Source organism: Pseudomonas sp. FR229a (assembly GCF_030209115.1).
In the GTDB taxonomy this organism is placed as follows: Bacteria; Pseudomonadota; Gammaproteobacteria; order Pseudomonadales; family Pseudomonadaceae; genus Aquipseudomonas; species Aquipseudomonas moraviensis_A.
The window spans coordinates 224,337-278,402 of sequence record NZ_JARVSP010000020.1 but is presented as its reverse complement, the minus strand read 5'-3'; the positions used below and the strand labels follow the sequence as shown (position 1 = coordinate 278,402).

Below are 54,066 nucleotides of genomic sequence, written 5' to 3'. Positions count from 1 at the left end.
ACCTCGCCAAGTCCATCACGCTGGATTACACGGTAACGCGCGGCACCCAGGATCCAAAAGAGTCGCGGATTCGTGCACTGGCGGTGTCGCCCATTGCGCAAAGCGATTTGCCCGGGCCGCTGATCGTGCAGGCCTCCGAACAAGGCGAAGGGCCGGAGTTGGACGTCAGTCAATTGACCACCCATGGCACCCTGCGCGCGAACAGTTATCCGCACATTGCGCTGAAACAATATGTCTGGCTGAAAGCGAAAGGGACATTAAAAGGCGGGGGCGACTACTCGAAAACCTTCTGGCAACCGCCGGGTTCGCAAACCAATGCGACGTGGATCGACCAGGGTTTTTACACCCACACATTTCCGCTGCCGGACTTGCAAAGCCTGGAAGATGGCAGTGACCTGGAACTGGAGTTCAAGGCAGGCTTTGGCGGCAGTCAAGTCGAGACAGAGGCCGTGACGTTTGCCCTACGGACTTACAGGATCAAGGCCTACGAAAACGTTGCGCCGACCTTGGATTCGGTAAAAGGCTCACCCAGCGGGGATGAAATCCCTCACGGCGGCCTTACGGTGGAAACTGCCGTGACCCTGAGCGGCGTCGCGGCCAAAGGACAGAAAGTCGATGTGCTGGACGGCACTACCTCCAAAGGCCAGCCCGATGCCGACGTTACAACCGGGAATTGGACACTTAGAATTTCCGAGTTAAGCGTCAAGACCTACAGCTTTAATGCCAAGCCGTTATACGGTGCTGGTCTACCTTCGTCACCCGAAAGAACCATGCAGGTGGTGGCAAAGTTGACTATTAATTCAAGGCAAATGGATCTAAACGGGTTCTCAGTAAAAATTCCCGAATGGCCAAAAACAGGTAGAGATTCTGTTGGCAACACTGGCTCTCGTCAGCCTCAGGGCGGTGTTTCACCTTATAACTATAGATCCAGTAACAGTGATATTGCTTCAGTAAATCAGCAAGGGAAAGTTACCGGCAACAGGATCGGCGAGGCAACGATTTTCGTCACAGACCAAATGCAGAATGAAGTTTCATACCCAGTTAGCGTGACCAATGTGTGGAGCCTAGTGGTAAATGAGGTAAAAATGGGCCCATTAGAATCAATAGACTGGATGAACTCGATTGGCGGCACTTCGTCAATGAAATTTAAGTTCAATGAGGATATAAGCCTTGTTTACACTGTACCTTTACCAAGGGTTGAACCTATTTGGCTTTGCGCAGAAACGTCTCAAGCCCCTGGAAAGTTTTGGTATTTAGTACGGGAGCGCAATGATAACGGCTACATTGCTGCCGGTCCGTTGTTTAAGTGGGGCGCTTGGTGCCTCAAACCATTACATTGATTAATATTGAAAACAAAACATAGGATCTCTCACATTAAGCAAGACGGTGCCCAATAAATTTTTGGCCGCGCTTTCATTAGCCGCGCGTTATCCGGGACAGACCATGTTTTACCCCTGATCTTCGCCCGACTTTTAGTAAAGGGGGCTAGAAAAGGACTAGAAAGTGGACAGATTCATTTAACCACTGGTTTAAACAGCGAGGCTTGCTCGAGATTTTTCTGCTGGCCGGGATGGCCTTTTCGCGAGCAAGCTCGCTCCCACAGTTTGACCGCATTCCAACTGTCGGAGCGAGCTTGCTCGCGAAGGGGCCATCGGGTTCGGCGCAGCTCTTCGATTTAAACGAAGGCGTTTAAAAGACACCTTCAGACACGTCTTCCAGGCTACAAATCCTTGCGCCATTGCCTACAGCTACGCCAGAATCCGCCGGCTTGTGCGCCTTGGGGTCGGGTTCTATTGTGGTGCGGTCGCTGCCGATCAGCGATCGGGTTTAGCGACCCGGATCTTAATTAGGTGCATCAGCGGTCCATGCTTCGTCGCAGGTTCAATTCTGCGACTGCGCTATGGTGGCTGTATGCGGGAGACCTTCGGGTCTGCCGGGTGCCTATAACCGGTTCGCTAACCTGCGTACAGCCGCCACCTACTGTTTAGCGACAGTGCCTGACGGCTCCACTTAATAGGAGCTTTACCATGATCAAACCAACACCCAACCCACCCGAAACCGACCCCACCTCCCCCTACGAATCCCTCGATTCAAAAAAACTCCACGAAGCCGCCGACCGCGCCCTCGATCACTACCTCTGCCCACCCGGCTCCACGCCACCGCCCTTCAGCCCCCGCGCCATGTACGCCGTCACCGCCGACACCAAAAACGAAGACCTGCTGGCCAACGCCTGCGAAACCCTCGCCTCCGCCAAAACCATCGCCCAGGAATTCGCCGGGCTGGTCAAACCATCGCAGCGGCGGACGCTGATGGGCATCGCGCAGTTGATCATGCTCGGAGAACTGGCGGTGAATCGGGTGCTGGATAATCTTGAGTTGCCGCAGTAGCGCTGCGTCACGATGATCGTTCCCACGCTCTGCGTGGGAATGCCTCAAGGGACGCTCCGCGTTCCAGCTCTGGAGGGGGACGCAGAGCGTCCCGGGCGGCATTCCTTTGCTGCGCGTGGGAGCGATCAATGACGCGCTGTCGCCGCCGACGCCTTCGCGGGCAGGCCCGCTCCCACAGGGGATTCGTGTCGCTCCCACGGCTGCGGTTACAGCGCCGAATTTGTGGGAGCGAGCCTGCTCGCGAAGGCGGTTTGTCAGTCACTGAAGTTTCGACTGGCAGATTGCATTCGCGAGCAGGCTCACTCCTACAGGGGATCGGGTCAAGGCTGGAACCATTCGTGGCGTTCGTTGAAGGTTTGCTGGATGAGGTCGGTGAGGACTTTGGTTTCAGGCACGTTTTGCGAGTCGGCGTTGACCGCGAGCCATGCGTGGAGCTGCATGGTCTCGGCGAATAATCCGGGCAGTGCGGTAAGGCCCCGGTCAAAGCGGCTCATATATGCCGGAAGCAAACCGATGCAGGCGCTGCAGCGGATCATCTCCAGCATCAACTCATAGGACTGCATCTGCACGACTCCGGCCAATCTCTGCTCCACCAGCTCGTTCCAGGGTCTGAAACTCTCCACCTGTCGATCATGCTGCCACTGCACCAGCATGAAATCCGCCAGATCTTCCGGCGTTTCGGGGCGCGCCGTCACCCGTGAATAGCGCTTGGCAATGTGCGGCAGATACTCGATCCGCGCCAGGTGTTGCGGTTCGCTGGTGGTGAACGTCGGGCCGGGTGTTGGGCTTTCCCCGCGCGCGAGCCAGAGGACAATGTCGGCGCTGACGGCACGTAACGCCAGCTCACTGTCGAGGGCGATGATTTCCAGGCGCAGGCTGGCGTTGCGCCGCAGCAGTGCGATGAGATCGCGGCCGAGGATGTCGTGGAGGATGGATTCGGCGATGGCGAGGCGGATCAGCGGTTGCTCGATGACCGGAAGTTTGCGTTCGTGGGCCAGGGTGATGAGTCGGGCCTGCAGTTGCTGGCCTTCGCGGGTGAGGCTGAGGTTGCTGCCCTGAAAACTGAACAGGCTGTGTTGCAGTTGCTGTTCGAGTTGGGCGAGTTGTTTGCGCAGCAGGGTCGAGCGCACGTTGAGGCTGCGCGCGGCCTGCATGAAGCAGCCGCAGCGGGCGCTGACCAGGAAGTATCGGGCGACTTCGCTGTCGATGGTGGCGGCCTGGTCGAGCCAGGATTCGGGTCTGGAGTGAGGCGAGTGGTAATCAGCGGCGCCCGGGCGTCCTGCGGGTTCGGTGAATGACATTGATGACTCCCTGTCGATCTTTGTAGTTGCCTTTACGCAACCCCTGTAGGAGTGAGCCTGCTCGCGATAGCGGTATGTCAGGTTAAGAAATGTCGGCTGACACACCGCTATCGCGAGCAGGCTCACTCCTACAGGGGGCTAGCGGTGGTCCTGCAGGATTTTGTTCAGTTCAGCGCCGTCGATGCTCAGGGTGGCGGTGTTGAGCATGCCGTCCAGGTAGGCTTGGGCGATCTGTTCCTGGCGTTGCGCACGCAGGGCCTGGGTCAGTTGATCGCGCAGTTCATCGAGGGTGGCGGTGCGGGCCGGTTGTTGTTCTGTAAGCTTGATCACGTGGAATCCGGCGGCGCTCTGCACGGGATCGGACACCGCGCCAACCTTGAGCCGCGCCACGGCGCCACGCACCTCAGGCACCAGTTGCTGCAACGGTTGCAGCCCGGTATCACCGCCCCGCTCGGCCGTGACGCGATCCTGCGAATATTGCGTGGCCAGCGCGGCAAAATCGCCCGGTGCAGACTGGGCTTTTTTGCTCAACTCGGCGGCTTGTTTGCGCACCGTTTCGACATTCGCCGCATCGCCGACACCCAGGAAAATCTGGCTGACCCGATACAGCGCCGGCGTCTGCCAATTGGCCTTGCCGGCGTCGTACGCCTGCTGCAACTCACCCGCACTTGGGTACTCCGCCGGCACTTGACTGACAGAGCGCAAATAATCACGAAAGACGATCTGTTCCGTCGCCGCCCGGGTCTGCCGCGCTACGTCGGGACGCTGTGCCCAACCCTGCGCATCGGCCTGCTCCAGCACGGCTTTCTCCGCCAGTCGCGAACGGATCCAGCGCTCCAGTGCCTCACGGTTGCCGCGCAGTTGTTCACGGGTTTGCGCCGGGACAGTCTCGAGCAGCGCCTGCAATTCCTCTGGCGAAACCTGTTGATTGCCCAATCGCGCCACGGCTGGCCCGGCTGCAACCGTCATTACCGGCGACGGCTGCTGAGCGGCAACCGGATCACTCCCCGGTCGCAGCACTAGCGCCACGGCCACCACCAACAACGCGACCGCACCGGCGCCGATCACCACGGCTGGCTTTTTCACAGCGCGACGTCCTCTGCTTCGTCGACGGCGACTTTGGCGGTTTGCGCACCCGCGCTCTGGCTGAAATCGCGCAGGTAAACGATGAACTCCTGCAACAGGCGATCCCACAATTCCAGGTTGCCACGCAGGTGCTCATTGCTCACGCCTGCGGCCACGACCACGTCCATTTCCATGACTAGAAACTCGCCCTGCAACGACAACCGCGCAAACCGCCGTGTCGCGTTCCACTGCTCCGCTACGCCCTGGGGCAAGTCACCCTGCACGCGCAGGGCGCAGCTGAAAGTGAAATCGACAAAGCTGCCCTGCTCCAGCGCCGGGTTGCCAAAACGCACGGCGTAGCCGATGCCCTGGCTGGCGCTGAGCAACTGGACGATGCCGTTCTGTTCGCTCGGGTTGACGCGATAACCGGCGGCTTGCAATACCTCGGTCAGCGATTGCGGGGAAACGTGGGTGATCAATTGAGTCATGACTTCTTCCTTGCTCGTAAGTCTTATAAATCAGTGCGCGATCGCGGCTTGCGGCGCGTCGAATTGGGTTTTGTAGAGCTCGTCGCCAAAGCCCTGGGCCAGTTCATCGAACTTGACCCGGGCACTGCCGGCGAAGGGCTGGCGGATCTTCATTACTTCGGCGACGTCGATGTTTTCGTAGGCCGTCAGGATCTGTTTGGCGACGCCGTACATTTGCTGATTCTTGACTGAACATTGCTGCACTTGTGTGTCACGTTCCGCCAGTTGCGCTTGCAGCTTCGACCGTTCGGCTTCTTTGCCGCGGGCAAGAACCAGCAATTCGTCATAGGCCTTCTTGAACTTACCGGTCTGCTCAGCGCTGGCCGCCACTTGCGCCTGGGCCTGGCTGTGCAGGCTTTGTTGCTGCCCGGCCAATTGCTCGGCGAGGCCTTTGGCCTTGGCCAGTTCGGCAGTCAATTGCTTGATCTGTGCCTGCGCAGCCTTGGCCTCATTCTGCGCCGCCAGTTGCGCGGCGCTGGCCTGGGCCTGCTGACTTTGCAGGGCCTGCAATTGCTGGGTGGTGCTGCGCAATTGCGTGCGCAAGCGTTCCTCCATGCCTTCGGCGCTCGCCCCGCTGGCAATCAACAAACCCAGGCCCAACGCCAGAAAACGCGTGTTCATAAAGCTCTCCCGGCGCCCTAGAAGCGCGTGTTGATCTCAAGCTGCAAGACGTCGATGTCGAACGGCGCGCCGTACACCGCTTCGGTGCTCATCCAGCGGCCCGTTGCGGAAACGTTCTTCGCCAAGCCGTAGTTGCCGCCCATGAAATAGCCCTTGGCGTTGGTGCCGCCGAGGTGGAACGACGAGTCGTTGAAGCCGTCCGGCAAAGCGTCAGGCTGGATGTACTTGTAGCCGGCGAACAGGTTCCAGTCGCCCTTGCGCTTGAGGTCCAGCGCGTTGCCGAGGGTGAACTGCACCATCCATGCGTTGGCGCCGCTTTCGAACTCTCCGTTGCTGTCGAGGTTGTTGACGATCTGCCCGGCGGAACGCTTGCGCATGTCGCCTTCGTCGTAGCTGAGGTTGTGGATGTAGTTTCCCTGGCTGCGCAGTTTGAAATCCTGCGGCAGGTCGGCGTCCCACACGACGTTGAGATCGAGCAGGTTGAACTCGGACGCGAGGCCGACGAATTGCGGCTGCGGCGTAGTGCTTGGGTTGAGTGGGTTTGGCGTGATGTCACGCAGCAGGAACACGCTGTTGCCCTTCTGCATGAACGCTGCGCGAGTGCCGTCGCTGTCGCAGCCCGGCGCGCCGGCCCACGGTTCGCAAGGGCTGGAGCGCTGACCCTGAATGTCGTCGAAACGGTAGTAGGCCAGCGCACCCTTCAGGCGGTTGTTGCTGTTGATCGCCCACTTCGCCCCGAGTTGCGCGCCGTACAGCCACTTGTTGTCGCTCTCTTCCTTGTCGAAACCGTTGCTGCTGGAGGTGTCGTTGGTGTAGTCCACCGGGAACGCGCCGACGGTGCCGAACACGCCCCAATCGCGGTTGAGCTTGTGGTCGAAGATCGCTGCCACACCGTCGAAATTCAGGTCGTTGGAATAGAGCATGTCGGTGGACATGAACGGGTTGGCGAAGCGCCCGCCGGTCAGGGTCAGTTCGTCCATTGGCTTCCAGCTCAGGTAACCCTGATCAAGCCAGATGTCCTTTTTGGCGAAGCCGCCGCCGAGGTTCTGCGTAGTCGAAACCGGGTTGTTGTCCGAACCGGTGCCGATGCGAATGCCGGCGGTCCATTCCTCCGAGATCACCGCTTTCATGCCCAGCCGTGCGCGCAGGCGAAAAAGGTTTTCGCGGTCCTCGCGGGTGTTGAGCAACGGCGGCAGGCTGGTGCTGCTGTTGGGGTTCACGTCGTACGGGCCGTTGTTGTTGAGCTTGGCGAAGTCGACGATTTCGTTGCTGTTGTTGCCCGAGTAGTAACGCGATTCGTCACGCAGGCGAATGTCGCCATCGAAACTGATGCGCGAGGCCCAGTCCGGGAAGGTGTTCGGTGCTGCCCAGTTTTCCTGTTTGGCGGTGGCCATCACCTCGGCTTTGACCTGATCGCGGATCTGGTCGCGCACCGCTGCCGGCACGTATTGCACGCGCACATCACCCGGCGCGGCGACCGGCCCGGCCACCACTGCCGTTGAAGCGGCGGCTTGTTTGGCCTGCGCGGCTTCGTTCTGCGCCTGGGCGATCAGCGCGTCGGCCTTGTCCTGTTTCAGAATGCCCTGCTCGACCAGCAAGCGGATCAGATTGATCGTGGCGTTCTCCGACGGCGCGGGCGCTGCCACGGCCTGACCGACCAGGGTCGCAATGACCATGCCGACCGCCAGGGACAATCGATTCACGTTGGAAATCATCTGCACACAACTCCTTTTGCCGAAGCTTGAAAATGGGTTAGCCCGGACGCCGCCCTTGCAGGGACAGGCGCACAGGTAAAGTGATGGAGGCCGGAGGCCGTTCGCTGAGCGCTGGCGCACCGCGTAAAGCGGCCAGCACCTGGGTATCGATTTGCGGGTTGCCGCTGGACTTGATCAGCTCGACACGGGTGATCTCGCCGACGCTGCTCAGCCAGACATCGGCCTGCAGCGAGAACGCGAGGTTGCGCAGATCAGGGTTCTCGCGCAGCAGACGCTGGAAGGTGAACGCCAGAAACTGGCTGTACGTGCCCGTGCCCAGCCGCCCGCCACCCGCGCCGGCCATGCCGCCGCCCTTGCCCGCGCCAATGTTGAAAGCATCGCTGCCGGCCTGAGCATCGCCGTCCATCTGCATCGGGTTGGCCAGATCGTCCGCCGGCGATGGCGGCGCCTCTTCCGCAGGCTTGACCTCTTCCGGCTCCGGCGTTGGCTCAGGCTCGACGACTTTTTCTTCCACCGGGGTTTCCGGCTCCGGTGGTTTCTCCGGGGGCGGAGGTGGCGGTGGCGGCAACGGAATGATCGTCGGCACCTTCGGCGCTTCACGGCGCACGCCGGCCATGTCGTTGGCCCACTGCCAGAGGAACCACGCGGCGAGCGCGCCGACCAGCAATCCGGCGCCCCACTTTACATAGCGCAACGGCGACTTTTTCACGGGCGGCGGCTCGATCGGGAGTTGTGCGGTCATGACTCACCCCTGACTCGGTTTGCCGGTGACGAGACCGACCTGGGACAGTTCTAGCCGACGCAGCAGATCGAGCACTTCGATGACTTTCTGGTACTGCACCGTCGCATCGCCGCGCACGATCACCGGGAAATCCGGGCTTTGCGCTTTCTCGATGCGCAGGCGCTCTTCCAGTTCGGCCAGCGTCACCGGATAGGCATCGAGGAACACCTGGCCGCCGTCGTTGACCGAGATCGCCTTGGTCTTGGCCTCCGACAGCGACACCGAAGCGCTGGCCTTGGGCAGGTTGATCTGGATCCCGGAGACCTGCGCGGTGGCGGTGAGGATGAACATCACCAGCACCACCATCAGCACATCGACCAGCGGGGTGATGTTGATGCTGTCCACCGCGGCATCTTCGTCATCGTCGTGGGAGGCATTTACGGACGCCATGGCAGTGCTCCTCAGGCCGGTACAGAGTGGTTGGCGTGATGGCCGCGCTGGTGCGACGACTCACTGAACTGGCTCTCGCCGTGCATCTCCGCCAGACGGGTGATGAACTCGTCGACGAACACGCGCATGTCGGCGCTGACTTCCTTGTTCCGGGTGATCAGGCGGTTGTAGCCAAACAGCGCCGGAATCGCGACGAACAGGCCCATAGCGGTCGCGAGCAACGCGGCCGCCATGCCCGGCGCAATGGCGTTGATGTTGACGTCGCCGGCCATCGCCGTGCCGAGGAACACCACCATGATCCCCAACACCGTGCCGAGCAGGCCGATGTACGGACCACCGGCGATGGCGTTGGACAGGGTCGAGAGTTTCGAACTCAACTGCTGGTTTTCGCGGGTGCGCACGCCATCCATCGAGCAGCGAATGGCTTCGATGGTCGCGGCGGAAACCGACGAGGTATCCGCGCCCTGCTCGCGGCGGGTGCGGATCTCTTTGACTGCTACCAGATACAAGCGCCACAGCGACGAGTGCTGCAGGCGCTGGGCCAGTTGCGCATCGTCGGCGAACATCTCCAGGCGCGTGCCGACCTTGGCGAACTGCACGCGGAAGTCTTCGTTGGCAGCGCTGACGCGGCTGAGGCTGCGGTTCTTGCGCAGCATGATGATCCACGACTGGAACATCATCAGCACGAGCACGGCGATGATCACCCAGGCGTCGATGGGCACTGCGTTGAGCAGAAAGCCAAGGCTGCCGAAGCCAAACCCGGACTGTTCTTCATCGACGCCGTAAGCCACCAGTTTCGACTCGGCGCCTTGCGAGGTCGCATCGGCCAGCAACAGCGCGGCCGGACGGGCGACTTTCGACAGGCGCAGTTCGTCGATAGCGCCAGCGAATGGCTGGAACGCACCTTCGTGCAGATCGGCGCCGATGGCCATGACCGAGTTGAACGCCGGCATCGCTTGAGCCAGCACCGCGCTCTCGCGACCGTTGATGTACAGGGTGACTTTCGAACCTTCGGCGGTGAGCGCAACGTGTTGCCATTGCGCCGGTGTCAGCGCCTGGGTGGCAGCGGCGCGCTGGCCGTCGATCTCCACGAACGGCAGGCCCTGGCTGACGCCGATCAGCAGACTTTGCGTGCCTTCGCGCCGAGCGAGAATCAGTTGCTCGCCACTGGCCTGATCCAGACGCAACCAGGCGCTGAAGGTGAATGCGCTGCCAGGATTGTGTTGCAGCGACGGACTGGCCGGCAGCAACAACGGCTGACCGCTGAACTGCAAGGCGCGCCCGACCACGCCATCAATCGCTGCGCCAGTTGCGCTCTGCGCGGTGTTGCCGTACGCCGTGGTGTCTTTCGCCGGCGTGCCGGTGGCGCCGTCGAAGTGATAGAGCGCGGTGTAACTCGGATCGAAGGTCAACTGGCCGTTGCCGGTGGCCGGGGCTTTCTGGTTGCCGTAATACATCCAGATGTCCTGACGCTGACCGCCCTCGACATTCGGCACATCGACCCAGATCAGCGCCATGCCCATTAGCGCATCGAAACTCTCGATCTGATGGTTGAGCACAGTCTTGTCATCGGCGGCGACGAAGCGCAGATCCGAGCCGTCCTCTTTCACGCCGTCGAAGGTGAAGTTGCCGGTGTGCAGGCGCACCAGCAACGCCGTGCGGCCGAGGGCCTGATTGATCGCCGCGCCTTGCGGGGTGGTGTCGACGGCAATCTGTTTGCGGTAATGCCAGTCGTCCTGCCACCAGGCCTGGGCCGTGGCCGGGAGCACGAAGCCCAGGCAGATCAACAACGAAAGGAGAAGGCGTTGCATGGACGTGCTCCGTTAGAAAGTGGCTTGAAGGTTGAAGTGCAGGCGCGATTCCTGTTTCGAGGTGTTCGGCCCTTCGAGTAGCGGGTAGCCCCAGTCGAGGCTGCCGGACAGCCATTTGCTCAGGCTGGCGCGGGTGCCGAGGCCGACGCTGGCCAGGGCGTAATTGGCGTCCTGGTCCGGCAGTTCGTCGCGCAGGTACAGCTGCGCACCTTCGGCGAAGGCGTAGAAGCGCCAGTCCTGCATCCACGTGCCAGCGAATTTCGCCAGCGACGGCGTGCGCAATTCCTGGCTGAGCAGGTAGCCGTCGTCTGCCGTGCGTTCGGCGGCCAGATAGCCGCGCACCGAGGTGGCGCCGCCGGCGGAGAATTGCTCGTTGGAAACCAGCGGCCCCGAGGCCAGTTGGAACGCCGCTTTGCTCGCGCTCTGCCAGTCGTTGTCGAAGGTCCAGGTGTAATTGGTGTCGCCCTTGAGCACGGCGAAACTCGGCTTGGCACGGTAGCGTTTGTAGTCGAAATCATCGTCGTCGCTGCCGTAGCCGAATACGCTGCGGGTAGCGGCAACCAGGCTCAGACCGAGGCCGAGCTGGCTCTTCTCGCTGTAGCGATAACCGTTGTAGGCGAAGGTGAACGGCGCGTATTTCAGCGGCACCTTGTCGCTTTCGCCGGACAGGCTCAGGCGCTCGTCAAAGGCCTTGAAGTCGATGCCGGCCGACAACGAGTTCGACCAGTTGCCGCTCGAGGGCAGCGTGTAAATCGCCGCGACACCGTAGGAATGCCCTTTGCCGAGGACGTTGCTGCCGCCGATGGTGGCGACGTTGCTGTCGGACTGGTAACCGGAGAATTGCACGCTCCAGCGTTCGCTCAGCGGCGCGGTGTAGGAACCGGACCAGACCTTGGCGTTGTCGGTTTCCTGGGGTGCGGTGAAGAACGTCAGGTTGACGCTGTGGCCGAGCTGCCAAAGGTTGTTGTAGCCGAGGCTGGTGACGCTGCGCAGCTTCTCGGTGTCGGCGCTGTAATCGTTATTGAGGCCGACGCTGGCCGTCCACGGATTCTGGTCTTCGACCTGCAGATCGACGTCCATGGTGCCGGGCCGCTGACCTTCGCGCACCAATGGCATGACCTGACGGCCCGGGGTCTTGTTGAGCTGCGCCAGTTCGCCCTGGACCTTGGCGAAGTCCGGCACCTCGCCTTCCTTCAGCGCCGGGACGTTGTCGCGAATGTCCAGCGGCGAATAGTGTTTGGCGCCGACCACACGCACCCGGCCGACCTTGGTTTCGCTGACTTGCAGATAGACGATGCCATCGGCCACGGCCTGCTCGGGCAGCTCGACGAACACCGATTGATAGCCGCGTTCCTGATAGGCCTTCTGCAACGCATCGCGGGCACCTTCGATGTCGCTCAAGGCTTTCTGCGGGCCGAGAAACGGGTACACCGCTTCTTCGATCGCCCGCGCATCGAGCACGGTGTTGCCGCGCACGAAGTATTCGTTGACGTCGACCAGACGCTGCGCGGCGGGCGCGTCTGTACCCTCCTCGGCCAGCGCCGGCTGCGCGCTCGCCGTCACCAGCAGCCAGCCCCACAGCGCCAGCCGTGACGTGAAAATCCGTTCCACACTACCCCCTGAAATTCGCGATGACCTGTGGGCGTTAGCCCCCGGTGTAATGCGTCAATTGCTGATCGTTGTGGCGCACGCGTGCTTGCCCAGCCAGGTGTGCAACAGCGCGAAGTTCAGCGAGAACTCGGGCATTTGCAGCAACGCGCCACAGAACACTTCGCCGATGATTTTCTGAATCAGCAGCACCGCGCGCGGCTCGTTGAGCAGCGTGGCGATGTCGCGACTGAGGGCAGTGAAACTCCAGACTTTCTGGTTCAGGCCGAGGCCGACGAACCAGCGGAACAGCAGGTTGTAGTTGAGCTGTTCATAGAGTTGCTGTTCGCTGGGCACCGAATACAGCAGTTGCAGGAGCAGGATGTGCATGACCGTTTGCGCGGGAATGAGCATGCCGGGCGCGGCGTTCAGGTCGCGCAGCAGATCCTGGTGAGCGTCGAGCAGATCGTCGATCTGCGGGCGCAACAACACCAGCGAATGGCCCGGCGGAATGTAGCTGGACACTTCTTTCAGAGCGCCCTGCCAGTCCTCCTGCGAGACGATCCAGACCCACGGCGCGCCGTAGCGATACACCGAAACCGGCTTCTTGCGCGCGGCTTCGACGATCTTCGACAGACGTTGATCGAGCTCCTGCATGCCCACTTTCGAATAGCGTTCCATAGTCCCCACTGCCTCACTCCCGGCGTCCCGCCTCGGCTTGCAAAGTGCGCCTCTAAAGGCCCCTCAAGCGCGTTACACAGGCATGACCGGACTGGCAAAGGGCTACCGAACTTTTGTCATAAAAGCTTCATTACCGCAGGCCATATCGGTTGCGCCGCCCCCCTGTAGGAGTGAGCCTGATCGCGATGGCGCCAGGTCAGCCAACTCTTCTGTGACTGACACACCGCAATCGCGAGCAGGCTCACTCCTACAGGGGATTTGTGGTTGTGCACATGAACCTGTGGGAGCACCGTTGCGTGACATTCGCGTGACATTCACGGGGTTAAATCAACGGGCATTCAGGCGTATAACCTGTAGAGACTTTTTGATCTGCATGCGGACATCAACACGGGGTAGCGACATGACCACAGCAAACATCCTTGGCAATCTGTTCCCTTCTGTCAGCGACATCCCGGAAAAATACCGCCTTGAGGCTCAGGTCGAGCAACGCGAATATCTGGTCGACGGCCAGTTGCGCCGCTGGGACGGCCCACTCGCGCAGGTGCGCAGCCCGGTCTACCTGAAAGGCGCAAACGGTGAAGAACAGGTCATTCTCGGCAGCACACCGCTGCTGGATGCCGACACCGCCCTCACCGCCCTCGATGCCGCCGTCCGCGCCTACGACCGCGGCCAGGGCCTGTGGCCAACCATGCGCGTGGCCGAGCGCATCCAGCATGTCGAAGCGTTCCTCGGCCGCATGCGTGAGCAGCGCGAAGCCGTGGTCAAGCTACTGATGTGGGAGATTGGCAAAAACCTCAAGGACTCGGAAAAAGAGTTCGATCGCACCTGCGATTACATCGTCGACACCATCAACGCCCTGAAAGAACTTGATCGCCGCTCCAGCCGCTTCGAGCTGGAGCAGGACACCCTCGGCCAGATCCGCCGCGTGCCACTCGGCGTCGCACTGTGCATGGGCCCTTACAACTATCCGCTGAACGAAACCTTCACCACGCTGATCCCGGCGCTGATCATGGGTAACACCGTGGTGTTCAAACCGGCCAAGCTCGGCGTGCTTTTGATTCGGCCATTGCTCGAAGCCTTCCGCGACAGCTTCCCGAGCGGTGTGATCAACGTGATCTACGGCAGCGGCCGCGAGACTGTCAGCGCACTGATGGCCAGCGGCAAGATCGACATTTTCGCTTTCATCGGCACCAATAAGGCCGCCAGCGACCTGAAGAAGCTGCACCCGAAACCACACCGTTTGCGCGCCGCTCTCGGTCTGGATGCGAAGAACCCTGGCATCGTCCTGCCCGAAGTCGATCTCGACAATGCCGTCAGCGAAGCAGTCACCGGCTCACTGTCGTTCAACGGCCAGCGCTGCACCGCGCTGAAAATCCTCTTTGTGCATGAAGACGTGGTCGACAGCTTCATCGAGAAATTCAACGCCAAACTGGCCACGCTGAAACCGGGCATGCCGTGGGACAGCGGTGTTTCGCTGACGCCGCTGCCGGAATCCGGCAAGGTGGATTATCTGCACGGTCTGGTGGCAGATGCGCAGAGCAAGGGTGCGCAAGTGGTCAACCCGAATGGCGGCGAATCCCGCGCGTCGTTCTTCTATCCGGCGGTGCTGTACCCGGTGAACCCGCAGATGCGCGTGTATCAGGAAGAGCAATTCGGCCCGGTCGTGCCGATTGTGCCGTACCGTCATCTCGATACCGTGATCGACTATGTGCTGGAGTCGGATTTCGGCCAGCAGTTAAGCATCTTCGGCACCAACCCGGTGGCGGTCGGCCGACTGGTCGATACCTTCGCCAATCAGGTCGGCCGAATCAACCTCAACGCCCAGTGCCAGCGCGGTCCGGACACTTACCCGTTCAACGGCCGCAAGAACTCCGCCGAAGGCACGCTCTCGGTTCACGATGCGTTGCGGGTGTTCTCGATCCGCACGCTGGTGGCGACCAAATTCCAGGAGAGCAACAAGGATTTGATCAGCGAGATCATTCGCGGGCGTGATTCGAGCTTCCTGACCACCGATTACATCTTCTGAGTCGGCTATCGGGCAGAGTCGGTTAATCCTGCTCGATAGCGGCCGCCTCCCGGCGTTTCAGTGTCTACACTGAGCCCAGCATTACTGGATGCCCGGGAGGCTGACCATGCTCGATTACTTCGCGTTGGGCCTGTTGGTGTTTGTCGGTCTCGTGCTGTTTTACGGGATCATCGTGCTGCATGACATCCCGTACGAGATCGCCGTCCACCGCAAGCACCCGCACCAGGATGCCATTCATGCCACTGGCTGGGTCAGCCTGTTCACCCTGCATGCGCTCTGGCCGTTTTTGTGGATTTGGGCGATGGCCTATCGGGAGGACCGCGGCTGGGGCTTCGGTGATGGCAAACCCGTGCAAAACCATGTCATCCGGCTGGAGCAGCAAGTGCTGGAGCTGCAGGACCGCATCGAGCGACTCGAAGCGCAGTCTCCTGCTGCCCCTGCTACCGATACGCGGGGGATCTGAGCATGGATCTGTTGCTCATCCTCACCTACGCCGCACTCTGTGTCGCCATCTTCAAGATCTTCCGCATTCCGCTGAACAAGTGGACGGTGCCCACGGCTGTTCTGGGTGGTGTGCTGATCATCGGCGCGCTGATTTTCACCATGAACTACAACCATCCCTATTCCGAGGTGGCGCGCTCCTACTTTGTCTCGGTGCCGGTGATTCCGATCGTCAGCGGCCAGGTCATCGACGTGCCGGTCAAGGGCAACGAGCCTCTGGAAAAAGGCGACGTGCTGTTTCGCATCGATCCCACGCCTTTTCACAACCGGCTCAAATCACTCAAGGCGCAGCTGGTAGCCGCCAAGGGCGATCGCTATCGCATCACCGAACTGATTCGCCGCAACTTCGGTACTCAACGCGAACTGGACGCGGCAATCGCCCGCACTGACGATCTGCAGGCGCAACTGGACAATGCTCAGTTCGAGCTGGACAACACCGTGGTGCGGGCGCCGAGCAAAGGCTTTGTGACCCATGTTTCGCTGCGACCGGGGATGATGGCGAGCAAGCTGCCGCTGCGCCCGTCGATGGTGTTTATTCCCCAGGAAGGTCAGTATTTTGCCGCGTGGATGCGTCAGAACAGCCTGCTCCGTCTGACCGTGGGCGATGAGGCCGAAGTGGCCTTCGATGGCATTCCCGGCAAGGTGTTTGCGGGACGGGTGAAAAGCGTCATTGGCGTGATCGCCGAGGGGCAGGTGCAGCCTTCCGGCACGCTGATCAGCTACACCGGCTCGCCACCGGCGGGACGGGTGCCGGTGATCATTGAAATCACTGACCCGGCTTTCGCCGAATACAGCGCGCTCATGCCTGGCGGCGCTTACGGACAAGCGGCGCTGTACAGCCAGCACTTCCATCACATCGGCGCGATGCGCAAAATCCTGCTGCGCATGTCGGCCTGGATGAATTACATTTTCCCCTTCCATTGATTTGACTGACTCACGAGGTTCGCACTGACTACTTACAGCTCCCACCGCCTGCCACCGCTGTTGCGCCGCATCCTGCGCCCGCTGCTGGACCCGTATCGGCGCTACCGCCACGCCCGACTGATCCATTCCGTTCGAGTCGCGCTGGGGTTGCTGGCGACGATTCTGTTGACCACCGGCATCAACCTTCCCCACGGCGAGTGGGCATCGGTGACGATGCTGGTGGTGATCGGTGGTTTGCAGCACCACGGCAATATCGGCAAGAAAGCCGCCGAGCGCGCCATCGGCACCTTGATCGGTGCAGGGGTGGGGTTGGCGCTGGTGGCGCAACATGCGTGGCTGGGCCTGCCGTGGCTGACCTATTTTTCCATGGCCGTGGTGTGTGGCTTTTTCTCGTATCACGCGATCGGCAAGGGTGGCTACACCGCCCTGCTCTCGGCCATCACCGTGTTCATCGTCGCCGGACATGGCGACAACCCGATCACCGATGGTCTGTGGCGCGGTGTCGACATCTTGATCGGCATCGCCCTCGCCCTGGCTTTTTCCTTCGCCCTCCCGCTGTACGCGGTCTACTCGTGGCGCTACAACCTCGCCGATGCCTTGCGCGATTGCGCCACGGTGTACGGGCGCATCATCAACGGTGAAGCGGTCAGCGCCGACGAACATGTGCGGCTGATGAGCAAAGTCGGCGCGGTGATGGTGCAATTACGCTCGCTGATGCCGTCGGTGTCCAAGGAAGTGAAAATCTCCATGACCGAGCTCGACGCCATTCAGCGCAACCTGCGCATGTGCATCAGCACCCTGGAAATCCTCGGCAATATCCGCCCCAACGCTAGCGACCCCGCGGCCACGGCGCATCTGCAAACGGCGTTGAAGGCTGAGCACCGGCAGATTCGCGTGCAACTGATCGGCATGGCCCGCGCGTTGAAAACCGGCGCGTCGCAGCGGCTGGAGCGTCCGATGGAACTGCCGGCAGCGGACCTGGATGCGCCGGTTGCCAATACGCTGGACGGCTATCGGATGCTGACGCGACAACTGGCAGCCAATATCAGCGAAATGCGCCAACGTCTGGCGGCCACCGCGCCGCGCTGGAACATCTGAACCTTACTGTGCCGCCAGCCGCCGGGTTTTCCAGCCCCAGCCTTGTTGCATGCCGGCGGCGCCCAGCAGAATCGCCGCCACTCCGATCCATCGCAGCAGTTCCAGGCGGTGGCCGAAGGCGAACCAGTCGACGAAAATCGCCGCAATCGGATAGATGAACGACAGCGCGCCGGTCAGCGCTGTCGGCAACTTTTGAATGGCACCGTAGAGCAACACATACATCAGACCGGTGTGAACGATGCCCAATGTCACCAGACTGGCCCAGGCGTCGGCACCTTGCGGCAGCGCACCGAAATGCGCGAACGGCGCGAGCAACAATACGCCAGTGCAGACTTGAATCAGCGCGATCAGATGTGGCGGCGTGCCGGTCAGGCGCTTGATGATCAGTGCGGCAATCGCATACAGAAACGCCGCACCCAAGGCGAGAGCAATCCCCAGCAAATAATCGTTACCGCTCTCCCCTTGAGTGCCATGGGCGCTGACGATTGCCAGCATGCCCATGAAGGAAACTGCCAGCCAGAAAAACTTCTGCAAGGTGATTTTTTCGCCAAGAAACAAGGCCGCCAGACCGACCAGCATGAACGGCTGCACGTTATACACCGCCGTGCCGATCGCAATCGAGGCGCGGGAATAGGACGCGAACAGCAACACCCAATTACCGACAATGGCCATTCCGCTGAGCACCGCCAGCAGAAAGGTCGTGCGGGTGAGGATCCCCGGACGAAGAAAGCCGAACGCGGCGCAGATCAACAGCAAAGTGCCGGCGCCAAACACGCAGCGCCAGAACACCACGTCCAGCACCGGTTGCCCGGAAACCAGCACGAACCAGCCGATCGTCCCGGATATCAGCATGGCGGCGGTCATTTCCAGCGAGCCGCGGCGGATTGCGTTGTCCATCATTGTTCTCCTGAGGCTAGGGTGAAGCATGGCGAAAGTATGCCAAGCGAGCGCCAGGCTGCTCCAGCGCATAAAGCAGGCTAAACTCCCTTTTGGCCTTTTTTATCGCGGGTGTTTTGCACCTTTTGCCTAATACGGGATTTCGCACATGACTGACGATATCGACCAGGTTCTCATCGGTGCCTTGATGGAAGATTCCCGGCGTTCACTTAAAGCGCTGGCGCAGATCAGCGGCCTGTCGTCGCCGAGCGTGGCCGAGCGACTGCGGCGCCTGGAAGAGCGCGGCGAGCTCAAGGGCTATACGGTGGAGGTAGACCCGAAATGTTTTGGCTATCAGCTACAGGCGATCGTCCGAGTACGACCTCTGCCCGGGCAATTGCAGGAGGTGGAGCGGCAGATCATGTCGATCCCGGAGTTCACCGAGTGCGACAAGGTCACCGGTGAGGACTGCTTTATCGCCCGCCTGCATGTGCGCTCGATGGAACAGCTCGACACCCTGCTCGACCGCCTCAATACATTGGCGGAAACCAATACGGCGATCGTCAAGAAGACCCCGGTCAAGCGGCGACTGCCACCGATGGCCTAGGTGCCTTTTGCATCTGATCGGCGTAAATTGTGATTTTTCGCAGCTAAGGAATGGCGGTATGAAAACTCAGGCAATGCTGCTGGCGGCCCTGCTGCTCGGCGGTTGCGGCACGATTCAAACGGTGGCGCGCCACGATCAGGCTGCCGTTGACGGACTCAAGGAGCAGAAAAGTTATTGCGGCGCGGTACCGAGAATCTACAGCGGCCTCGCCTATGATTTCTGCACGCTGAACGCACCGCTGGCCTCAGGCATCGATCCCGATGATCACCGCAACGCGGCAATTCCCGTGGTGCTGGTGGACGCCGTGGTGTCCGGCGCACTCGACACCCTGCTGCTGCCCTACACGATCTACCGTCAGCAAATGGATGGCAGCATCGTCATAAACTGAGCAGACATTTTTCTCCAGACAATAAAAAACCCGCCGAAGCGGGTTTTTTATTGCAGCCTTGAGGATCAGTCGTCGCGGCTCATGATGCCGAACAGTTGCAGCAGGCTGACGAACAGGTTGTAGATCGATACATACAGGCTGATGGTCGCCATGATGTAGTTGCGCTCGCCGCCGTGGATGATCGCGCTGGTCTGGAACAGAATGCAGACCGACGAGAACAGCACGAAACCGGCGCTGATCGCCAGTTGCAGGCCGCTGATCTGGAAGAAGAAGCTGGCGACCACCGCGCCCAGCAGCACGAAGAAACCGGCGGTGATGAAACCGCTCAGGAAGCTCATGTCCTTGCGCGAGATCAGCACGTAGGCCGACAGACCACCGAACACCAGCGCGGTCATGGCGAATGCCGAGCTGACCACTTCAGCGCCGCCCTGCATGCCCAGGTAACGGTTGAGGATCGGGCCGAGCAGGAAACCCATGAAACCGGTCAACGCAAAGGCAGATACCAGGCCCCACGCGGAATCACGGAGTTTGTTGGTGAGGAAGAACAGCCCGTAGAAGCCGATCAGCACCACGAAAATGTTCGGGTAGCCAACACGCATCTGCTGGGCTACGAAGGCCATCACACCGCTGAATGCGAGGGTCAGAGCCAAGAGACCATAAGTGTTGCGCAGGACGCGGCTAACCTCTAGCTGCTCAGCCTGCACGCTGTTATTAACTGCGTAATCCTGTTCGCGCATGGCGACACTCCTGTTGGTTTGAAACGTTCAGTCGCAAAGATCATAACAGACGCTCTGTAACAAGCCATGCAGAGAGTTTGACAGTGTGTTTCATTCAGGTATTATGGCGCCCGCAACGCAAACGGAGGTGTGGCCGAGTGGTTTAAGGCAACGGTCTTGAAAACCGTCGACTGTAACAGGTCCATGAGTTCGAATCCCATCGCCTCCGCCATATTTGATACGACAAAGCCCTGATTATTCAGGGCTTTGTCGTTTCTGGCATTCAGGAAATTGGCTCCTCTGTCTACGGATCGTTTCCGCATCTTTTCGGGCATTTCCGCAACCCTACCCTTCTGACACCGTTAAGTGCTCAACAAAACTAAGCACAGCGCGACGGCAGCATTGAATGCTCAGTAGACCGCTTTCGGCCAAAAGCGGACGTTCGACTGATTAGAATGAAGTGATTAAAGCTGCACGACTAAGTTGGTCAGGGGAAATGGTAAAGGCTTAATACTCGCCCGAACGACTGACGCCACCCTATCTAACCCGAACATCCTGGCCGGTTGCTCGGGTCGAGTCCGCTTGTGCACTTGACTCCTTGGTTCGCCTCCAGCCATTTCGTATGATGAGCAACCTTAGTTTGGGATGCTTGGCGTGAAACCAACATCAAAAAAAGCTTCAATCAATCCGCCCGTACCAATCGGCGTCACCCAGAATTTAAGCGATGCTGTAAGTCAGCTTTCTTGGGACGACTTGCGAATCATCAAAACGCTAAGCGAATGCGGTAATAGAGCAACGACTGCAAAGAGGTTGGGGATTAATGTATCCACCGTATCGCGTCGTGTGGCTCAAGTGGAAAAGACACTTGGGGTCGCTTTATTTGACCACCGCCGCTCTGGGTACATGCTGACGCCCGAAGGTATTGAATTAAGAGCGCTCGCCGAACGCGTCGAGCTTGATATCGTCAGCGTTACACGTCGGGTTTCTCGGGCAGGTCAAGGGCTGCTTGGAAAGCTTAGGATCACTACCAGCGACTCGCTGCTGCTGTATTTTCTCACGCCGATCATCGCCGACTTCAAGGCACTTAATGAAGGAATTGCCATCGAGGTTCTGGTTGGCAACGAGACGTTAAGTCTGGCTCGCGATGAATCTGACGTAGCGGTAAGAGCGACCAAAAAACCTGCCGAAAGTCTAGTCGGGCGCAAGCTCGCTTCGATCGCATGGGCGCCTTATGGCAGCATAAAACAAGCGACTAGTGCCCCGTTCGCAGAAGGCCAACCGTGGGTGTCCTATTCCGCAGGATTATGTGGACTGAAGGCCAAAAGCTACGTCGAAGACAGAGTCAGCGCCGACTGTATTTCTTATCGTACGGACTCAGTCGCGGCCGCGAGCGTCGCCATTGCGGCAGGACTTGGTTATGGGTTTCTTCCGTGCATGCTGGGTGACATTACGCCTGGGTTAACACGCGTAGGGCCAGTTGTGCGCGAGCTACAGGACGAGCTCTGGCTGCTTACGCATCAGGACATTCGAAAGTCATGGAGAGTCAAAGCATTCATGACTTTTTGTGCAGCAGCCGTAGCGCATCAAAAGCCTTTGATCGAAGGGCAGCTGAATCTCCCGGTTGCGCAGGGCGAAACCGGGAGCGTCTCTTAGTCGGCGCTAGATCCGATGACAGCCTTGCAGACAATTTCAATCAGCTGTGAACGTTGAGCCAACCTGGATACACCGATGATATTGCTCGCGCACTGGGGCCGCTCAGTGCGATATGCGGCTTTGCGCACATCACCTACCACGGCGAATGCCGCGTCCATATCCAAGACGTAGAGCGTTTCTTCGACGACATCATTAAGGGTTGCTCCATAGAGCGCGAGCAACTTGGCGATGTTGTCGTAGGAGACGCGCATCTGCTCTCCTATCGATGAGAAATCGCTCGGTTTGCCCTCGCTATTCAGGGGCGCGGGAGCAACGAGATTACCCGCCTCATCGTGGTTGAACTGACCCGAGATATAGATCTCGTTTCCAACTTTTCTGGCCTGGGGGTAGCCGTAGCCCTCCTCCCATGAGACTCCCCAGTAAGCGGTGTTTTTGCCGTGCGGTTGTGAAGCAGCCATTGCTTTCTCCTTGCAGATGACGGATCGAATGACGTCGATTCGAGTTGTCGGGAAGCAGAGGCTAGCACTGGAAACACTATTGAAAATGCGCAATTTTGCGCCTCCAGCAGCGCAAAAATGCGCCCCCATCTCGACGCGACTTCCGTTAAATTTTTCCCAATCGACTGACCGCTGGATTGAGCTAATCAACCGGCTACTGGGAAAAAGGAATCAGGATGAAAAAGGAAACATGCGCGTCCTCACTTAAGGATTTGACTAAACAAACCGGACATTTGAAACCTTGGCAGATCCAGCGCGCCAAGCAGGTGATGCTCGATAACTTGGACGCAGGTATCTCCGTGGCAGCTATCTCACAAGCGTGTGCGCTATCGCGCAGCCATTTCACCCGTCAGTTTAAAAGAAGCACTCTCGTCTCACCCAAAGAATGGATGCGAGAGCAGCGGATTTTGAGGGGCAAGCAGCTACTTCAGACGTCGAGATTGCTAATTGCGGACATTGCACTGGAGTGTGGCTTCTCTGACCAGTCACACTTCTGTCGAACATTCGTGCGAACCGAAGGTGTAACTCCGCGGGCTTGGAAACAGAACAATCAATCGCCTGCGCTGTGACTTGATGAGCTGGATAGCGGAGCTAAGTCGTACCTGGAGGCTTAACCCTAGGAGGCGACGCATGGGAACGGCGCCTCGGTCGCATTACGGTAAACACACAATCATCGCCCGCTAGTGGCCGTTAACGGTCGAGTGCGAGCGTCTGCTTTTGGCCGAAAGCGGTCATTCATAAGCGTCTGCTTCCGGCCAAAAGCGGACATAAATGAGGCATGCATATAGCAAAGGTGGTCACCGCTGCGGGCTTGCCCATGTGGGTCTTTCGTTCAAGGCGTGCTGGGCGTGTCGGCACCGGCCAGCTGAGGATTCATAGATACAAGGTGGGCAACCATGGGGGGAATGTACGTAATCAAGGGCCCGAGTTGATCGCGTCAATCGAGGTAAAGTTAGCGCAAGAAAAAATAAGAGGCCGAGCGCACGATCCGCACCGAATACATGTCTACACGACCTCTTCGCGTTTCTATGCCCTACCGCAAGGTATACCCACCATCTACCACAATATCTTGGCCGTAAATGCCACGTGCTCGCTCTGATAGAAGGAACAGAATCACATCTGCCACCGCTTCCGGCTCAAGGAACTTACCCTCTAGTAAGCGCTGATTGACCGTTTCCGCGACTGAGGACAACGTCGCATTATCCAACCCTAGTGATCGCCAGATCGGCGTAGCTGTTGGCCCTGGCGATACGACGTTCACTCTAATTCCGGCCTCAGCCTGTTCGACGGCTAAGGTTCGAGCATGCGCTGTCAGTGCTGTTTTCGACGCAATGTAGCCAGCCAAGCCTGGGAAGGCCAAAGCGGAAAGAAAAGTCCCCACAAATACTACCGAAGCGGGTCTCGCCAATTGGGCTCGCAAAGCTGAAAGCGTGTTAAGCGCACCTGCTCCGTTGATGGCCCAATTTCGCTCGAATCCCTTACTCGCCAAGCTGTCTTCAAGTACAGCGACTCCTGCATTCGGTACTAGAAAATCTACAGGCCCGATTCTGGAGACGCAGTGTGCAAGCTTCTCAAGATCCGAACTTACCGTAACATCGCCACTGACAATATGGAGGCGATCACCATGAACGTCTTTGAGTGCAGCCAGGCCGCCCCGGCCACGGGACATCGCCACTACCGTCGCTTCATAGCTTAGTAATCGTTGAACGACTGCCAGTCCGATGCCTGAACTTGCTCCGGTTACCACAGCGACACGATTCTCGAACTCACTTTTCATGTTTCAGCTCCTTGGGTATTAAACCATTTACCCATCACTGACACATTTCATGCCAACCTAAAACGTCATAAAAATCAGGGTGCAGAAGCTATGCCGAGTCAATTTGACCATTATTCGTTTTAGTCGAAATGACGACAAATAGGTTTTTTTGACACGCACCAATGGCTGTGTTCTCAAGTGCGTTATAGGACTGAAAATCCGGTCGCATCGAATTTCTTTGAGAGGAAAATACCACTCCACTCTTCGTAAACACGCCCGAGTTGCTCCGCGAACTGCGGTTTGACCGCCCACCGCCCCACTCTCTTGCGATCTGTTTCGGCTTTGTCGACCGGCGAGAGGAATCAGTCTTCACAAAGGCGCTGCACCTGTTATCCACCCCAGAACTATCGCGCATCGCAACTCAGTTGCCGCTTACTGTGCCAGTTTATACACCGGCTTTGGGTCGCCTTCCGCCGGGTTCACGGACAACCGGCTTGGCAACATCGGCGAACGGCAAATCGCGAATCAGAACAGCATGGCTTAGTTGAAAGGTCTTTTCTTGGCCCTGTCTGACTAGACCACGCGTGGCTACAGTGGGCTCCAACAACCCTAAACCCGCTGCGAGTGACCGCCATGAACAACCGTATTGATTACTTCAAACAGTCGCCTCAGGCTTCCAATAAGCTGGTGGAGCTGACGATGCAACTGAGTAAGAAGCCGCTACTGGCTGACCTGGCCCACCTCATAATGCTGCGGGCGTCTCAATTGAATGGCTGCGCGTTCTGCGTGGATATGCACGTGAAGGAAGCCAAGATCCATGGCGAGCGCGAATTGCGCCTCCATCACATTGCGGTCTGGCGTGAATCGCAACTGTTCTCGCCAATAGAGCGCGCGGCGCTCGCCTGGACAGAAGCCCTGACCCAACTGCCATCCCATGGTGTACCTGAAAGCCTCTACGCGGATGTGCGTGAGCAGTTTTCCGAACAGGATCTGTCGGATTTGTCGTTCCTGATTGTCGCCATCAACGGTTGGAATCGCCTCAATGTGGCCTTTCAGGCAGTCCCTGGTTCGTCGGATGAGGTGTTCGGCCTGACCAAAGCCAACCTCAACTGAGCGCACGGTTTATCAACGCGCCAAGCTGCTCGCCCTGAGCAGCGCAGGCGCAGTTGGTGAAGCTCAGCAGCAGCCCAGATTGACGCCGCGACGAAACACTCCATCGCGACAAGGGTTGCACGGCGATGCCTTTGGCCAGCAGTTGCTCAGTCAGGGCAGTGTCGACTACTCCCTCCGGCAAACGGAGTACCAAGTGCATCCCCCCTGGCGAGCGCTCCACCAGCAGTCCATTGGGTAAACTCCGCTCCAACGCTTCAATAGTCAAAGCGCGTCGTTCGCTGTAGAGCCTTCGCATGCGCTGAATGTGCCGAGTGAAATGCCCCTCGACAATGAACTCTGCGACCAGCGCTTGAGTAATCGCTGGCGAGCCTGCGGAGAATAACGCCCGACTTACACGCTCAAACGCTGCCACTTGCCCCTGAGGCACCACTAGGTAGGCAAGGCGGATACCGGGGAAAAGCACCTTGCTGAAAGTCCCGGCGTACAGCACGCGCCCGTTGCGATCCAGGCTCGCCAACGCCGGGAAGGGGCGACTGACATAGCGATACTCGCCGTCGTAATCATCCTCGACAACCCAGGCATCGCTCCGGGCCACCCAATCGAGTAACAACTGTCTCCGAGGCAAAGACAGCGCCATACACAGTGGGCTTTGATGCCCCGGCGTCACCATGACGACCTGTGCAGCCTGATGCCTGGCAATGGCCTGCTCCACATCCATACCTTCGGCATCAACTGGCACTGCCTCAAGCTCAATACCGAATTGACGAAGCACTTGGCGCGTGGTTGGGTAGCCAGGATCTTCGACCCAGGCTCGCTCCCCTGCGCGCAGCAAAGTATGTGCGATCAGCGACAGGCTACTGCGCCAGCCGCTGGTGATAAACACCTGATGGGCGCCGCAATCGATACCTCGAGACACCTGCAGATATGAGGCGATGGCGCTGCGTAAGGCAGGCAGGCCGTGCGGCGGCGGATAGTCCAGATCGCCTGAACGCATGCCTCGCAGATAACGGGCACCCAAGCGCGCCCAGATCTTGCGTGGGAACTCATCCATTGCAGGCACTCCCATCTGAAACGGCAAAAGTTGCGGTGGACGCCATAGTGCGTCTGGGGAGTTTTCAATCACCTCGCTGCTGACGGATAAAGCGGGGGCAGACAGTAGCGGCTTCTGCAATTCGGGATTGACCACGGTGCCCTTCTGCCCCAGGGCCAAGAGGTAGCCCTCGCTCGTGAGCAGCGAATAGGCCAGTTCGATGGTGCCACGAGCAACGCCGAGATCCTTGGCGAGAGCTCGCACCGAAGGCAATCGGTCACCAGGGGAAAGCGTGCCAGCGGCGATGGCGGCGAGTACTCGGTCATATAACTGACGGTACAGAGGCGAACCGGGTTGCCCATCCAAGGAGGCGAAAGGGTGCGAACAGGAAGTCATCATGGCCTAGTTCATATCTCACTTCTTGGTTCAATAAATTGAGGCAATGTTAGTTCAAGATTTGACCATCACAACCCACTAAGGCCTCTCCCATGACGTTCAATCTTCAAGACTACGTGCCCAGCGTGCTCGACTTGGCCGACACTGCCCTGCGTCCTCTAGACAGCCGCCATGACTTGAAAATCGCTTTCCCGGTAATGCAGCAATTGCGCCCCCACCTAACAAGCGAGGCCGATTTTATGAGTCGTATCGAACGAATGCGAGCCGGCGGCTATCGCCTGGTTGGAGCCTTCGAGTCATCGGCTCTCGTGGCGCTTGCAGGTTACCGCCTTCAGGAGAATCTGATTTATGGCCCATTCTTGTATGTCGATGACCTCATCACCGATGAAGCCCAGCGCGGCGGCCAGTGGGGCTCCCGGTTATTGCGAGCTCTGGAACGACTGGCTCGTGCCAGCGGTTGTGCTCGCCTTGTGCTTGACACGGGTTTGGCCAACGCGCGCGCCCAACGCTTCTACTTCCGCGAAGGCCTTTATACCGGCGCGCTGCGTTTTCAAAAACAGTTCGATACCCCATGACCGCATCACCCGTACAGGAGGCAATATCATGAACCCGTCTCAGAAGCCCCTCGCTCCTTTGCGAATCCTTCGCCTGATTGCCAGTCCCAACGGTAATGCATCTGAAAGCTTGAAACTGTCTGAGCGGATTCTGCACGCTCTGACAGTACGCGCTGGCATACGCGGGATTGAACTGACGGATATAGACCTGAACACGTTATCGCCAGTCGATGCGACTTATGCCCATGCCTTGGCCCATCCGAGCGAAATAGCTACCGAGGATCAGAAAGGTACATTGAGTCGCTCCGACCAAATGATCATCCTGTTGAATGCCTGCGATGTGCTGCTTATCGCTACTCCCATGCACAACTACAGCGTGCCCTCGCCGCTCAAGGCCTGGATTGACCACGTCGTACGCGTCGGAAAAACTTTCCTCAGCACATCAAAAGGTAAGGTTGGAACGTTATTGGATCGCCCCGTCTACGTTGCCGTAGCCACCGGCGGCTACATTAGCGGTGAGAGGGCACGGCAACCCGACTTTCTTCGTCCCTACCTATCCGCAGTGCTGAAAACCATCGGTCTCAATCAGGTGCATTACTTCACCGTTGAAGGCACAGCAAAAGGGACGGACGCGCTAAAAACGGCGCAGAAAATAGGGTACGACGATGTGCATACGTTCTTTCATGAGGAAATCGAAACTAGGACTCATGAAACAGTTGCCTGAAGCCGGTGCCCCAGACGGCCGAAGTACAAAGGTCGGCAGCGATGCCTGAAGCTGAGCCTAGCTTTTTGATTTTCGGGAGAGCTGTTCGCCCGGGTCGGCAGCCATGGGCCGCATGTCCCCCTCTTAATACCGCCTACAGAGAGGAATTGATCATGAGTCGCCTCAGTTGGTTTCAAACTTCACATGGTGCAGCCAAGTCGCTTGAAATTAATGACCCCGCCATGATCTACATACGGGAGATGCTGGAGCATGCCGACCGCCCCTACGACTTGCTTCCACCTCACCTCAAAACACCAGCGTTCTTCTACAGCTACAGGTAACAACCAAGTCTACTTTGGGGGCTATAGCATTTGAGACTGGCGGGATACTGATTGATCGGGGCCTGGCGGGATGGAGCGAGGGACGGGCGTAAGGGCAGCTGCTGGTGGCAGATGACGAAGCAGGTGGATGCTTTTCCATCAACGGCGGCGGCTTGGGTGATGATGTGGGAGCGGTGTACTACTAGGCGCCCGATATTCTGCAGTGGGAGCCATTGGGCATCGATTATACCGCCTTCTTGGAATGAGCTGTGAGCAATCGTACGGCGGCCTACTAAGAGGGTCTACGTTGGTAATCCTGGCGCAACGACATTCAGTGAGTGGGCGGAGATCAATGCGTGTCTTTCTACCCATTCCTATGGACACGAGGGGCTGAGTGGCAATAAGCGCGCAGGTTGTCAGCATGGCTGAATAGTATGATTTGAATTGCACATTAGCCGGCCAGTTGTACGCCCCGCCATCACTCCTAATTAAATTAAGCAGGCCGGCAGCGAGTCAAAGTGCGCTGGTTACGCACAGACATTTCAAAGTTGAAGCATTCACTGGACTCTTACTGAGACACTGACCACCTGCTTACGTCAGACTGACACTCCGGATAGTACGTTTGAACAATACAACACCGAGCCTTCGTTCGAGGTTTCTCTCTACCTAGCTTACAGCAGGGGGAGCCCCCCCCAATGGTGGGATGCCCAAGTGCAGCTGCGCTGCTTTGCTACCTCTAAGAATTTAACCAAGACCATCAAGCTGATCTTGGCGCATAAGTCCTCCGACCTTTTGTAATTTTGTTGGCAGCAATTGTTACGAAATTGCTCTACCTGCCTAGGAACACCGCAACGCAGATCATGGGTTGATTAGTACAAAGATCCACTCGGGAGAGAAGGCGGACAAGCGAGGAAAAGGACCACTGGATTTCGTTTTTATCAATAAAGTCGCGAGCACTGGTCTAACACAGACTGCCCCTCGGATTTTGCTGCAAAATTGAAACAAAAAATTTTGGTTCGCGGGCACGGGAATCGCACTTAGCTCGTTTTGCTGATGACTTCAGCCTGTCATTAGATGCGAAGGTTAAAGAGCGACAAGAAGTGGCGTGCCGCTTTGCACATCGGACATAGCTTGGAGGGGAGAGCTCTCTGAGTCCTAATGCTTCGCTAAGGGAAATACGTGACGTACTCCCCACGCCAATTTGAGCTACACGCACCCGATCCATTTCCGGTCAAATGTAAAGAGATTGAATAAGGCGTATTCAAAGTCTAGTTGCAGCAGAAACACGGTGTTCTGCCGCGTAGCTGCTTTACTTGAAAATTATGCTGCCTGCGAGGGCCTAGGAATGAATCGAAACGACTTGCGTCGCGTGGACATGAATCTTCTGGTTATTTTCGAAACCTTAATGTTCGAAAGGAACTTGACTCGGGCTGGGGAGAAACTGTTCTTAGGCCAACCCGCCGTCAGTGCCGCTTTAGCGCGGTTGCGCGACTTGTTCGACGATCCCTTGCTAGTACGCAACGGTCGTACCTTAGAGCCGACCCAGCGAGCGCTGGCAATTCTTAAAGAGTTGCAACCAGCCATGGACACCATCTCCGGAGCTGTCAGCCGAGCTAAGGATTTTGACCCATCCACCAGCCGGGACGTATTCCGAATCGGCCTTTCCGACGATGCCGAATTCGGCCTATTTCCACCATTGATCAATCAACTTCGCGAAGAGGCGCAAAAGGTTATCGTAGTGGTACGGCGGGTTAACTTTCTGCTGATGTCGACCATGCTTGCCTCCGGAGAGATTTCCGTCGGAGTCAGTTACACCACCGAGTTGCCGGCCAACGCCAAGCGCAAGAAGCTGCGGGATCTGCGCGTCAAGATACTGCGCGGCGATAATCGTCCTGGCCCCCTGACCTTGGATGAGTATTGCGAACGACCTCACGCCCTGGTGTCGTTTTCCGGGGATTTGACCGGTGCCATCGATACCGACCTGGCACGCATCGGCCGCTCGCGGCGAGTGATGCTGGCGGTACCCCAGTTCTCAGGACTGCGTGCCTTATTAGCGGGCACGGAAATGCTAGCCGCAGTGCCGGACTACGCGGCGTGCGCGCTGATCGATGGCAGCAGCCAGTTGCGTGCTGATGACCCGCCCTTTGACATCGTGCCGTCGGAGTTGTCGATGGTCTGGAGCGGGGTCAACGATAACGATCCGGCAGAGCGTTGGTTGCGCTCATTAATTGCCCAACACATGGCGACCCCTCTGCCGGTGTATTGAGCGAATTGAAATTTGGATCGGTCTCGCGCAGGAATATCGGCATGTCTGTCATTGGCGGAATGGCCGGAATGTCGAAATACATCTGGATAACCCACCCACGGTGATAGCTGGCGTGGTTGACCACATGCATCAGCATTGCTCCGGCACTCATGGTGCCGCGTTCCCCAGACACAAACGTGAACTCGACGAGTCTATCCAGCGATGCCTCGCTCTGCCGGGCGCTCCAGTCGCTGTACCAGTGATCGATCTCCTTTTGTGCCAAGCGCAAATCAGCGAGTTCGGGATGCAGCAGATCATGTGAAGTTTCGAAGCCGTGCCCCCGGCCTTCGAGGTGAGCCTGCCAAATGCAGTCCACGACGTAAATGTGATTCAAAGTGCCGATTACGTTTTTGAACACCGACACTCGCTCTTTGCTGACTTCGCCAGGAGGCAGTGCGGCCAGGCTGTCAAAGAGGCGCTGATCGGCCCAGCATTTGTAATCGGCAAGCATGCGGGCTGTGCGTACGTTGATCATGAGATTTCCCCAATTTAAATGGGCGTAATGCCAAGCATAGCCCTCACAACGAGCGGCATCGAAGACGCTGATTATCGGTCGGCAAGCGCCAGGGAGCCAATTGGGCTAGGAGACTCGAAGCCGGAAAGCGTAAAGGCGCTGCCTGCCCCCCTCAGTCTTTGCTGATCAGGGAGCCTACCAGAGTTATACGACGAAGCTGGATCAGTTGTGGAGGGTGAGCGCCAGGTAGCGGCGACGGGATGGGCCTCTGCCGCCTGAAAAACGAGCCGTCTTGAACGGCTGCTTATGGCCGAAAGCAGCCGTTCACGAACGACTACCTTCGGCCAAAAGTAGCCCTGATGGAGGGCTATAACTCTCTGATGCTCAGAATAAACGGGGGATGACAGCGGGGTAGAAAAATAGGCTGTAAGTCGACGCTGCCTCATAACACCACCCACGATAGAGAAGCCATCGGGCTTTCTATTTTAGGCGAACGAAAGACCATTCAACGCTACAGGTGAGAATTGGCGGTATGTGCTTCTCCCTTAATAATACTGGCCTACGGCGAGCAAGCTCTCGAGACACGTCTAATCATAACCCCTATCCTCCGAGCTTGACCGGTTGAGGAAGGAGCTCTCGGCTGAAGAGGGATTGCGACGGCGAAAAGTCCGTATTCCAGGCGAACGCAGTGGCGCTCGAACAATCTCGGTCGGTACCCAGGTGACGGTTAGCGGCGAGAGAGCCACTGCAATGGCGAACGCATTCAGTCCCCCTGTGCCGATAACATCAGAGCAGATAGCTCTTTTTTCGCCATTGAAGGTACATGCGGCAAGATTATCAAAGAGCATCCGAGTGCGAGCTTTATCCGACTGTTGTAAAGGTGGCCTGGACTGAGCCTGCAAGAGAGATTGGAAATCTGCTCCATCACTCGTTGCCCGCATCCTGGGTTCTGATGTCGGCAAGACGGATGGTGCTGGCGGTACTGCAGAAATACCGGTCATCGGCATGCCTCATATCACGCTTGGTGTCATGAATCTCGCCAGTGTTCCTGGCGTGACAGTTCCGTTCTTTGCTTCATCAGATCCCGCTGAACCAGTTGTAGCCCTGGTCTTCCCAATACCCGCCCGGGTTGTCGTTGCTGACGAAAATCTCGACAACATGCTTGGGGTTTTTGAAGCCCAGTTTGGTGGGGACCCGAACCCTCAGCGGATAGCCGTACTCGGGCGGCAGCGCCACGTCAGCGTAATCCAGTGCCAACAGCGTCTGCGGGTGCAAGGCAGTCGGCATGTCCAGACTGGAGTAGTAACGATCGGCACATTTGAAACCGACAAATTTCGCTGTGGTGTCGGCGCCGATGTGTTCCAGGAAGGTTTTCAGCGGTACACCTCCCCATTGACCGATCGCGCTCCAGCCCTCAACACAGATCAGCCGAGTGATATCGCTGCGTTGCGGCAGCTTGCGCAAGCTTTCGAGTGTCCACGGCGCCTTGTCCCTGATCCGGCCGGAGACGGCGAGCGAGTAACTGGTCAGGTCTACTTCAGGGATATCGTCCTGACCATAGAAAGCGTTGAACGGAAACGGCTTGGTGATCTGCGCGCGGGCGAAGGTCGGCGCCAGTTTCCGTCCACTGAACAGCCACGCCTGGACCCGGTCGTTCCAACGCGACATGGCCCAAAGCACTTTGTCGACCTGATCGCCGTCCTGCAGGTTGCAACCGGTCAGCATCGACATCGCGCCAACCGTCAGGCCGGCCCGAAGAAAATGCCGGCGCTGAATGTTTTCCAGTTCAAGCTGTTGCGCAGGTTCAATCCTGACGCGCTGACGCGTTGTTATTTTAAATTCAGTCATGACCCATTTTTCTCGTTATTAGGCGTCCGCACTCCACCCGTGATCATTGGCACCAGGGTTTTTGGTACCAGAATCACCAAGACCAGGTGAATCACTACAAACGCTGCAATCATCGCCATGGCCGCAAAATGTACGTAACGAGCAACGTCATAGCCGCCCAGTAACGCGACCAGCTCTTGAAGTTGAACCGGTTTCCAGATCGCTACACCCGAGATCACGATCAGTACACCTGCCGCCAGCACGATCCAGTACATCAGGCGCTGTACTGCGTTATAGACACCCTTTTCATGCACCAGCCGAAAGCGCAAGGCATCGGTCAGATCATGCTTCAATGCGGCAATGCCGATGGGCAGCAGCTCACGTTTGAAATGGCGACTGACGAACCCGTACAGCACATAGATCGCACCGTTGATCAGCAGCAGCCACATGAACGCAAAATGCCAGGCAAGTGCCCCGCCCAGCCAACCGCCCACGGTCAATGACACCGGAAACCTGAAACTGAACAGTGGCGAGGCGTTGTAGATAGCCCAACCGCTCATGAACATGCAGACCATGCAGGCCGCATTGAGCCAATGGGTGAGGCGAACCGGCCAGGGATGCAGTTTCTTCTGTCTCACGTGGTTCCCCTTGCAAGCCTTCCGTGTAGCGGAGCGTTGCCAGACGGCAACGCTCAAGCTTTCTCAGATGATTACATCGGTGGCTGGAAGCCATCCTTGCCGACTGCAATGCCGCGTGCGGTGCCATCTGCAGCGGGGAACACGACGATTTTCGTTCCTTTGACCAGCTCATCGGCTTTGCCTGGCTCGACGTAGGCGATAGGCACGTCATCCGGCACGACGATTTGTTTCTCGCCGCCCTGGTAGTTGACGGTCAACGTGCGGCCGTCGGTTTTGGACAGTTTGCCAACGGTGCCGTTGGTCATGGTGCCAGTGCTGCCGTCTGCGTTCTGCCAACCGTAATGACCTTCGCCGCTGCCCTTGAGCCTGGCGTCGAATACCGTGACCTCAAGCGCCTTCAAGGTTCCGTTGGCCTGCGGGATGGCCGCCGAGCCGATGAAGCTGTCGGATTTGATCGAGTCGATATTGGCCTTCGATACCCGGCTGATACCGGTCTTGTCAGTCAGTCCGATCGTCTGCTGGGCGCCAGAGCGGACAGTGAAGGTCAGCGTGTTGTTGCTGACGCTTTCCACCGTACCGCGCAGTGGTTTGATGACCGGCATGTCGGCGGCGGTGGCAATGACGGCAGCGCTGAGCATCACCAAACCGAACGTAGTAGACAGGGCGTTTTTGAGTTGCATGGTGACGATTCCTCATGGGTTGATGTGTCGCCATCCTCGACCGCAGACCGGGACGTCACGATGACCGCCGAATGACATTTTTGTCATTCGCCAACCCTGACCATGTATGACAGAAATGTAACCGACTGCGCCCGCTCATCCCGTTACACTGCACAGCCGAGATACCGATGTCGCGGACTTAACCCCGTCATGAAGAAACCCGAGCGCGCCTGACGATGCATATCCTGCTGATCGAAGATGACACCAAAACAGGTGAGTACCTGAAAAAGGGGCTCGGTGAGTCCGGTTACAACGTCGACTGGACCCAGCATGGCGCTGACGGCCTGCACATGGCCTTGCATACGACCTATGACCTGATCGTGCTGGACGTGATGTTGCCCGGGATTGACGGGTTTCAGATCATCGAGCTGTTGCGCGCCAGACAAGACGTACCCGTGCTGTTCCTTACCGCGCGCGACCAGTTGCAAGACCGCATTCGCGGTCTGGAACTGGGCGCCGATGATTACCTGATCAAACCTTTTTCGTTTACCGAACTGCTGTTGCGCATCCGCACTATTCTGCGCCGCGGTGTCGTGCGCGAAGCCGACCATTTCCACCTTGCCGATCTCGAACTGGATCTGGTCCGGCGCCGCGTGACCCGCCAACAACAGGTGATCGTGCTGACCAACAAGGAGTTCGCCCTGCTCCATCTGTTTCTCCGTCGAGCCGGCGATGTGTTGTCCAGGACACAAATCGCTTCGGAAGTCTGGGACATGAATTTCGACAGCGATACCAACGTGGTGGACGTCGCTGTCAAGCGCCTGCGCAACAAGGTCGACCAGCCCTACCCGATCAAGCTGATCCATACCATTCGCGGTATCGGCTATGTCTGCGAGGTGAGGCCATGCGGTCCCGACGCCAACCCTCGCTGACGCTGCGATCGACCGTGGCGTTTGCCATGGTCGCGATGCTGGCCGTGGCCGGCGCGGGCTTCTATCTGTATCAGACGATGAAGGCCTCGGTATTGGTCTACAGCGATCACGCGGTGATGGGCCGTCTGGAGCATTTTCGCAAGCTCCTGCATTACGAACTCGCCATCGAAAAGCTGCGCGACAGCCCGCAGATTTTCAAGAACATGCTCGACAGCGAAGACGACATCTTCATCATTGAAGAGCCGGGGCAGCCACCGGTCATCCAGGTCAATCCACTCAACGTCACGTTGCCTGAACTGCCGGTGATCGGCCAGGACACAAAGCTGAGCGTCAGTGATCTGCGCAGCGGCGTGACCGACTCGGGAACAAGGCTGCGCGCCGCCTCCGTAGTCACGACGTCGGGTGGCCGTGTAGTCCGATTGACGGCCGCCCACCTTATGGGCAAGGAAATGGCGATGCTTGCAGCGTATCGCGAGCGCATCTACCTGGCCGTGGCCCTTGCCTTTCTGGCAACCGCGTTGCTGGGTTATCTGTTATTGCGTCGCGGGCTGCGTCCGCTGCGCAAAATGGCCGCCCATGCCGCAGCCATAACGCCTGAGCGTCTGCACAGCCGTATGGACAGCGCCGATACGCCGGTTGAATTGCAACAGCTGAGTGACGCCTATAACGCGATGCTTGATCGTCTTGCTCAGGGTTATCAGCGACTGACGCAATTTTCCGCCGACCTTGCCCATGAAATCCGCACGCCGGTCGGGTCGTTGATGGGACATTGTCAGGTTGCCCTTCGCCAACGCCGTAGCGAGGACGAATATCAGGCGCTGATCGCTTCGAACCTTGAAGAACTCGAACGGATCTCGCGCATCGTCGAAAGCATTCTGTTTCTGGCGCGCGCCGATGAAGCGCAAGCCGTAGTGGAGCGCCAGCAACTGTCGCTGCATGACGAATCACAGCGCATCGCTGAGTATTTTGAGGGCTTGGCTGAAGAGCGGCGAATGAGCTTCCAAATAACGGGCGATGGTATCGTGCTCGCTGACCCCTTGCTGCTGCGCAGAGCGTTGAGCAACCTGGTGGCGAACGCTGTTCGCTACGCTTACGAGGGCACCGAGATTCTGATACGGGTATTGGAAACCCACGGAGGTACCCGGATTGAAGTGGAGAACCAAGGGCCGGTGCTGGGCGACGAAACCCTGGGCAAACTCTTCGACCGCTTTTACCGTGGCGATGCGTCTCGGCACCAGAATTCCGACTCCTACGGGCTTGGCCTCGCCATTGTCGTGGCCATCATGCAACTGCATGGCGGCCACGTGGGTGTCGAACAGCCAAGGGCCGGGACTATTCGTTTTTCGCTGTCGTTCCCTTGAGCTGCTCGACCGCTGCAAACTGTTCTTCGCCCGCTGCGGGTACCCAATCTTTTAACGGCGTCAGGAAGTGCAGTTCAAAACGACGTGACAGGAACGCCCACTTTCCGTACCGACGTTCAAACCTGTCGTGGTAAAGACCGCTGACTTGCACCGGGCCTTTTTCAATGTCATGAAACAGGCAATCCGCAGCTACCGTGCCCACTGCGCTGTCACCCTCGATTTCAATCAGCGGGTTGGCCATCCAGTGGTGCATATGGGGCATCTGGCGCCAGCTGTTTTGCGCCATCGCCAGGATTTCGTCACGGTTTCCAGCCTGGCCAAAACCCGGTAGATCCAGTGTCGACTCTTCGTGCCAGATTGAGCTAAGAAGCGAGGCGTCGATGCGGTCGAAAGCATTGGCGTAGGCGCTGATCAGCGACTCGATGGCGGCGCGACTTTCCAGGGCGTCCAGTCGGGCTGTCAGTTGTTCATTGTTCATGATGAGGTTTCCTGCAGGGGCTGCGCATAAGCGAGGAAGGCAGCCCTGCGCGAGGGCTGCGCTACGGTTGAGCACGTGGTCAGATCTGCGACAGGCCGCCGTCGACCATCAACTCCACACCGTTGACATATTTCGCATCGGCAGACGCAAGAAACAGCGCCGACGAGGCGATTTCCTCAGGCTCGGCCATGTACCCCAATGGCGTGATCTGCTCGACGTGCTGACGCAGCGCGGCGACGTCGCTTTCGCTCATCTTCAAGCCGTTATCCATCAGCGGTGTGCGGGTGAAGCCAGGGCTCAGGACATTCGCTCTGATCTTGCGACCTTTGAGTTCGTTGGCCCACGTCCTGGCAAAGGAACGTACCGCGGCTTTGGACGCGTTGTAGAGGCTCAGTCCTTCCATGCCATTGCTGGAACAGATAGAGGCCGTCAGTACGATCGAAGCGCCATTTTTCAACAATGGCATCAACGTCTGTACAGTAAAAAAGACTCCCTTTACGTTGATGTCGAACATGTTGAAATAGGCGGCCTCGGTGGTCTCGCCCAGCGGGTTCTTTTCACAAATACCCGCATTGGCAAACACTGAGTCCAGTTGATCGTCGTGCGCCTCAATCGTCGCCTTGAGCTCGTCCAGATCAACCTGGCGCGCGACATCGGAAATGACCGCGACCGCCCTGTCGCCAAGCTTGGCCACCGCCGCCTCCAGCGTGGCTGCAGAACGCCCGGTGATGTAAACGCGCCTGGCGCCCTCGGCAATCAAACCCTGTGCAATCGCAAATCCGATCCCGGTGGACGCGCCGGTGACGACTGCGACCTGATCAGCGAATTTACCCGACATAACTGACTCCTCGATTTCGGTTGTGTGGCTCGACTGGAACCACAGTGCGGCCATTGTGCGAGGAGGCAGGGGCGTAGCGGCACTGCCATAAATGAACATTGGCCGTTCATTTATGTGAGGCGTCAGCCAGGGTTTGATCGTTTAGATTGAAGTCAGCTGATTCAAAGCATGACCCGCAATCGAAAATATTCTGGAGCCGAAGGGTTTCAGAAAGGAGACCTTATGCCTGAGAAAATAGTAGCCCTTCCGGAACAGCGGCGCTGGCTGATGTTCGCCATCCTGTTGGTCGGTGCATTCTTGCCGCCGCTGGATTTCTTCATCGTGAACGTAGCGCTGCCTTCGATTCAGCAATCGCTAGGCACGGCCTCCTCTGCCGAACAGTTGATCATCTCTTCTTACGCGGCGCTGTATGCCGTGACACTGATCACCGGCGGACGGCTTGGTGACATCTTTGGCCGCATGAGAATGTTCTTCGTTGGCCTGATTGGCTTTGCCGTCGCCTCACTGATCTGCGGTGTCGCCGAGTCACCCTGGGTGTTGATCGCCGGACGCTCGCTGCAAGGCGTGACGGCCGCTGTAATGGCGCCGCAGGCACTCGCTTCAGTGCAGGCGATATTCCCTGAGTCGGAAAAACCCTTGGCGTTGAGCCTGTACGGTGCGGTGTTTGGTTTGGCGTCGGTAGTCGGCCAGGCACTTGGCGGGATTCTGATCTCGCTCAACCTGATGAACCTGGGCTGGCGGACGATATTTCTGGTGAATTTACCGATTGCGTTGCTGGTCATTCTGATCGCCATCCCCGTGGTCAAGGAAACCCGCGCACCCCAGACCAGCAAGCTGGATCTGGGTGGAACGCTGTTGTCGATGGTGACGCTTGCGGCGCTGATCGTTCCGCTGATCGAGGGACGTGAAGCGGGCTGGCCGTTGTGGGCCTGGCTGTCGCTGGCGGCGGCACCACTGCTTGCCTGGCTGTTCTGGCGCTACGAAGCCCGCTTGTATCAAGCGCAAGGCGCGCCGTTGCTGAACCCTGCTGCACTACGTGCGCCCGGGCTGGGCCGGGCATTGCTGGTGGCGCTGACTTTTTACGCAATCGGTGTGTTCTTCCTGCTGCTTTCCATCTATTTACAGGGCGCGCTGCATACGAGCCCGCTCAGTGCAGGTCTGGTCTTTCTGCCATTCGGCGCTGGTTTCTTGCTGGGGCCGCTCGCCACCCATCTGTTCCGGCGTTTGCTGGGGTCTTATGTGAATCCCTTCGGAATGGCACTCGAAGTGCTGGGGTTCGTACTGTTGGCCTGGCTCGTGGCGCACACACCGACGGCCGTCACGCCCTCTGCGCTGTCCCTTGCCGTGATTCTCTTTCTGATCGGCTTCGGACAAGGACTGGCCCTTCCGACATTGATGCGCATGATCACTGGACGCGTGGCACCGGCGTATTCCGGCATGATTGCGGGCATCACTAGTTCCACCCTGCAAATCAGCACAGCACTGAGCGTGGCGATCATCGGTGGCATTTTTTACACGCTTCTGGGCAAGGACACGGACGCGGCGGCCATCACCCACGCCTTCACCGTCGCCATACTGTGCATCGCTGCCTGTCTGGCCGTAGGCGCAGGACTGAGCCTGAGCCTGGCGCGCCAACCTGCTGCAGAGCTGCAAACGGCGGCCATGCAGCCGGCAGAGTGAATCAACCGCCTGCCTGAGTGCCAATCATGACGGAGGCCAGGTCGGCAAGCGCGCGCAGGCTGTCCATCTGGCGCATGTCCTGGTGGTAGCCCATCCAAATGTCGCGGCCTGGTGGCGGTTCATCTGAATCGATCAGACGCAGCGCCGTCAACTGGTCGCCCAAAGCGCGGGGCAATACCGCGACGCCCTGCCCCTGCGCACACATTTGCGCCTGGACTGTGCGACTGCTACTGGTAAACACGGTACGCGCCAGAGGGTAACGCTGCTGCAGCCACTGCACATCGGGATAATGGGACTGGGCAACACTCATGGTGATCAGACCCAGCCCGGCGCCCTGTGGCTCAGGGTCAGCAGATCCAACGGCTGCGTATAACCCGTAACTCAAGGAGATCAGCTTGCGGTGCACGATATCGGGTTCGGTGAACGGAACGATGCGAAACGCGATGTCGGCGTCGCGGCGAGCCAGATCAAACAATCGATGCCCGGCAATGACCTCGGGCACGATCAATGGATAACGCCGGCCCAGTTCACTCAGCACCGGGGCCAGGACATAACAGGCGAACCAGTCAGCGCAGGAAATGCGCAGCACACCTTCGGGCTGTGCGCTGTCCCCCGCGAGGCGCCTTTCGATGGCCAACGCACTTTGCTCCATTTCCTGCGCGAGGCTGAGGAGCTTCTCGCCGCTGTCGGTCAACACGAGACCTTGGTTGGTACGCAGGAAAACGGGTTGGCCACTGAACTGTTCCAGCACCTGCAAGCGCCGCCCCACGGTCGGATGGCTGACCCCCAACAGCTTGGCGGCAGCCCCTAATGACCCGCTGCGGGCAATCGCGAGAAAGACCCGCACATCACTCCAGTCCATGCTCCGCCCCCGTACAAAAATGAACAGTGAGAGTGCAGCAATGGCAGTGCCGTAGCAATCCCGTGCCCGACATACTTGTCTGCATTCACCGTCGTCGAATACCAACCGGAGACTGCAAATGAAGATTGGTTTTATCGGAGTGGGAAGCATGGGCAGAGCCATCATTCCACTGCTCGTCCGCGCTGGCCATCACGTCTCGGCATGGAACCGCAATCACGCGGCGATCAAGGATCTCGAAGGCATCAGCGTTATCGAATCGCCGGCCTCGGCGTTCCAGCAAGAGGTGGTCATCACTCTTCTGGCCGATGATGCCGCTGTCAGGCAAGTGCTGCTCGCCAGCGCTGTTCTGGAAACTGCAGACAAAGCTTGCGTGCATGTCGTGATGTCGACCTTGTCGCCTTCGCTGATGTTGGAGTTGCAGCGCGAACATGAAGCCGTCGGCATGCCATTGATCGCGGCGCCGGTTTTCGGCGTGCCCGCCGTGGCGGCCAAGGGCGAGTTGAATATCCTGGCGGCCGGATCGCAGGCCGCTGTCTCGACCGTCCAACCGCTGCTCGACCTGCTCGGGAAAAAAACCTGGTATCTGGGCGATCAACCTGAACAGGCCTGTATCGCGAAAATCGCCGGCAACATGATGATCACCCAAGCCATCCAGTCTCTGGGCGAAGCCAGCGGACTCGTTCAACGCCACGGACTGAGCCCTTCGATTTTCATCAAGCTCATGACCCAGACCCTGTTCGCCTGCCCCAGTTATCAACGTTATGGGCAGAACATCGTCAGCAGCAATTTTGAACCGGGATTCAAACTGTCGCTTGGCCTCAAGGATATGAATCTGGCGATCGATGCGGGTCGTCTCAAAGGGCTGGAGTTGCCAGCGGCGGATGCCGTTCGATTGAAAATGAAGTCGGCGGTAGCCAGGGGGGATGGCGACAAGGACTGGTCGGTTTTCGTTCAGCAGACGAATCATTGAGAAGCTCTTTCGAACACCTGTCACGAGGTCATTCATGGAAAACTCCGACATCGCGCGTCAACTCTCAACATTCAGGAAAACCATCGACAATATCGACGCCGCGCTCATCCATCTGCTCGCGGAACGGTTTCGCTGTACCGATGAGGTCGGATTGCTCAAAGCCCGATATCAGTTGCCTGCGGTAGACGAGGCCAGAGAGCAGCAGCAATACCAGCGTCTGGCAGCACTTGCTCAGGAGGCTGAGCTGGATACGGCCATCGTGCAGAGGCTGATGCAGTTGGTCATTGGCGAAGTGGTCGAGCGCCACAGGCAGATCGCCGCCAGGCATGCCCCGACACCCCCAATAACCCCACCCCTCGGGGCTGACCCCGGCGCCACTTATCGAAGCAATCAGACAAACGAGCAGAACCGCATGAAATGGCCAACGATCGAGCAAATTCGCAGCTTCACCGATTTACCCTATGGCTACAGTTGGGATTACCTGAAACGTGAGGAGATCAATGTCGCGACAGATTTTTTCCGGACATGGTTTCCCTCCATTTCGGTGGGGTTGGCAAGCCCGTTTCTGGACCAGCAGTTCTACGCAGACAACGTGGTGCTCGAAGAAGATCCGGATCGAGGCATATTTGCTACCGTCGTCCGCCAGAACGATGAGATTGTCGCTATCGCCACGTGGGAAAAAATTGACGGTGCTGACGTTATTTTCGGGCGGGTCGGCGCGGTAGCCAAACCGCACAGACAAGCCAGACTGGCCGTTGCGGCCCAGGACCTGGGAGAAAAAATCGGCACGTTCATCGGCGCGGGGCTGATCTATGGCATGGCAACAACCCGCACGCCGTATATGCAACAAGCACTGGAGCAAGCCGGTTACAAAGCGGTAGGGATAATGCCTGGCCTGGACCGGGAAGAAACAGCACCTGGAATCGTGCGCAGGGTTTACGAAGTCATCTACGTAAAACGGCTCGCACCACACGCCGACTTTCTCATTCCTACCGGTCATAACCTTACCCCTACAGTCGCGCGACTTTACGCAGATATATTTCAAGGTGATGACGACACGAACTGACGAGCCAGCCTAGTAGCGAACCAACCATCGAAATGCTTCTGATCAGTAACGCTCCCGGCTCGCGCCTTTTGCATCGATCGAGGTAGCCACATTAGGTAATGAGTTCAAAAAGACTCAGCAGCGGCTAAAAGCACCTGTGGGGTTGATTAATAGATGAGAAGTGAACTGAGTGGACGCGGCTCTGGCCCCTGAGTTAGCTTTCGTAACCGTTCTAACTTTGGGGCTCCGCAATCATGACTGATCGTCAGATCATTGTTCCAGATGGCATGAGATTGATCTGCGAGCGTGCTGGTTATGCACCAGCAGTAAAGGTAGGAAAAACTCTCTACTGCGCGGGTCAGGTAGGCAGGACGCCGGAATTATTCGTTATCGAAGACCCTGAGCAGCAGTTCTTGGCTGCATGGGACAATCTCCGGGTCGTCTTGGAGGCAGGTGGCTGTAAATTTGAAGATGTCGTAGAAATGACAACTTATCACGTCGATATGCACCGTCACATGCCAACTTTCAGACGCGTGAAGGATAAAGTCTTTCCGAGAAGCACTTGCACGTGGACCTGCATTGGTGTCAGTGAGTTGGCTCGACCTGGCCTTCTCGTGGAGATCAAATGCGTCGCCGTAGAGCGATAAAAAGCGCTGCTGTCCAGATAGCCAACGCGTACTCGCTCAGCCAAGCGGCTCAAAGAACGTCTCCGCCCGTTTTGGCACCGGCTTTTTATGTCTGAACATCTGCTGCCAAGCGAGCTGCGCCTGGACCTTGGCCACCGAATCCAGCACTTTCTGCGCCCAGCGATCATCCTCGGGATGCACCACGACCACCCGGAAGCCATGATCCTTGCCTTCAAGCTGCACGCCCTCCGAATCATCGACATGCAAGTCAATATCGAACGCTGGTGGATATTTTGAAGGCGCATTCGACATCCCGTGCGCCGTCAGGGCACGGTTGTGCAGCACGCTGTTGACCACGCCGTCGACGCGGATGCCGTACAGCGCCAACCAGCGCCTGATATAGGACGGCGTGCGCCCGGATGAGGTGTAGACCCAGATGCTGCAGTCCTGGCGGCGCAGCTCGCGGATCAGCGATCGCGTGCCCATGCGCAACGGCTCACCCAGCCAACGATGAATACAGGCGGGAAGTCGGCTTTTCTCGACTGCGCAGTGGTGGAGCTGGCAAGCGAGCGTGTCATCGATATCGAACGAAATTCGTATGCGCTGACGCCTGAACAGCTGCGGCAGAGCGCAGCGGATGGCCTGCCCTGCCCGGCTGGCGAAGGTTCTGCATTTGGCCGATGCTGGAGCCCCGCTCATCAATGGCCACCGTGGGAGACAGGCAGGGGCTTGTCTTTGAGAAAGAACTTCATTGGTTCGGGCGCCTGTTCTTCTAAAAATGCTGCGTATTTTTTCTTGATCTTGGGCAATTCGTACAACGCCTTGACGCCATGCTTGGCGGAGTTGCGGATGACCGAGGACGGGTTGAAATAGCCCTCGGCGTTTTCAAGCGTCAGCACGAACGGAGGCAGCCCCGCCCGCATGAGCAGGTAGCTGACAATCAGCGAGCCACTGCGGTTATTGCCTTCGATAAACAGCTGCGGCTTGCTCAGAATGCGCACATAGACCCCCGCTGCACGCTTCCAGACCGATTCACTGCGATACGCGCAATACCAGTTGTACAAGTCCTTGATGCCTCCCTCAACATTGTTGAAGAAGTGCGCTTCGGTGGCTGCCAGATGCTGGGCGTATTCGAGCCGGCGTGCCGGATCCCGGCCACACAGCACCGTGGCATTGATCTCCAGCATCAGGTTCAGTTGCTGCAGATCGAACAGGTCGACGCCGCGGGCAACATATTCGTCAACCAACGCATAACCTTCAAGCACATTGTTCAGGACTTCGTCAGTGAACGGGTCTCGGGGCTCGGTGAAGTGCCGGCTGAGCTCGGCGAAACGGCTCTGCACGTTACGCAGTGCGCGTTCAATCGCAGGCAAATCAAGACGGTGCTTGGCAGGCATTGGAGCTCCTTGGAAACGCTTGGTGAATGTCCGCCGGTGCCCGCCAAATCCATTTGGCTTGTGCAGGTAGGCGGCCGTGACCGGTGCTGTGACTTAGCTGAACTTGCCGCTGATGTAATCGCCGGTCATCTGTTCCCGCGGATTGTCGAAGATCTGCGCCGTCGGGCCCATCTCGACCAGATAGCCCGTGCGCGTGCCCTGGGAAATATCCACCGAGAAAAACGCCGTGGTGTCAGCGACACGGATGGCTTGCTGCATGTTGTGAGTGACCAGTGCGATGGTGTAGTCCTTCTTCAACTCGACCATCAATTCTTCGACGCGTCGGGTGGCGATCGGGTCGAGTGCCGAACAAGGCTCATCCAGCAGCAGGACTTCCGGCTCAGTGGCGATGGCGCGAGCGATACACAGGCGTTGCTGCTGGCCACCGGAGAGCGACAGGCCGCTGACCTTGAGCTTGTCCTTGACTTCATCCCACAGCGCGGCGCCTTGCAGCGCATGCTTGACGCGATCGCCAATATCGCCCTTGTAGCGATTGAGGCGCAGACCAAACGCAACGTTGTCGAAGATGCTCATCGAAAACGGGTTTGGCTGTTGAAACACCATGCCGATGTAGCGGCGCACGACCACCGGGTCGACACCCTTGCCGTAGACGTCCTGCCCGAGGAAATGCACATGGCCCTCGAAACGAAACCCCTTCACCAAGTCGTTCATCCGGTTGAGGCTACGCAGCACGGTGCTCTTGCCGCAGCCTGAGGGCCCGATGAATCCAGTGATCTTGTTTTTCTCGATCGGCACGTGACTGTCACGTACCGCCATGAAGTTCCCGTAGAAAATCTTGTCCAGTTTGCAGTCCATGACTACAGGCGCCTGGGTGACAAACGGAGCGGCTATTTGCGCAGTGGATACGTTCAAAATCAGTTGCTCCCGTTCTTAATACTTGGGCTTGCCGAAAATACGGCTGATGATGTTCACGAACAGCACGATCATCACCAGCACCAACGAGGCCGCCCATGCGAGCTCGAGCTGGTTATCGAAAGGCATGCCGGAGAAGTTGTAGATCAGCACCGCCAGCGAGGCAGTCGGGTTCATGACATCGAGATTGCCCTGGTGGTAGATCCAGTAGTTGCTGAACAGCGCGGTAAACAACAGCGGTGCCGTTTCGCCTGCGGCACGCGCCACGGCGAGCATCACGCCAGTCAGGATCGCCGGCATGCCGGTCGGCAAGATGATTTTCCAGATCACCTGCGAGCGAGTGCAGCCCATGCCATAAGCGGCATCTTTCATGATCTTGGGCACCATCCGCATCGATTCTTCCGCGGTCAGCACGACGATCGGCAGCATCAGGACCGCCAGTGCCACGCCACCCGCCGGTGCCGAATACGTGCCGGTCGTCATCACCACCAGGGCATAGGCAAATACCCCCGCCAGGATCGACGGCAGGCCCGTGAGCATTTTGGCGGCGAAACGCGCGGCGTTGCCCAGTTTGCTGTCCGGCCCCAGCTCAGCCAGGAAGATCGCCGCCATGATCCCGACCGGCACCGCGATCGCTGCCGCGATACCGACCATCACAAAGGTACCTGCCATCGCGTTACCGAAACCGCCGCCCATCTCGAAGCCGGTCGGTGGCAGTTCGGTGAAGACTTCCAGGTTCAGGCGCGCGCCACCACGGGTGATCAGCATGTAGAGCACGGAAATCAGCGGCACGCTGGCCAGCAGAGCACCTGCCCAGACCAGGGTGGTCAGGATCAGGCTGCGCAGCGCGCGCCCTTCGAACTTGCGTTGCAAGCTGGGCATCGCGCCTGTCGGCGCAGTCAGGTCGGTTGCTGCGGTCAGGTCAGTCATCACTTGTTACCCCGTTGGGCGTACATCATGATCATCGAACCGAAGATGTTCACGATCAGCGTAATCAGCATCAGCACCAGCGCGGCGTACATCAACACCTCGATCTCGTTCGGCCCGGCTTCAGGGAAGTTCAGCGCCAGCAAAGCGGCAAGCGTGTTGGCGGGGGCAAACAGCGAGAGGGAAATGTTGTTGGCGTTGCCGACGAGCATGGCCAGCGCCATCGTCTCACCCAGCGCGCGCCCCAGGCCCAGCACCAGCGAGCCGAAGATGCCGGTGGCGGCCGAAGGCACCATTACTTTGAGAATCGCTTCCCAATGGGTAGTGCCCATGCCGTACGCGGCCTGCTTGGTTTTCATCGGCACAGCCGTCAGCGCGTCCTGCGACACGGCGGCAATGGTCGGCAGAATCATGATGGCGAGCACCAGCGCTGCGGGCAGCAGACCCGGACCGCTCAGGGATGTGCCGAAAAAGGGAATCCAGCCCAGTTCGCTGTTCAACCAGGTCGTCAGCGGCCGAATCGCCGGGATCACCACATAGATCCCCCACAGGCCATAGACCACGCTGGGAATGGCTGCCAGCAGTTCGACGATGGTCCGAAACAGCGCAGCGAGCTTGGTCGGCAGGAAATCCTGGGTCAGGAAAATCGCCATGCTCACGCCGAAGAAACCGGCGATCAGCAGCGCGATGAAGGCGCTGTAGAGCGTGCCCCAGATGGCCGGCAGGATGCCGTATTTGCCTTGGTTGACGTCCCACACGCTGCCCAGCAGCACATCGAAGCCGTGCTTCTCCATACCGGGAAGTGCCTTGCGTCCGACTTCGAACACCAGCGCAAATACCAGCGCAAGAATCAGCACCACGCCGATTCGCGCCAGCGCGCGAAAAGTGCGATCCACCAGGAAGTCCTTCGTCGAGGGTGGCTGGCAGGCAGAGTCGGGATTAACCGGTACGACAAAAGGTTTGTTCATGGGCTAAGTCCGGAACAGGGGGGAAACTCTCCCGGCGTGGCGCAGACGCACATGCCGAGAGAGACCTCACGGCGTTACTGAATGTTGGCGGACGCTTTGCGAACCTGTTCGACGACCGATTGCGGCAACGGGATGTAGCCCATCGAATCGGCAATCTTCTGCCCCTCGGTCAGGCTGTATTCGACCATTTCACGCATAGCCTTGGCCTTGGCCGGGTTGCCATTGTCCTTGCGGAAAATCATCCAGGTATAAGAGGTGATCGGATAGGACTTGGCACCGTCCGGATCAGGCAGCCAGGCCACCAGGTTTTCCGGCATTTTCACCGCCGCCAGGGCCTCGGCACCGCTTTCGGCGTTTGGCACTACGTAATTGCCAGCCTTGTTCTGCAACTGGGCAAAGTCGACCTTGGCGAGCTTGGCGAAGCCATATTCGATGTAACCAATCGCACCTGGGGTCTGGCGCACGGTAGCCGTTACGCCATCGTTTTTCGGCGATTTGATGAATTTGTCACTGGCCGGCCAGTTGACGGTGTTGCCCTCACCCAGCGCCTGCTTGAACTCGGCGTTGACGGTTGCCAGGTGCTTGGTGAATACCGCGGTCGTACCGCTGGAATCTGCACGCACGACAACCGTGATCGGCGTATCGGACAGTTTCAGGTCCGGGTTGGCAGCGACGATCTGCGGATCGTTCCAGCGCGTGATCTTGCCCAGGAAAATGTTGGAATACACCTCGCGTGGCAGCTTCAGACCCTTGGGATTGCCCGGCAGGTTGTAGGCCAGCACGATTTCCCCGGCAGTCATCGGCAGCAACTGCACGCCTTCGGCGACCTTAGCGATATCTTCGTCTTTCATTGCCGAGTCACTGGCAGCGAAATCTACGGTTTTGTTCAAGAAATCCTGTACGCCCGCGCCGCTGCCCTTGGATTGGTAATCCACAGTGACGCCATCGGATTTCTTGCTGAAATCCTTGAACCAGGTCAGGTAGATCGGTGCCGGGAAACTAGCTCCTGACCCCGTCAGGCGAACATTTTCTGCTGCAAAGGAGGCCGAGGTGGCACAAAGAGATACCGCAATGGCGAGTGCAGCAGACTTCATCGAACGTTTCATTAAATGACACCTAGTGATTACGGGCTCCCGAACTCTGCAGCAGTTTTGTGACGTTTTCATGAAAGCGAGGTGGCAAACGGTACCCTCCTGCCCTCACCGCAGCGGCGCACATGGATGTAATGGGTTCGTAACAAAATGTGCCTAACACTTTGCCATCCTCAGCCGCGAGCCCCTGCCATGTTCCCCACAGACGACACGCTAATACAGCGCATCCACCGTGAGCTGCTTGATCACAGTGACGAAGAGCTGGAACTTGAATTATCCGAAGACGGCCATGACCTCAACGCATTGTTCGATGAGCATGTGCAGCAGGGTTCCGAGAAGGATGCGCGAAGGACTTACTTCAGCGAACTGTTCCGCCTGCAAGGCGAACTGGTAAAGCTGCAGAGCTGGGTGGTCAAGACGGGCCACAAAGTCGTGATCCTGTTCGAGGGACGGGACGCCGCTGGTAAAGGCGGTGTCATCAAACGCATCACCCAACGCCTGAATCCCAGGGTCTGCAGGGTCGCCGCCCTACCCGCCCCCAACGACCGCGAACGCACTCAGTGGTACTTCCAGCGCTACGTCTCGCACCTGCCGGCGGCGGGTGAAATCGTGTTGTTCGACCGTAGCTGGTACAACCGCGCGGGTGTGGAACAAGTGATGGGGTTCTGCAATGAATACCAGTACGAGGAATTCTTTCGTACGGTACCGGAATTCGAACGCATGCTCGCCCGCTCCGGCATCCAGCTGATCAAATACTGGTTCTCCATATCCGACCAGGAACAGCACCTGCGTTTTCTCAGCCGTATCCATGACCCGCTCAAGCAGTGGAAACTCAGCCCCATGGATCTGGAGTCCCGCAGGCGTTGGGAAGCCTATACCAAGGCCAAGGAAATCATGCTTGAACGCACGCACATCGCCGAAGCACCGTGGTGGGTGGTACAAGCTGACGATAAAAAGAAAGCCCGGCTCAACTGCATCCATCACCTGCTCGGGCAGATGCCGTACGAAGAGGTGGAAATGCCGGTAATCGAACTGCCGCAACGCGTCAGGCAGGAAGACTATTCGCGCATTCCCACACCCCCGGAACTCATCGTGCCTCAGGTCTATTAGGCTTGGCCCAAACGAGCACTTGGAACGACAAAGCCCCGGTTATTCGGGGCTTAGTCGTTTCCGGGATCGGAAAAGCGAATCTTCCCGTGCCGCCGGTGTCCCTACTCCCTGATCGCGAGCAGTCGCTCGTCAGGCTCACGTTGCAAAAACGCTACTTTCCCTCAACCTTAATGGCCCTCAACCGGAAATGGCGTTAGCATTTAAACCATTCGGCTGAACAAGCCTGTTTATTCAGATCAGGGTCGCATTGTGGAAAAGCTAAAACGCCTTCAAAGCGGGATCGAAGGACTCGACGCGCTGCTTCAGGGAGGCCTTGTCGCGGGTGCTTCGTACATCATTCAAGGGCGCCCGGGTTCCGGCAAGACCATCCTTGCCAATCAGCTCGGGTTTCATCATGCCCGCAACGGCGGTCGTGTTCTGGTCGCCACGTTGCTGGCCGAATCCCACGACCGGCTGTTTCAGTTCCTGTCGACCATGAGCTTCTTCGACGCCTCGCGTGTTGGCGCCGAAATACAGTTTGTCAGCGCATTCGACACGCTGGAAAACGAAGGCCTCGATGAGGTGGTGAAGCTGCTTCGCCGCGAAATCACCCGGCAGAAGGCGACCGTCATGGTCGTTGACGGCCTGCTCAATGCACGGTCCAAAGCCGATTCGCCGATCGACACGAAAAAATTCATCTCCGAACTGCAAGGCCATGCGGCGTTTGCCGGTTGCACCGTGCTGTTTCTCACCAGCTCGCGCCTGGACGACGGCAGCCCCGAGCACACCATGGTCGACGGCGTCATCGAAATGGGCGAAGAGCTGTTCGGTACCCGCTCGGTGCGCCGCATTCATTTGCGCAAGACCCGCGGCAGCGGCGCGTTGACCGGTGTCCACGAATGTGAAATCACCGATAACGGCCTGGTGATCTACCCTCGCCTGGAAACGCTGTACAAACGCCCGTCCGCCCCGGACAGCGCGGACATGACGCGCATCCCAAGCGGCATTGCCTCGATGGACGACATCCTCGGAGGCGGCTTGCACAGCTCCAGCGTGACGCTGGTCATGGGTCCTTCGGGGATCGGCAAGACCACCCTGGGTCTGAAGTTCATCGCGCAGTCGACGCCGGAAGCGCCGGGCCTGCATTTCGGTTTCTATGAAAGCCCGCAGCGGCTGCGGCTCAAAGGCCGTTCGCTGGGCATCGATATTGAACAAATGGAACACAGCGGTGCGCTGAGCATTGCCTGGCAGCCGACCACCGAAGGCTTGCTGGACGGCCTCGGCGCACGCCTGCTGAGCCTGGTCGATGAAAAAGGCATCAAGCGCCTGTTTATCGATAGCCTCAGCGGCATGACGCGGGTTTCTACCACCCCGGAACGCATCACCGACTTTTTCAGTGCACTGATGAACGAGCTGCGATCCAGAGGCGTCACGGTGTTCGCCTCCTGGGAAATGCGCGATTTGTTCGGTTCCGAAGTCAGCGCACCGACCTCTGACCTGTCCAGTATTGTCGACAACCTGATGCTCATGCGGTTCTTTGAAAATCACGCTGAACTTCACAGGACGCTTTCCATTCTCAAGATACGTGATAGCTCCTACAACCCGTCGCGGTTCGAGGTGGTTATCCGTGATCAAGATGTGTTCCTGGAAAAGGCTTTGAAAAATGAACCTTCAGTCGCAGCTGAGTCATTGCCTGGTTCGATTTCGTAAGTCTTCAAGCGGGTTGAAATGACATGACCACCATCCTGGTAGTCGACGACGAGTATCTGATTGCTGACATTCTAGGCTTTGCGCTCGAGGATGAGGGCTTCATGACCGTGACCGCGAGCAATGGCAAGAAGGCTCTCGAAGTGCTGGAAAGAGAACGTCCAGCCCTGGTCATCACGGACTTCATGATGCCGGTCATGGACGGCCTCGAATTCGCCGAAGCCGTGCGTGCCCAGCCCTCCGTCAAACATCTGCCGATCATCCTGATGAGTGGCGCGCAGGCGCATATCGGCATGCAGCGCTCGGATCTTTTTGATGTCGTGGTGCCCAAGCCTTTTGATATTGCGGTGATTGTGGGTGAGGTGAAGAAGCTGTTGGGCTCATAGATACTCGACCACAAAGGCAATTTCGGCATTGGCATCGCCCGCTCTCATTTGCGCATTGGAAGGTTCAATGCGCACGAAACGAGCTTGCAAGGAAACGGATGCATTACCGCCGCTCGATGTTGGCGCTTTCATTATGTAATTCTGGTTCAGTTTGAGTATCTTTCTGTCACTGAAGCGCATTTGCAACGCCAGCCCTTTGGCAGTCGAGTTACTGTTGAGGTTTACCACGCCGGTATCAGCACTCCATGCAGGGCTGCCCGCAGTGGGCGAAAAGGAGAACCTGAAGTTATTGATTCCAGGAGGACAGTTTTTCATATCAAGAAAGAAGTATTTCTCCTTGGCATAGTCACCGTTCTGCAAAAAATCGCTCATGGTGTAGCTACCCATATCCACTTTCACATCAGGTGTTTCACAAGACTGCGAGACGATTCGTGTGCCGCTGGTATTCATTGCCAAAGGCTCAATTTCAGCAGCGACAAATGTCCCCAGTTGGCCTGAAGGTATCGTCGCACTGCCGGAAATAGTGCCCGTCTTTACAAAACGCAAGATGTGCTCAGAACCATTCCAACCCCAACCGCCAGCAGTGTCGGTAGTTCCTGGAAAGCCCTTCCACGCTTTCCCCGATGGCGGTCGGACCCATTGCCAGCCGATTCCGGTATTCCCGATAGGAAAAATCTCCACGCCCGGCTGAGTAATGCCGACATTATTGCGTACACCTTCATTGTGCACTGCGGAGCACCTGAAAGAACTGGGAATGGGACCCAGCGTCACGATAGGGCTTTCATAAATAACCGTGCCATTCGGCGCGTCACGTGGTACCGAGAGAGTGGCCGGCAGGATAACCTGCATATTGCCCATGGAATTGTCCGGATAAAATTCGCAGATCGCCGCCATTGCGTTTGACGACAACATATACAAGAGCCCGACAATTAATACACGGCATAACTTCATAACACTCTCTCTGACTCTACCTAGCGTGCAAACAACTGAATGGCTGACGTAGCCACACCTATTTAATTGGCAGGAATATCACCACGACCGGAACGAGAAGATAATAAAAAAAGAACACTTGAGCAAAAATTTATTTATTCAATAACAAGACAATTCTCATAGATTAATAACCACCCTGCCAAACCTGAAAAGTCTACAAACAGAAACGCTGTTTAGTATCACACTTTCGCAGCGCAAATAACTAAAGCCCAATTTAAGACTCGTCTTAAAGGCACAGTGACACTCGGCCATTACACTGACTGTTCTTGATAGGAGAACCGATTCCGTGAGAGCCCTCGATACCCTCAATAGCGCAAAACCCCACAGCAACGCCGCCCTCTACTGCCTGACGATTCTTGCACTGGCGCTGATCGCCATGACTGTCGTCGCCGGTTATGAGCTCAACAATCTGTTTCCACTGAAGGCCGTGGTGCAACAGCAGGAGATCCAGCTCACACAACGCTCCGATACCATCCAGTCAATGACCGCTGAACTCAAGCGTCTGACGAAACAAAAGCAGGCCCTGGAAACCGACCTGCTTACCGCGAAGGAACAGGCGAAGGCCGCCGAGGCGGCAAAGACCGAACTCGAAAACACTCAACGCGCAGCACAAATCAGCGCGGCGTTAGAGGATGAAGACTCACTCTGCGCGATCATCGAGCAAAATATCCGACTCGTAGCGGACCAACTCAGTCGCGACGACTTCTTCCGCTTGCGCGATGAGCGCGAGGCTGAAGCCGAAGCGGTGCTCGAAAGCTATGAAAAACAACTCGCCACCTGCATTGAACAACTGACAGCACAAACCGCATCGCCAGCTCAAAATGATGAACCGGATGCGCAAGACCTCACTTCACCGATCAAGCACTGATTAAAAAGCCCTGGCAACCAGGGCTTTACCCTCACAGTCAGAGCTTGAATTCCTTGGTCAATTTGTTCAGCGACGCCGCTAACTGCGAGAGCTCCGCCGATGCAACAGCCGTCTGTTTTGATCCTTCTGCGGTTTCACAGGACAGGTCACGAATGCTGATCAGGCTGCGGTCGACTTCACGCGCAACCTGAGCCTGCTCTTCGGCAGCGGTCGCCATCAGCAGGTTTCGTTCGTTGATGAGATTCAGCGAGCCAGTGATATCGGTCAGCACTTCTCCGGCGATATTGGCCATTTCGAGCGTTCTCTCAGCCTGAGCGCGGGTGTGGCTCATGGACGTAACTGCGCGGCTGGTGCCCGACTGAATGGAGCTGACCATGGACTCGATGTCCTCGGTCGATTTCTGAGTACGCTGCGCCAGGCCTCTCACCTCATCGGCAACCACGGCAAAACCGCGGCCCGCCTCCCCCGCCCGCGCCGCTTCGATGGCCGCGTTCAAGGCGAGCAGGTTGGTTTGTTCGGCAACCTCTCGGATAACGTCCAGCACGCTGCTGATATCACTCGCCATGGTAGAAAGCGCCTGGACTTCAGCAGAAGTGCTATGCACGCTGGACACCATCAGATTGATGGCGGCTACCGTGTCGCTGACCCGGCTTCGACCGGCAATGGCTGCCGCACTTGATTCCGAGGTCAACTGCGAGGTCGATGCGGCGTTGTCCGCCACCTGCTCCACCGCTGCGCTCATTTCAGTCACGGCGGTGGCGGCCATTTCGATTTCATGGCTCTGACGCTGAGTGATACGCGAGATATCTTCCGTAACGCCGTGCATGACCTCCGAGGTTTCAGCCAGTTGGGTGGACGAATCGCGGATCATGATCAGCGCATCGCGCAGACTGGCCTGCATCGCCGCCAGCGACGACAGCATCTGCGCCGCCTCATCGGATCCATCGAGCGCAATGGTTTCGCTCAGATCATTGGCGGCGATGCATTCCGCCACCCTCAGCGAGCCTGCAATCGGCACCGTCAGGCTGCGGG

Annotated in this window: 55 protein-coding genes, 1 tRNA gene and 1 pseudogene (1 of these 57 cut by a window edge); 27 read left to right on the top strand and 30 right to left on the bottom strand. The window is 58.1% G+C overall.

Going from position 1 to position 54,066, the window contains the following annotated elements; all coding sequences use genetic code 11:
* Positions 1 to 1,340, top strand: a 1,340-nt coding sequence (locus tag QRN33_RS16340; RefSeq protein WP_285409369.1) for an Ig-like domain-containing protein, incomplete at its 5' end; no start/stop codon positions are given.
* 687 nt (positions 1,341 to 2,027) lie between these two features.
* Positions 2,028 to 2,387, top strand: coding sequence for a DUF6124 family protein (locus QRN33_RS16335; protein WP_217863473.1), 360 nt, complete (start codon positions 2,028 to 2,030; stop codon positions 2,385 to 2,387).
* 320 nt (positions 2,388 to 2,707) lie between these two features.
* Here QRN33_RS16335 and QRN33_RS16330 read toward each other — a convergent pair whose 3' ends face one another.
* From QRN33_RS16330 to QRN33_RS26750, 10 genes are all read right to left on the bottom strand, one after another.
* A complete protein-coding gene (locus tag QRN33_RS16330) occupies positions 2,708 to 3,688 on the bottom strand; it encodes a LysR family transcriptional regulator (protein WP_285409368.1) in 981 nt (326 codons plus the stop codon).
* Between the two features lie 138 nt (positions 3,689 to 3,826).
* A complete protein-coding gene (locus QRN33_RS16325; RefSeq protein WP_285409367.1) occupies positions 3,827 to 4,774 on the bottom strand; it encodes a peptidylprolyl isomerase in 948 nt (315 codons plus the stop codon).
* Positions 4,771 to 5,241, bottom strand: coding sequence for a YbjN domain-containing protein (locus QRN33_RS16320; protein ID WP_285409366.1), 471 nt, complete (start codon positions 5,239 to 5,241; stop codon positions 4,771 to 4,773). The genes QRN33_RS16325 and QRN33_RS16320 overlap by 4 nt, the downstream gene beginning before the upstream one ends.
* A 30-nt stretch (positions 5,242 to 5,271) precedes the next feature.
* On the bottom strand, positions 5,272 to 5,901 hold the full coding sequence (locus QRN33_RS16315; RefSeq protein ID WP_285409365.1) for a DNA repair protein: 630 nt from the start codon (positions 5,899 to 5,901) through the stop codon (positions 5,272 to 5,274).
* Between the two features lie 17 nt (positions 5,902 to 5,918).
* A complete protein-coding gene (locus tag QRN33_RS16310; protein ID WP_285409364.1) occupies positions 5,919 to 7,616 on the bottom strand; it encodes a putative porin in 1,698 nt (565 codons plus the stop codon).
* A 37-nt stretch (positions 7,617 to 7,653) separates the two neighbouring features.
* On the bottom strand, positions 7,654 to 8,358 hold the full coding sequence (locus QRN33_RS16305; protein WP_110599518.1) for an energy transducer TonB family protein: 705 nt from the start codon (positions 8,356 to 8,358) through the stop codon (positions 7,654 to 7,656).
* A 3-nt stretch (positions 8,359 to 8,361) separates the two neighbouring features.
* Positions 8,362 to 8,787 carry an ExbD/TolR family protein gene (locus tag QRN33_RS16300; protein WP_007915482.1) on the bottom strand — a complete coding sequence of 142 codons (426 nt, stop codon included), beginning with the start codon at positions 8,785 to 8,787 and terminating at the stop codon, positions 8,362 to 8,364.
* 11 nt (positions 8,788 to 8,798) lie between these two features.
* On the bottom strand, positions 8,799 to 10,598 hold the full coding sequence (locus tag QRN33_RS16295) for a DUF2341 domain-containing protein (protein ID WP_285409363.1): 1,800 nt from the start codon (positions 10,596 to 10,598) through the stop codon (positions 8,799 to 8,801).
* A 12-nt stretch (positions 10,599 to 10,610) separates the two neighbouring features.
* Entirely contained in the window at positions 10,611 to 12,209 is a 1,599-nt protein-coding gene (locus QRN33_RS16290) for a ShlB/FhaC/HecB family hemolysin secretion/activation protein (RefSeq protein WP_285409362.1), read from the bottom strand.
* 54 nt (positions 12,210 to 12,263) lie between these two features.
* On the bottom strand, positions 12,264 to 12,875 hold the full coding sequence (locus QRN33_RS26750; RefSeq protein WP_080902524.1) for a transposase: 612 nt from the start codon (positions 12,873 to 12,875) through the stop codon (positions 12,264 to 12,266).
* Between the two features lie 391 nt (positions 12,876 to 13,266).
* Here QRN33_RS26750 and QRN33_RS16280 point away from each other — a divergent pair, with 391 nt between their 5' ends.
* From QRN33_RS16280 to QRN33_RS16265, 4 genes are all read left to right on the top strand, one after another.
* Positions 13,267 to 14,892 (top strand): NADP-dependent glyceraldehyde-3-phosphate dehydrogenase, encoded by a 1,626-nt coding sequence (locus tag QRN33_RS16280; RefSeq protein WP_083352846.1) that lies wholly within the window; start codon positions 13,267 to 13,269, stop codon positions 14,890 to 14,892.
* 106 nt (positions 14,893 to 14,998) lie between these two features.
* Positions 14,999 to 15,355, top strand: a complete 357-nt coding sequence (locus QRN33_RS16275) for a DUF3302 domain-containing protein (protein ID WP_285409361.1) — start codon at positions 14,999 to 15,001, stop codon at positions 15,353 to 15,355.
* 2 nt (positions 15,356 to 15,357) lie between these two features.
* A complete protein-coding gene (locus tag QRN33_RS16270) occupies positions 15,358 to 16,317 on the top strand; it encodes an HlyD family secretion protein (RefSeq protein ID WP_123418300.1) in 960 nt (319 codons plus the stop codon).
* A gap of 57 nt (positions 16,318 to 16,374) precedes the next feature.
* A complete protein-coding gene (locus QRN33_RS16265; protein WP_172667926.1) occupies positions 16,375 to 17,415 on the top strand; it encodes an FUSC family protein in 1,041 nt (346 codons plus the stop codon).
* 3 nt (positions 17,416 to 17,418) lie between these two features.
* Here QRN33_RS16265 and QRN33_RS16260 read toward each other — a convergent pair whose 3' ends face one another.
* A complete protein-coding gene (locus QRN33_RS16260) occupies positions 17,419 to 18,312 on the bottom strand; it encodes a DMT family transporter (protein WP_285409360.1) in 894 nt (297 codons plus the stop codon).
* 148 nt (positions 18,313 to 18,460) lie between these two features.
* Here QRN33_RS16260 and QRN33_RS16255 point away from each other — a divergent pair, with 148 nt between their 5' ends.
* Positions 18,461 to 18,898, top strand: a complete 438-nt coding sequence (locus tag QRN33_RS16255) for an Lrp/AsnC family transcriptional regulator (protein WP_285409359.1) — start codon at positions 18,461 to 18,463, stop codon at positions 18,896 to 18,898.
* 58 nt (positions 18,899 to 18,956) lie between these two features.
* On the top strand, positions 18,957 to 19,286 hold the full coding sequence (locus tag QRN33_RS16250; protein ID WP_042609828.1) for a YceK/YidQ family lipoprotein: 330 nt from the start codon (positions 18,957 to 18,959) through the stop codon (positions 19,284 to 19,286).
* A gap of 65 nt (positions 19,287 to 19,351) precedes the next feature.
* Here QRN33_RS16250 and QRN33_RS16245 read toward each other — a convergent pair whose 3' ends face one another.
* Complete coding sequence (locus tag QRN33_RS16245) at positions 19,352 to 20,023, bottom strand: Bax inhibitor-1/YccA family protein (protein WP_042609827.1); 672 nt, start codon at positions 20,021 to 20,023, stop codon at positions 19,352 to 19,354.
* A 123-nt stretch (positions 20,024 to 20,146) separates the two neighbouring features.
* Between QRN33_RS16245 and QRN33_RS16240 the strand changes: the two genes are divergently transcribed.
* Together QRN33_RS16240 and QRN33_RS16235 are read left to right on the top strand one after the other, a co-directional pair.
* Positions 20,147 to 20,234: transfer RNA gene (locus QRN33_RS16240), tRNA-Ser, on the top strand.
* Positions 20,235 to 20,647: 413 nt separating this feature from the next.
* Positions 20,648 to 21,655, top strand: a complete 1,008-nt coding sequence (locus QRN33_RS16235; RefSeq protein ID WP_080902523.1) for a LysR family transcriptional regulator — start codon at positions 20,648 to 20,650, stop codon at positions 21,653 to 21,655.
* Here QRN33_RS16235 and QRN33_RS16230 read toward each other — a convergent pair.
* Positions 21,652 to 22,113, bottom strand: coding sequence for a Rid family hydrolase (locus QRN33_RS16230; protein ID WP_042609819.1), 462 nt, complete (start codon positions 22,111 to 22,113; stop codon positions 21,652 to 21,654). The two genes, QRN33_RS16235 and QRN33_RS16230, sit on opposite strands and share 4 nt — an antisense overlap.
* Before the next feature lie 215 nt (positions 22,114 to 22,328).
* On the opposite strand from QRN33_RS16230, the gene QRN33_RS16225 reads away from it, so the two are divergent.
* Complete coding sequence (locus QRN33_RS16225; protein WP_042609818.1) at positions 22,329 to 22,721, top strand: helix-turn-helix domain-containing protein; 393 nt, start codon at positions 22,329 to 22,331, stop codon at positions 22,719 to 22,721.
* 464 nt (positions 22,722 to 23,185) lie between these two features.
* Here QRN33_RS16225 and QRN33_RS16220 read toward each other — a convergent pair whose 3' ends face one another.
* Positions 23,186 to 23,929: an SDR family NAD(P)-dependent oxidoreductase gene (locus QRN33_RS16220; protein WP_285409358.1), complete on the bottom strand. Its 744-nt coding sequence runs from the start codon at positions 23,927 to 23,929 to the stop codon at positions 23,186 to 23,188.
* A 612-nt stretch (positions 23,930 to 24,541) separates the two neighbouring features.
* Here QRN33_RS16220 and QRN33_RS16215 point away from each other — a divergent pair.
* Positions 24,542 to 25,021 (top strand): carboxymuconolactone decarboxylase family protein, encoded by a 480-nt coding sequence (locus tag QRN33_RS16215; RefSeq protein WP_064361697.1) that lies wholly within the window; start codon positions 24,542 to 24,544, stop codon positions 25,019 to 25,021.
* Here QRN33_RS16215 and pdxR read toward each other — a convergent pair.
* Positions 25,014 to 26,450 carry a MocR-like pyridoxine biosynthesis transcription factor PdxR gene (gene pdxR / locus QRN33_RS16210; RefSeq protein ID WP_122704474.1) on the bottom strand — a complete coding sequence of 479 codons (1,437 nt, stop codon included), beginning with the start codon at positions 26,448 to 26,450 and terminating at the stop codon, positions 25,014 to 25,016. The two genes, QRN33_RS16215 and pdxR, sit on opposite strands and share 8 nt — an antisense overlap.
* Before the next feature lie 89 nt (positions 26,451 to 26,539).
* Here pdxR and QRN33_RS16205 point away from each other — a divergent pair, with 89 nt between their 5' ends.
* From QRN33_RS16205 to QRN33_RS16185, 5 genes and pseudogenes are all read left to right on the top strand, one after another.
* The gene (locus tag QRN33_RS16205) at positions 26,540 to 27,022 is read left to right on the top strand and encodes a GNAT family N-acetyltransferase (RefSeq protein WP_042609823.1); all 483 of its coding nucleotides are present in this window, start codon (positions 26,540 to 26,542) and stop codon (positions 27,020 to 27,022) included.
* Between the two features lie 28 nt (positions 27,023 to 27,050).
* A complete protein-coding gene (locus QRN33_RS16200; RefSeq protein ID WP_042609824.1) occupies positions 27,051 to 27,725 on the top strand; it encodes an FMN-dependent NADH-azoreductase in 675 nt (224 codons plus the stop codon).
* Positions 27,726 to 27,877: 152 nt separating this feature from the next.
* Positions 27,878 to 28,045, top strand: a complete 168-nt coding sequence (locus QRN33_RS16195; protein WP_155400930.1) for a hypothetical protein — start codon at positions 27,878 to 27,880, stop codon at positions 28,043 to 28,045.
* A gap of 11 nt (positions 28,046 to 28,056) precedes the next feature.
* Positions 28,057 to 28,230, top strand: a pseudogene (locus tag QRN33_RS16190) (DUF2625 family protein); the annotation flags it as partial.
* Positions 28,231 to 29,369: 1,139 nt separating this feature from the next.
* A complete protein-coding gene (locus QRN33_RS16185) occupies positions 29,370 to 30,290 on the top strand; it encodes a LysR substrate-binding domain-containing protein (protein WP_042609825.1) in 921 nt (306 codons plus the stop codon).
* Here QRN33_RS16185 and QRN33_RS16180 read toward each other — a convergent pair.
* From QRN33_RS16180 to QRN33_RS16165, 4 genes are all read right to left on the bottom strand, one after another.
* Positions 30,211 to 30,804, bottom strand: coding sequence for a DinB family protein (locus QRN33_RS16180; RefSeq protein WP_064361695.1), 594 nt, complete (start codon positions 30,802 to 30,804; stop codon positions 30,211 to 30,213). The genes QRN33_RS16185 and QRN33_RS16180 overlap by 80 nt on opposite strands.
* Positions 30,805 to 31,860: 1,056 nt before the next feature.
* Positions 31,861 to 32,631, bottom strand: a complete 771-nt coding sequence (locus tag QRN33_RS16175; protein WP_039760272.1) for a molybdopterin-dependent oxidoreductase — start codon at positions 32,629 to 32,631, stop codon at positions 31,861 to 31,863.
* Positions 32,628 to 33,248: a cytochrome b/b6 domain-containing protein gene (locus tag QRN33_RS16170; protein WP_285409357.1), complete on the bottom strand. Its 621-nt coding sequence runs from the start codon at positions 33,246 to 33,248 to the stop codon at positions 32,628 to 32,630. Before QRN33_RS16170 ends, QRN33_RS16175 begins: the two co-directional genes overlap by 4 nt.
* Positions 33,249 to 33,319: 71 nt before the next feature.
* Positions 33,320 to 33,928 (bottom strand): hypothetical protein, encoded by a 609-nt coding sequence (locus QRN33_RS16165; RefSeq protein WP_042609816.1) that lies wholly within the window; start codon positions 33,926 to 33,928, stop codon positions 33,320 to 33,322.
* 215 nt (positions 33,929 to 34,143) lie between these two features.
* Between QRN33_RS16165 and QRN33_RS16160 the strand changes: the two genes are divergently transcribed.
* Positions 34,144 to 34,839: a heavy metal response regulator transcription factor gene (locus QRN33_RS16160; RefSeq protein WP_039760267.1), complete on the top strand. Its 696-nt coding sequence runs from the start codon at positions 34,144 to 34,146 to the stop codon at positions 34,837 to 34,839.
* Positions 34,812 to 36,200, top strand: a complete 1,389-nt coding sequence (locus QRN33_RS16155) for a heavy metal sensor histidine kinase (RefSeq protein WP_281921192.1) — start codon at positions 34,812 to 34,814, stop codon at positions 36,198 to 36,200. Before QRN33_RS16160 ends, QRN33_RS16155 begins: the two co-directional genes overlap by 28 nt.
* On the opposite strand, the gene QRN33_RS16150 is transcribed toward QRN33_RS16155, so the two are convergent.
* Entirely contained in the window at positions 36,172 to 36,678 is a 507-nt protein-coding gene (locus QRN33_RS16150; RefSeq protein WP_064361703.1) for a nuclear transport factor 2 family protein, read from the bottom strand. The two genes, QRN33_RS16155 and QRN33_RS16150, sit on opposite strands and share 29 nt — an antisense overlap.
* 79 nt (positions 36,679 to 36,757) lie before the next feature.
* A complete protein-coding gene (locus tag QRN33_RS16145) occupies positions 36,758 to 37,516 on the bottom strand; it encodes an SDR family oxidoreductase (RefSeq protein ID WP_064361704.1) in 759 nt (252 codons plus the stop codon).
* Positions 37,517 to 37,684: 168 nt separating this feature from the next.
* Here QRN33_RS16145 and QRN33_RS16140 point away from each other — a divergent pair, with 168 nt between their 5' ends.
* Positions 37,685 to 39,196, top strand: a complete 1,512-nt coding sequence (locus QRN33_RS16140; protein WP_350310283.1) for an MFS transporter — start codon at positions 37,685 to 37,687, stop codon at positions 39,194 to 39,196.
* A 1-nt stretch (position 39,197) separates the two neighbouring features.
* Here the strand turns inward: QRN33_RS16140 and QRN33_RS16135 are convergent, their stop codons facing one another.
* On the bottom strand, positions 39,198 to 40,058 hold the full coding sequence (locus tag QRN33_RS16135; protein ID WP_285409356.1) for a LysR family transcriptional regulator: 861 nt from the start codon (positions 40,056 to 40,058) through the stop codon (positions 39,198 to 39,200).
* A 118-nt stretch (positions 40,059 to 40,176) separates the two neighbouring features.
* Between QRN33_RS16135 and QRN33_RS16130 the strand changes: the two genes are divergently transcribed.
* The 3 genes from QRN33_RS16130 to QRN33_RS16120 all read left to right on the top strand — a co-directional run bounded on the left by QRN33_RS16130 (position 40,177) and on the right by QRN33_RS16120 (position 42,720).
* On the top strand, positions 40,177 to 41,028 hold the full coding sequence (locus QRN33_RS16130) for an NAD(P)-dependent oxidoreductase (RefSeq protein ID WP_285409355.1): 852 nt from the start codon (positions 40,177 to 40,179) through the stop codon (positions 41,026 to 41,028).
* A 34-nt stretch (positions 41,029 to 41,062) separates the two neighbouring features.
* Positions 41,063 to 42,094 (top strand): chorismate mutase, encoded by a 1,032-nt coding sequence (locus QRN33_RS16125; protein ID WP_065617253.1) that lies wholly within the window; start codon positions 41,063 to 41,065, stop codon positions 42,092 to 42,094.
* 233 nt (positions 42,095 to 42,327) lie between these two features.
* Complete coding sequence (locus QRN33_RS16120) at positions 42,328 to 42,720, top strand: RidA family protein (RefSeq protein WP_285409354.1); 393 nt, start codon at positions 42,328 to 42,330, stop codon at positions 42,718 to 42,720.
* 36 nt (positions 42,721 to 42,756) lie between these two features.
* On the opposite strand, the gene QRN33_RS16115 is transcribed toward QRN33_RS16120, so the two are convergent.
* The 6 genes from QRN33_RS16115 to pstS all read right to left on the bottom strand — a co-directional run bounded on the left by QRN33_RS16115 (position 42,757) and on the right by pstS (position 48,009).
* The gene (locus tag QRN33_RS16115; RefSeq protein ID WP_285409353.1) at positions 42,757 to 43,398 is read right to left on the bottom strand and encodes a hypothetical protein; all 642 of its coding nucleotides are present in this window, start codon (positions 43,396 to 43,398) and stop codon (positions 42,757 to 42,759) included.
* Entirely contained in the window at positions 43,398 to 44,096 is a 699-nt protein-coding gene (locus tag QRN33_RS16110; RefSeq protein WP_083352860.1) for a hypothetical protein, read from the bottom strand. Before QRN33_RS16110 ends, QRN33_RS16115 begins: the two co-directional genes overlap by 1 nt.
* A 93-nt stretch (positions 44,097 to 44,189) precedes the next feature.
* Positions 44,190 to 44,951 carry a phosphate ABC transporter ATP-binding protein PstB gene (gene pstB, locus QRN33_RS16105; protein ID WP_016774591.1) on the bottom strand — a complete coding sequence of 254 codons (762 nt, stop codon included), beginning with the start codon at positions 44,949 to 44,951 and terminating at the stop codon, positions 44,190 to 44,192.
* Positions 44,952 to 45,026: 75 nt separating this feature from the next.
* Complete coding sequence (pstA, locus tag QRN33_RS16100; RefSeq protein ID WP_065617250.1) at positions 45,027 to 45,938, bottom strand: phosphate ABC transporter permease PstA; 912 nt, start codon at positions 45,936 to 45,938, stop codon at positions 45,027 to 45,029.
* Entirely contained in the window at positions 45,938 to 46,903 is a 966-nt protein-coding gene (gene pstC / locus QRN33_RS16095) for a phosphate ABC transporter permease subunit PstC (RefSeq protein ID WP_042609807.1), read from the bottom strand. The genes pstA and pstC overlap by 1 nt, the downstream gene beginning before the upstream one ends.
* Positions 46,904 to 46,977: 74 nt before the next feature.
* A complete protein-coding gene (gene pstS / locus QRN33_RS16090) occupies positions 46,978 to 48,009 on the bottom strand; it encodes a phosphate ABC transporter substrate-binding protein PstS (RefSeq protein WP_064361713.1) in 1,032 nt (343 codons plus the stop codon).
* A 177-nt stretch (positions 48,010 to 48,186) separates the two neighbouring features.
* On the opposite strand from pstS, the gene ppk2 reads away from it, so the two are divergent.
* The 3 genes from ppk2 (at position 48,187) to QRN33_RS16075 (ending at position 51,176) form a co-directional block, all read left to right on the top strand.
* Positions 48,187 to 49,104, top strand: a complete 918-nt coding sequence (gene ppk2, locus QRN33_RS16085; protein ID WP_123418307.1) for a polyphosphate kinase 2 — start codon at positions 48,187 to 48,189, stop codon at positions 49,102 to 49,104.
* Between the two features lie 249 nt (positions 49,105 to 49,353).
* The gene (locus QRN33_RS16080) at positions 49,354 to 50,793 is read left to right on the top strand and encodes an ATPase domain-containing protein (RefSeq protein ID WP_285409352.1); all 1,440 of its coding nucleotides are present in this window, start codon (positions 49,354 to 49,356) and stop codon (positions 50,791 to 50,793) included.
* Between the two features lie 23 nt (positions 50,794 to 50,816).
* A complete protein-coding gene (locus QRN33_RS16075) occupies positions 50,817 to 51,176 on the top strand; it encodes a response regulator (RefSeq protein WP_042609803.1) in 360 nt (119 codons plus the stop codon).
* Here QRN33_RS16075 and QRN33_RS16070 read toward each other — a convergent pair.
* Positions 51,171 to 52,127, bottom strand: coding sequence for a fimbrial protein (locus QRN33_RS16070; RefSeq protein WP_227974436.1), 957 nt, complete (start codon positions 52,125 to 52,127; stop codon positions 51,171 to 51,173). The two genes, QRN33_RS16075 and QRN33_RS16070, sit on opposite strands and share 6 nt — an antisense overlap.
* A 325-nt stretch (positions 52,128 to 52,452) precedes the next feature.
* On the opposite strand from QRN33_RS16070, the gene QRN33_RS16065 reads away from it, so the two are divergent.
* Positions 52,453 to 53,034, top strand: coding sequence for a hypothetical protein (locus QRN33_RS16065; protein ID WP_285409351.1), 582 nt, complete (start codon positions 52,453 to 52,455; stop codon positions 53,032 to 53,034).
* Between the two features lie 37 nt (positions 53,035 to 53,071).
* Here the strand turns inward: QRN33_RS16065 and QRN33_RS16060 are convergent, their stop codons facing one another.
* On the bottom strand, positions 53,072 to 54,066 hold the 3' portion of the coding sequence (locus QRN33_RS16060; RefSeq protein WP_123418309.1) for a methyl-accepting chemotaxis protein. 634 nt of this gene lie beyond the right edge of the window; only the last 995 of its 1,629 coding nucleotides appear in the window; the start codon falls outside the window, past its right edge; it ends in the stop codon at positions 53,072 to 53,074.

What these genes read in the sequence shown, in the direction of transcription:
- QRN33_RS16335 (WP_217863473.1), top strand. Translation starts at nt 2,028, where the DNA reads ATGATCAAACCAACACCCAACCCACCCGAAACCGACCCCACCTCCCCC.
- QRN33_RS16330 (WP_285409368.1), bottom strand. Translation starts at nt 3,688, where the DNA reads ATGTCATTCACCGAACCCGCAGGACGCCCGGGCGCCGCTGATTACCAC.
- QRN33_RS16320 (WP_285409366.1), bottom strand. Translation starts at nt 5,241, where the DNA reads ATGACTCAATTGATCACCCACGTTTCCCCGCAATCGCTGACCGAGGTA.
- QRN33_RS16315 (WP_285409365.1), bottom strand. Translation starts at nt 5,901, where the DNA reads ATGAACACGCGTTTTCTGGCGTTGGGCCTGGGTTTGTTGATTGCCAGC.
- QRN33_RS16310 (WP_285409364.1), bottom strand. Translation starts at nt 7,616, where the DNA reads ATGATTTCCAACGTGAATCGATTGTCCCTGGCGGTCGGCATGGTCATT.
- QRN33_RS16305 (WP_110599518.1), bottom strand. Translation starts at nt 8,358, where the DNA reads ATGACCGCACAACTCCCGATCGAGCCGCCGCCCGTGAAAAAGTCGCCG.
- QRN33_RS16300 (WP_007915482.1), bottom strand. Translation starts at nt 8,787, where the DNA reads ATGGCGTCCGTAAATGCCTCCCACGACGATGACGAAGATGCCGCGGTG.
- QRN33_RS16295 (WP_285409363.1), bottom strand. Translation starts at nt 10,598, where the DNA reads ATGCAACGCCTTCTCCTTTCGTTGTTGATCTGCCTGGGCTTCGTGCTC.
- QRN33_RS16280 (WP_083352846.1), top strand. Translation starts at nt 13,267, where the DNA reads ATGACCACAGCAAACATCCTTGGCAATCTGTTCCCTTCTGTCAGCGAC.
- QRN33_RS16275 (WP_285409361.1), top strand. Translation starts at nt 14,999, where the DNA reads ATGCTCGATTACTTCGCGTTGGGCCTGTTGGTGTTTGTCGGTCTCGTG.
- QRN33_RS16270 (WP_123418300.1), top strand. Translation starts at nt 15,358, where the DNA reads ATGGATCTGTTGCTCATCCTCACCTACGCCGCACTCTGTGTCGCCATC.
- QRN33_RS16260 (WP_285409360.1), bottom strand. Translation starts at nt 18,312, where the DNA reads ATGGACAACGCAATCCGCCGCGGCTCGCTGGAAATGACCGCCGCCATG.
- QRN33_RS16255 (WP_285409359.1), top strand. Translation starts at nt 18,461, where the DNA reads ATGACTGACGATATCGACCAGGTTCTCATCGGTGCCTTGATGGAAGAT.
- QRN33_RS16250 (WP_042609828.1), top strand. Translation starts at nt 18,957, where the DNA reads ATGAAAACTCAGGCAATGCTGCTGGCGGCCCTGCTGCTCGGCGGTTGC.
- QRN33_RS16245 (WP_042609827.1), bottom strand. Translation starts at nt 20,023, where the DNA reads ATGCGCGAACAGGATTACGCAGTTAATAACAGCGTGCAGGCTGAGCAG.
- QRN33_RS16235 (WP_080902523.1), top strand. Translation starts at nt 20,648, where the DNA reads ATGCTTGGCGTGAAACCAACATCAAAAAAAGCTTCAATCAATCCGCCC.
- QRN33_RS16230 (WP_042609819.1), bottom strand. Translation starts at nt 22,113, where the DNA reads ATGGCTGCTTCACAACCGCACGGCAAAAACACCGCTTACTGGGGAGTC.
- QRN33_RS16225 (WP_042609818.1), top strand. Translation starts at nt 22,329, where the DNA reads ATGAAAAAGGAAACATGCGCGTCCTCACTTAAGGATTTGACTAAACAA.
- QRN33_RS16220 (WP_285409358.1), bottom strand. Translation starts at nt 23,929, where the DNA reads ATGAAAAGTGAGTTCGAGAATCGTGTCGCTGTGGTAACCGGAGCAAGT.
- QRN33_RS16215 (WP_064361697.1), top strand. Translation starts at nt 24,542, where the DNA reads ATGAACAACCGTATTGATTACTTCAAACAGTCGCCTCAGGCTTCCAAT.
- pdxR (WP_122704474.1), bottom strand. Translation starts at nt 26,450, where the DNA reads ATGATGACTTCCTGTTCGCACCCTTTCGCCTCCTTGGATGGGCAACCC.
- QRN33_RS16205 (WP_042609823.1), top strand. Translation starts at nt 26,540, where the DNA reads ATGACGTTCAATCTTCAAGACTACGTGCCCAGCGTGCTCGACTTGGCC.
- QRN33_RS16200 (WP_042609824.1), top strand. Translation starts at nt 27,051, where the DNA reads ATGAACCCGTCTCAGAAGCCCCTCGCTCCTTTGCGAATCCTTCGCCTG.
- QRN33_RS16195 (WP_155400930.1), top strand. Translation starts at nt 27,878, where the DNA reads ATGAGTCGCCTCAGTTGGTTTCAAACTTCACATGGTGCAGCCAAGTCG.
- QRN33_RS16185 (WP_042609825.1), top strand. Translation starts at nt 29,370, where the DNA reads ATGAATCGAAACGACTTGCGTCGCGTGGACATGAATCTTCTGGTTATT.
- QRN33_RS16180 (WP_064361695.1), bottom strand. Translation starts at nt 30,804, where the DNA reads ATGATCAACGTACGCACAGCCCGCATGCTTGCCGATTACAAATGCTGG.
- QRN33_RS16175 (WP_039760272.1), bottom strand. Translation starts at nt 32,631, where the DNA reads ATGACTGAATTTAAAATAACAACGCGTCAGCGCGTCAGGATTGAACCT.
- QRN33_RS16165 (WP_042609816.1), bottom strand. Translation starts at nt 33,928, where the DNA reads ATGCAACTCAAAAACGCCCTGTCTACTACGTTCGGTTTGGTGATGCTC.
- QRN33_RS16160 (WP_039760267.1), top strand. Translation starts at nt 34,144, where the DNA reads ATGCATATCCTGCTGATCGAAGATGACACCAAAACAGGTGAGTACCTG.
- QRN33_RS16155 (WP_281921192.1), top strand. Translation starts at nt 34,812, where the DNA reads ATGCGGTCCCGACGCCAACCCTCGCTGACGCTGCGATCGACCGTGGCG.
- QRN33_RS16150 (WP_064361703.1), bottom strand. Translation starts at nt 36,678, where the DNA reads ATGAACAATGAACAACTGACAGCCCGACTGGACGCCCTGGAAAGTCGC.
- QRN33_RS16145 (WP_064361704.1), bottom strand. Translation starts at nt 37,516, where the DNA reads ATGTCGGGTAAATTCGCTGATCAGGTCGCAGTCGTCACCGGCGCGTCC.
- QRN33_RS16140 (WP_350310283.1), top strand. Translation starts at nt 37,685, where the DNA reads ATGACCCGCAATCGAAAATATTCTGGAGCCGAAGGGTTTCAGAAAGGA.
- QRN33_RS16135 (WP_285409356.1), bottom strand. Translation starts at nt 40,058, where the DNA reads ATGGACTGGAGTGATGTGCGGGTCTTTCTCGCGATTGCCCGCAGCGGG.
- QRN33_RS16130 (WP_285409355.1), top strand. Translation starts at nt 40,177, where the DNA reads ATGAAGATTGGTTTTATCGGAGTGGGAAGCATGGGCAGAGCCATCATT.
- QRN33_RS16125 (WP_065617253.1), top strand. Translation starts at nt 41,063, where the DNA reads ATGGAAAACTCCGACATCGCGCGTCAACTCTCAACATTCAGGAAAACC.
- QRN33_RS16120 (WP_285409354.1), top strand. Translation starts at nt 42,328, where the DNA reads ATGACTGATCGTCAGATCATTGTTCCAGATGGCATGAGATTGATCTGC.
- QRN33_RS16115 (WP_285409353.1), bottom strand. Translation starts at nt 43,398, where the DNA reads ATGAGCGGGGCTCCAGCATCGGCCAAATGCAGAACCTTCGCCAGCCGG.
- QRN33_RS16110 (WP_083352860.1), bottom strand. Translation starts at nt 44,096, where the DNA reads ATGCCTGCCAAGCACCGTCTTGATTTGCCTGCGATTGAACGCGCACTG.
- pstB (WP_016774591.1), bottom strand. Translation starts at nt 44,951, where the DNA reads ATGGACTGCAAACTGGACAAGATTTTCTACGGGAACTTCATGGCGGTA.
- pstA (WP_065617250.1), bottom strand. Translation starts at nt 45,938, where the DNA reads ATGACTGACCTGACCGCAGCAACCGACCTGACTGCGCCGACAGGCGCG.
- pstC (WP_042609807.1), bottom strand. Translation starts at nt 46,903, where the DNA reads ATGAACAAACCTTTTGTCGTACCGGTTAATCCCGACTCTGCCTGCCAG.
- pstS (WP_064361713.1), bottom strand. Translation starts at nt 48,009, where the DNA reads ATGAAACGTTCGATGAAGTCTGCTGCACTCGCCATTGCGGTATCTCTT.
- ppk2 (WP_123418307.1), top strand. Translation starts at nt 48,187, where the DNA reads ATGTTCCCCACAGACGACACGCTAATACAGCGCATCCACCGTGAGCTG.
- QRN33_RS16075 (WP_042609803.1), top strand. Translation starts at nt 50,817, where the DNA reads ATGACCACCATCCTGGTAGTCGACGACGAGTATCTGATTGCTGACATT.
- QRN33_RS16070 (WP_227974436.1), bottom strand. Translation starts at nt 52,127, where the DNA reads ATGAAGTTATGCCGTGTATTAATTGTCGGGCTCTTGTATATGTTGTCG.